Raw genomic sequence first — 56004 nt, 5'->3', positions numbered from 1 at the left:
AATCTTCTGGGCGGCCTGGATAGGCCATCCACCGGGGATATCAGCATCTGCCGTGAGCAGATCCACCGGATGGGCGAGGCCCGCCGGGCCCGGTTCCGTAACCAGCATCTGGGGTTTGTTTACCAGTTCCACCACCTGCTGCCGGAATTCTCGGCCCGGGAGAACGTTATGCTGGCGTGCACCCTCGGCGGGATGTCGGTACAGAAGGCTGGCCAGAAGGCCGATGCCATGCTGGCCCAGGTGGGACTGGCCGAGCGCCTGGATCACAAGCCCGGTGAGCTATCGGGTGGCGAGCGTCAGCGGGTAGCCATTGCCCGGGCGCTGGTGAACGAACCGGAATGTGTGCTGATGGATGAGCCCACCGGCAACCTGGACGAACAGACCGGCGAGAGTGTTCAGCGGTTAATCGAGGGACTGCGGGACCGGCTCGGTATTGCCTTCGTGGTGGTGACCCATGATATGGGCATGGCCAGGAGCCTGGGACGAGTGCTGAAGCTGGAGCAGGGCAGGCTCCACCCTGTTCCGGTCCAGGGACACTAGGGATACCAGGAGTCTGCGGGACTTTCTGCCGCGCAGACTCCTAGCGCACAGGTTCCTGGCGACGCTCCCGCCAGTCCTTGCGAACCTTGCGCCGCCACAGGTACTGGATGACCAGGTAGCTGACGCACCCTGACACAGTGGCGACAGCGACAGATCCGATGTAAAGCGGGATGCCGATTTCCACGATACGCTCACTGAGCCAGTGCCAGGACAGCTGGAACTCGAAGGTAATCACCGGTTTGTTGAGCAGCATCGCGCCAAGTTTGTAATTGAAGTAGAAGATCGGTGGCATGGTGAGCGGATTGCTGATCCATACCAGGGCGACGGATAGCGGCAGGTTGGCGTTGAGCATGACCGCTCCGAAGGCCGCCGCCAGCATCTGGAACGGCATCGGAATGAATGCCAGGAAAACTCCGACCAGGAAGGCACGTGCGACACTGTGGCGGTTGATATGCCACAGGTTGGGCTCATGGACAATATCCCCGAGAAAGCGCAGCGACTCGATAGAGCGCACTTTCTCCGGTGACGGGATATAGCGTTTCATGAACTTCTTCGGCATATCGAAGAAAAGCCTGTTTGCCGAGGCTGTCCGGGAACTGTGACCCGGGCCCGCGTGCCTGCTTGACTGGACACACAAGGCGCAGGAAAGCACCTTGTCTGGATAGGGACGGTCCGACTGATGGGAACAGGGATCGCCGCCTTTGCCTGCGGCGTCATCATACTTTACTCGGGGCTTTTCACGCCACTATGGGCACTGGTATCCGCCGGCCTGGTGCTGGTAGTGATTACCGTAAGCCGCAGGTGGCTGGTGCCCGGGCCAAGGCTGCTGGTATTCAGTGTGCTGGCCGGGCTGGTGTGGGCAGCCCTGTTTGCGCAATGGCGACTTGCTGACCGGCTCGATCCGTCCCTGGAAGGCAGGCCCCTCACGGTATCAGGTTTTCTTTGTTCAGCGCCGGCACCCGGAGCCTGGGGCAGTGTTCGCTTCAGCCTCTGTGTCGACGGTGAACGCCCCCCGGGTGTCCCTGGCCGCCTGCGCCTGGCCTGGTATGGCGATGGTGCGACGCTGGCACTGCCGAGCCCGTTGACCACTACTGTTATCCTGAAACGCCCCCATGGCGCCGTTAACCCGGGCGGCTTTCGCTATGAGACCTGGTTATTCCGCAAGGGCTACGGCGCCACTGGCTCCGTCCGCGCGCTGGAAGCAAACCCCGCAGGCGCATGTGGGCCTGTCTGTCGTTATCATCGCTGGCGCCAGGCGCTCGTTGCCGCAGCCAATGCTGCCCTTGAGGGTACAGAGCACAAGGCGCTGGCGCTTTCTTTGTTGCTGGGCTACCGGGGGCAGCTAGATAACAGCCACTGGAGCGTGCTGGAGGCCACCGGTACCATTCACCTGGTGGCTATTTCGGGGCTCCATCTCGGGCTGGTAGCAGGCATCGCCGGCTTGCTGTTGCGCTGGCTCTCCGGCCGGCTACCGCAGCCACAAATGACCGCCCGGCAGCAACGTTTCAGGACCTGGCTGGTGGTTACCCTGGCGGCTCTGGGCTATGCCCTCCTGGCCGGGTTCACCGTGCCGACCCGACGGGCCCTGGTGATGGTCGCCATTGCAGGATGGCTTTTGCTGGGTGGCCGCATTGCAGGTGCCTGGCAGGGTTGGCTGGCGGCCCTGGGCCTGGTGTTGCTGGCGGATCCATTCGGGCCGCTGGACCAGGGCTTCTGGTTGTCGTTCGGCGCCGTTGCAGTGCTGGTACTTGTGTTCAGCCGGTTGCATGGAAGGCCAGGCCCACTGAAATCGCTGGTCCTGGCCCAGGCTGCGGTATTTGCCGGCCTTTGGCCCGTGCTGTCGATGCTTGACCAGAGTGCCGCCTGGGCTGGATTGGTGGCGAACATCCTTGCGATCCCCTGGCTTTCCTTCCTGGTGATGCCCCTGTTGCTGGTTGTTGGCGCCATCATGCTGGTATCCGGCGGTGTTGTGCCGGAGCCGATCCTGTTGCTGCTGGATTACGTGCTGGGCGCCCTGTGGTGGATGCTGGTCGAGTTGGCGCAACTGGATATGCCCGCCGGGCGATTGCCGGCCTGGCTTGCCTTTACGTTTTCGGTTCTGGTTTTGCTGGCCCTTTGGTGGCCCTGTAACCGTCTACGCCTCGCCAACCTGGCAATGGCCGTGCTGATCTTGCTGGTCAATGCCGCTGGTGCCAGGCCGGGCTGGCAGTCGACACCCGAGGTCTGGATATGGGATGTGGGCCAGGGACTTTCAGTGCTGGTGCGGCATGAAGGCCAAACCCTGCTTTATGATACCGGCCCGGAGTCCGGCTCGGGATACAGCGCCGTGTCGGAGGTGCTGATTCCGTCCCTGGACCGCGTCGGCATCAGCTCAATTGACACCTTAGTGATAAGCCACGGTGACCAGGACCACGCTGGTGGGCTGTCGGCGTTTATGGAAAAGTACCAGCCGCGCCGCATCGTCGCCGGTGAGCCTTCCCGCCTGCCGGGGAGGATGGGCCAGGTCGCAACGGCTTGCCGCAACCACAAGCCATTGCAGGTAGGGCAGGTGACCGTGGGGTTCTGGCAGGCACAGGAAGAATTGGCTGGCAACGACTCCAATGACCAGTCCTGTGTTGTGGTTCTGACATTCCTGGAGCACCAGTTGCTTCTGCCCGGGGATATTTCCCGCAAGGTTGAGCAATACCTGCTGGAGGACTTTCCGGCACTGGTTCACCGGGAGGGTGAGCTAACCCTGGTGGCCCCTCACCATGGCAGCAAGACCTCATCGAGTCCCGGCTTTGTCCGGTCTCTGTCGCCGGAACGGGTTATCTTTACCGCCGGCTATCGCCACCGTTACGGCCACCCCCATGGTGACGTGGTGGCCCGTTACCAGGTTGAGGGCAGTGAGCTTCTGAATACAGCAACCTCGGGGGCCATACGACTTGCGCTGACGCCGGAGGGGGTGAGTACTATGCAGTGGCGGCAGGACGCTCCCTTCTGGATTCGGCCACCAGAACCGCTTTCAAAAGCCGGTAGTGAGTAATCCTTCCCATACGCCGTTTTCGGATGTGGTCTGATTTCGTGGCTATGCTAAAGTAGCGCCGCTTGTAACAGATCAGGGGAGACTGTGCGTGTTTGAGCTTTTAAAAGCGGGTGGCATCGTGATGGTGCCCATTGTGTTGTGCTCCATTCTGGCGCTGGCCATTGTCCTGGAGCGTCTCTGGACACTCCGCCCGTCCCGCGTTTCACCGCCGGATGTGATGGCTGAACTCTGGCGCTGGATCAAGGCCGACGAGCTCAACAACCGCAAGCTCAAGGTACTTCAATCCTCGTCTCCCACCGGCCGGGTACTGGCCAGTGGCCTGACCAATGCCAAGCATGGCCGTGATGTGATGAAGGAAAGTATCGAGCAGGAAGCTGCCCAGGTTATCCATGACCTTGAGCGATTCCTGAACCCGCTTGGTACCATCGCCACCATCACTCCCTTGCTCGGCCTGCTGGGCACCGTCATCGGTATGATCAAGGTCTTCTCCAGGATGCAGGGTGCGGGCGCCGCCAATATTGCCACACTTTCAGGGGGTATTTCCGAAGCCCTGGTGACCACGGCAGCGGGTCTGACCGTCGCAATTCCGGCGCTTATCGCACACCGCTACCTGATCCGCCGCATTGAGGCGCTGGTTGTCGGCATGGAGCAGGAAGCCATTCGCCTAGTGGAAGTGGTGGTCGGTGACCGTGAAATCGATGTTGAGGGAGCCTGACGGCCGTGAAATTCCAACGCCAGCGAAGCCGCGAAGTGGGCGTGGACCTCACCCCCCTGATCGATGTGGTGTTCCTGCTGCTTATCTTCCTGATGGTATCAACAACCCTGCCGGACGATACCCACCTCAATATCCAGTTACCGGAAGCGGACGGTGAACCGGTAACCACAGAGGTTGAGCAGGTGGAGTTGGTAGTAAACGCAGACGGACATTACATTGTGAATGGCCGCACACTGATCAATAATCGTCGGGGCACCCTCGAGCAGGCAATAAGGGACGTTGCCGGCGAGAGTAACACCCTGCCGTTCGTGATTACGGCGGATGCGCGGACAGCGCACGAGTTTGTCATCAGGGCCATGGACGTTGCCGGCAAGCTGGGGTTTACCCGAATCAGTTTCACCACAGATCCCACATCGGATGAGTGACAGGGCGTCCCTGACCGGCTCCAGGCAGGGACTCCTCAATTCCGACAACCACCTGGCGGGGCAATGAACCAAGCTGAAGCTTCCAACTGGCAGACCTACGGGCGTTTGCTCAAGTACGTTAAACCTTTCTGGATCGCGTTTTCCCTGGCGGTGGTCGGCAATATTATCTACGCCGCTGCCTCTACCGGGATGGCGGCGGCAATGGAATACGTCATCGAGGCCATTGAGAATCCCAGTGCACAGAATCGCCTGATGCTCACGGTTTTGATCGTGGGTGTTTTCGCGTTTCGCGGCGTAGGCACCTTCATGGGCCAATACTTTATTGCCTATGTCGGCCGCCACGTGGTAAATGCCCTGCGCAAGCAGGTATTCAACCGGATGCTGGGGTTGCCGTCCCGGTACTTTGACAATAATGCCTCCGGCCGCCTGGTATCGAAGCTGACTTTCAACGTCGAGCAGGTGGCTGACGCTGCAACCAACGCGGTAACCATCCTTCTGCGGGAAGGCCTGACCATTGTCGGGTTGCTGGCTTTCATGGTCTACACCAACTGGAAGCTGACCCTGGTGTTCGTGGCCATAGGCCCGTTGATCGGCCTGGTGGTGAGTTATGCCAGCAAGCGTTTCCGGAAAATCAGCCGGCGTATACAGAGCTCAATGGGGGATGTGACCCATGTGTCGTCGGAATCCATCACGGGCTACCGGGTTGTGCGGACCTTTGGTGGCGAGGAGTATGAGCGGGAGCGCTTCGGAGAAGTAGCCGACCGCACCATGAGGCAGGGCCTTAAAATGGCCTCTACCCAGGCCATCGCCACACCGGTGGTTCAGGTGCTGGTTGCCGTTGCGATTGCGGCCCTGGTCTGGGTCATGCTGGCTCCGGAAATACGCGGCACCATGACCACCGGTCAGCTGGTAGCCTTCATCACCGCTGCGGCCACCATGGCAAAGCCCATCCGCCAGGTTACCTCCGTTCACAGCAAGATCCAGAAAGGTGTCGCCGCTGCCCATGATGTGTTTGGCACCCTGGATGAAGAACCGGAGCGGGATGATGGCCAGTACGCGCCGGCAAGGGTGCAGGGGGACATTCGTTTTGACGACGTCTGCTTCCGTTACCAGGACAACCTGGATGATGTACTCCACCACATCAACCTGGACATCCCGGCGGGGCAGAGTGTGGCGCTGGTAGGCCGTTCCGGCAGTGGCAAGTCCACCATGGTCAGTTTGTTGCCACGATTCTACGAATATTACCAGGGTGAGATCCGGATTGACGGGCACCCGGTTACCGACTTCACCCTGAGTTCGCTGCGGTCGCAGATCGCGCTGGTTACCCAGAATGTAGTGCTGTTCAACGATAGCATTGCGGCGAATATCGCCTATGGTTCTTTGCGGGACCGTTCCAGGGAAGAGATCATCGAGGCGGCCCGCAAGGCCCATGCCATGGAGTTTATCGAGCGGATGCCCGAAGGGCTGGATACCATGGTGGGTGATAACGGCGTCATGTTGTCTGGCGGCCAGCGTCAGCGCCTTGCGATTGCAAGGGCCTTGTTGAAGGATGCCCCCATCCTGATTCTCGACGAAGCCACCTCGGCCCTGGACACCGAATCCGAGCGTCATATCCAGGATGCCCTGGAGGTGGTAATGAAAGGCCGTACGACGCTGGTAATCGCCCATCGCCTGTCCACCATTGAAAAGGCCGACCGTATCCTGGTGATGGAGTCCGGCCGTATTATGGAAGACGGTAATCACCGGCAATTGCTGGACGCCGGCGGCGCCTACGCCCAGCTTCACCAGATGCAGTTCAGTGAAAACGGATGAAGGACCTCACCGGACGGCTGTGGTACGGGGCAGGGCGTCCGTTATGGCCGCTTATGCCCCTGGCGTGGCTTTACAGGGCATTGGCAAGCTGGCGCCGAACCCGCTTGACGGCAGGCGCTGAACCGCTCCCTGTTCCCGTTGTGGTGGTTGGAAATATCACCGCCGGGGGGACCGGGAAATCCCCCCTCACGGCCTGGCTGGCGTCCCATTTCCGTGATCAGGGTTGGCGCCCGGTGATACTCTCCCGGGGGTATGGTGGCAAGCGGCCCGGGGATGAGCCATTGCTGGTCAGTGGTGACAGCGACCCGGCCGTGGCTGGTGATGAGCCGGTGATGCTGGCTGCCCAGACTGGTTGCCCGGTGGTTGTGCACCCGCAACGGCGGGCATCGGCCATCATGGCGCTGGACCAGGGTCTGGGTAACCTCTTTCTCTGTGATGACGGGCTCCAACACTACGCCCTGGCCAGGGACGTTGAAATTACCGTGTTCGACGGTGTTCGCGGTATCGGAAACGGGGCCGGGCTGCCGGTGGGGCCCCTGCGGGAACCGGTGGGCCGGTTGCAGGATGTTGACCTGGTGGTGGTCAATGGCCCTGCCGGGCCCCTGGTACCGGACCACCCGCAACGCTATGCCATGACCCTGCAGCCTGCCGGCGTGCGCCACCTGCTTAGCGGAGAGAGCACCTTTGCTGAGGCATGGCTTCGTGGTCGGAATTGCGTGGCCTTGGCGGGTATAGGCAACCCGGGGCGCTTCTTTGATCAGCTTCGGCACCTGGGCGCAGAGGTGGTGGGCCGGGCGTTCCCCGACCATCACCGATATACTGGGCAGGACATCGCAACCGGCGATGAGCGCCCCGTATTGATGACCGCCAAGGACGCTGTCAAGATTCGGCCGTTTGCCCACGAGCGTTGCTGGGTGCTTGATGTAACTCCCGAACTGCCTGAATCGTTCGGGAGCGCTGTAAACCTGGCATTGAACAGCAAACTGGCCGCCCGCGGCCTCGATGCTTCCCTACTGCGAGAGATATGACATGGACAACAAACTGATTGCCATGCTGGCCTGTCCGGTGTGCAAAGGCGACCTGAAACTGGACCGGGAGCGGAACGAGATGGTGTGCTATGCCGATGGCATGGCGTTTCCTGTCCGTGAAGGCATCCCGGTGATGCTGGCCAGCGAGGCCCGTACCCTGGGCGCTGAAGAGCGCGTAGACCGGCCGGTAGGGTGAGGGCGTGGCTTTTACCGTTGTAATCCCTGCCCGCTACGCTTCGTCCCGCCTGCCCGGGAAACCGCTGGCGGATATCGGTGGCAAGCCGATGATTCACCATGTGTATGAGCAGGCCTGTCGAAGCCGTGCCGACCGCGTTCTGGTGGCCACGGATGACGAACGCATCGAGGGGGCCTGTCAGGGGTTCGGGGCGGAAGTGGTAATGACCTCGCCGGACCACGCCAGCGGGACTGACCGGCTGCAAGAGGTGGTTACCCGCCTCGGACTTGGCGACGATGCCTGTGTGGTGAATGTGCAGGGGGACGAGCCGCTGATTCCACCGGCCCTGATCGACCAGGTGGCCGATGCCCTGGAGTCCTACCGGGACGCGGCCATTTCTACCCTGTGTGAGCGTATCCACGATCCGTCGGAGCTGTTTAATCCCAACGTGGTGAAAGTGGTGCGGGACCATGACGGCTACGCCCATTATTTCAGCCGGGCACCGGTGCCCTGGTCCCGGTCAGACTGGCAGGCCGGACAGGTACCTGAGCAGTTGCCGGACGACTATCAGGCCTGGCGGCATATCGGTATCTATGGCTATAGGGTCAGTCTGCTGCATCGCTTTGTGGCCTGGCCCCCGGCTCCTACCGAGCTGACCGAAAGCCTGGAGCAGCTGAGGGCCCTGTACCAGGGGGCCCGTATCCATGTCAGTGAGGCCCTGGAGCAGCCTCCCGCCGGCGTCGATACCCCGGAGGACCTGGAACGGGTCCGGCAATGGCTGACCCTGGCCAACTGAACCGGGGTCGAATTCAGAAAGGAGCATTTAATGAGCGATCCGATCCGCGTACTGTTCGTGTGCCTTGGCAATATATGCCGGTCCCCCACCGCGGAGGGTGTCTTCCGCCGGTACCTGGAAGACCATGGCCTCTCGGCCCGGGTGGCGGTAGATTCCTGTGGAACCGGCAACTGGCATGTGGGCTCGGCCCCGGATGAGCGCGCGCGCAAGGCTGCCGCCGGTCGGGGAGTTGATATCGGCCATCTACGAGCGCGGCAATTCCAGCCTGAAGACCTGGAAGCCTTCCACTATATCCTGACCATGGACCGGCAGAACCTGGCGGACATTCGTGATGTCTGGATGCAACAGGGCGGTACCGAACCCCGCCTGTTCCTGGATTACTTGCCGGATAACCCCGTTTCCGAAGTGCCGGATCCCTACTACGGTGGCGACGATGGCTTTGACCATGTCCTGGACCTGATTCACCAGGCCAGCGAAGGTCTGCTGGCGGACATCCGGGCTCACCTGGACTGATGCGCCCGCGCAACCTCATCGAGAATGCCGACCTCAAGCCGCTGAGCACTATGGCCACGCCGGCCACCGCCCGGTACCTGCTCAATGCATCAACCCCTGGGGAGGCCTGTTCGGCACTGGCCTGGGCCAGTGAGGACGGGATACCGGTACAGGTAGTCGGCTCTGGCAGCAACCTGGTTTTTTGCGAAGACTTTCCAGGGCTGATCCTGCATATGGCCCTGCCAGGCCGACGCTGGGAGGCAGTCGCAGGGGATGAAGCCACGATTGTGCTCGCAGCCGGCGAGAACTGGCACCAGAGTGTTCTCTACGCAGCCGGTGCCGGATATCGGGGGATCGAGAACCTCGCCCTGATTCCCGGCACCGCCGGGGCGGCGCCAGTGCAGAATATCGGTGCCTACGGGGTTGAGCTGTCTGACTCATTTGTCAGCCTGCTGGCCTGGGATCGTAAGCATGGTCAGCAGGTAACGCTGGACAGGGCGGCTTGCCGTTTCGGTTATCGGGACAGCCTGTTCAAATGTGAGCCTGAACGGTACCTGATCCTGGAAATCCGCTTGCGTCTCAGTCGCACTCGCCCCTATGTTCTGGGTTACGGGGAGCTGGGCCAGTGGTTCGATGGCAATAGTCCGCAGTCGCCCCTGGATGTGGCAGAAGCGGTCATGGCCGTTCGCCGCCGCAAGTTACCGGATCCGGCGCAGTTGCCAAACACCGGGAGCTTTTTCAAGAACCCGGTCGTGAGCCAGGCCCACTGGGAAGAGCTGAAGGGGCGGTGGCCGGAGATGGTTGCCTACCCGGCCGACGATGGCGTCAAGCTCGCAGCAGGCTGGCTGATCGATCAGTGTGGCTGGAAGGGGTACCGTAACCGGACTGTGGGGGTGCACCACCGGCAGGCACTGGTCCTGGTCAACCATTCTGGTGGCACCGGTCAGGATATACTGGAACTGGCGCGACGCATCCGTGACGATGTCATGGGTCGCTACGGTGTTTTGCTCGAGATGGAGCCAGGGGCCGTACCCGGTGACTGCGGGCTGAACCAACCCTGAAGGATCGCAGAAGTTGCCGCAGTCAGCGCAATCGACTGACTGCGGCCCCTATTGCTACGAGCGCCGGGTGGAAGAGGCTGCAAGCAGGAAGTCCAGGGCATTGTCTGCCGGCAGATCCTGTTTGTCGGCGTCCTGGCGCCCCTTGTACTCCAGGGTTCCGGCACCCAGGCCCCGGTCGGAGATGACTACCCGGTGGGGCAGGCCCATCAGTTCCAGGTCGGCAAACTTAACGCCCGGGCGTTCATTGCGATCATCCAGCAGGACATCGAAGCCCGCCTGGGTGAGCTGTTCATAGAGCTTCTCACCGGCTTCCTTTACCGCCGGGGACTTGTGGCCATTCAGTGTGACGATGGCTACTTGGAAAGGCGCGATGGCTTCCGGCCAGATAATGCCCCGATCGTCGTGGTTCTGCTCGATGGCGGCAGCGACGATTCGGGAGACCCCGATGCCATAACAGCCCATTTCCAGCACCGCGTTCTTGCCGTGCTCATCCAGTACAGTAGCGCCCATGGCTGTGCTGTACTTGTTGCCGAGCTTGAAAATGTGTCCTACCTCGATACCCCGGCGAATCTCCAGCGTGCCGTTGCCATCCGGGCTGGGATCACCCTCCACCACATTGCGCACGTCTTCTACCCGGCCCAAGGGGACATCCCGCTCCCAGTTTACGCCGGTAAGATGATAACCCTCCCGGTTGGCGCCGCAGACGAAGTCCGCCAGGTGGGCGGCGGAACGGTCAACAATGACCGGCACTGCCAGGTTTACCGGGCCAATGGAGCCCGGCGTACAGCCAGTCGCCTGGCGGATTTCCTCGTCGCTGGCCATGGTGAGGGGCTCAGCCACGCCTTGCAGGTTCTCCGCCTTGATGTCGTTCAGGGTGTGATCGCCCCGCAGAATCAGGGCGACCAGTCCGGCCTCTTCGCCTTCCGGCGCTTCGGCCTTCACCAGCAGGGTCTTGACGGTTTTCTCGGCGGGCACTTTCAGGAATTCGGCGATGGCCGCGATGGTGGTCTGGCCGGGGGTGGCCACCTCGGTCATGGTCTCAGACGGGGCTGGTCGGTCACCGGCCGGCGCCAGGGCTTCAGCCTTTTCAATATTGGCGGCGTAGTCGCTGGCGGTACTGAAGGCAATTTCGTCCTCGCCGGATGAAGCCAGTACATGGAATTCGTGGGAGGCGTTGCCACCTATAGCGCCGGAGTCCGCCACCACCGGACGATAGTCCAGGCCCAGACGGTCAAAGATGGCACAGTAGGTGCGATGCATGACCTCGTAGGTCTCATCCAGGGACTCACCGTTGATATGGAAGGAATACGCATCCTTCATCAGGAATTCCCGGGCCCGCATCACCCCAAAGCGCGGGCGACGCTCGTCCCGGAACTTGGTCTGGATCTGGTAGAAGTTGGCGGGCAGTTCCTTATAGCTCTTCAGTTCGTTACGGATCAGGTCTGTGATGACTTCCTCATGGGTCGGACCGAAACAGAAATCCCGGTCGTGCCGGTCTTTCAGGCGCAGCAGTTCACCACCATATTGTTGCCAGCGGCCGGATTCCTGCCACAGTTCCGCTGGCTGTACCGCCGGCATCAACACTTCCTGGGCACCGCTGCGGTCCATTTCTTCCCGCACGATGCGCTCCACCTTGCGCAGCACCCGCAAACCCAGTGGCAACCAGGTGTACAGACCGGCAGCCAGCTTGCGGATCATGCCGGCACGCAGCATCAGCTGATGGCTGATAATTTCGGCATCGGAGGGGTTTTCCTTGAGGGTGGCAATCAGATAACGGCTTGCTCGCATTATGGTTTCCGTAACGAAAGAGTGAGAATGTCGATGTAGAGCTTATTGTACGTGCCTTGAGCCAGAAATGAACCGGTTATACCTCGCCCTCGAGATATTTCAGGGGCAGGGCCGTGGAGTCGATCACGCGTCGCAGCACGAAGCTTGAGTGAACACCGCTGACCCCTGGAATCCGGGTAATCTGGTTGAGCAGGAACTCGTGGTAGTGGTCCATGTCCGGAACCACGACCTTGAGCATATAGTCTGCGTCCTGGCCGGTAATCAGGTAGCACTCCTGGACCTCCGGATAATCGGCCACCTGCTGCTCGAAGGCCTCAAACCGTTCCGGTGTGTGGCGGTCCATGCCGATGAGGATAATCGCGGTGAGCGACAGGCCGAGCTTCTTGTGGTCCAGTACCGTGACCCGGTCGAGTATAATGCCCGCTTCCTCCAGCGCTCGCACCCGTCTCAGGCAGGGGGAGGGGGACAGCCCGACCGCTTCGGCCAGTTGCTGGTTATTGAGGGCGCCGTCCTGTTGCAGGGCTTCGAGGATTCGGCGGTCGGTTCGGTCCAGTTCGTGCACTTCCCGGGATCTCGTTGGCATCATGTGTCGCTTTTTGTCAGTAAATTGGATTTTTGTTGCCGTAATTTTCTCATTGGTGGCCAAAAAAGCAATCAAATTCCCGGTTATCTGCGTTAATATAGAACCATAGCGTTGAATCTATCGAATCAGGAAAAGGGCAGACATCATGGCTTTCGATCACAGCAAATATATTCCCTTCCAGCCAGTGCGCAAAACTGACCGTCGCTGGCCTGACCAGGTCATCGAAAAGGCCCCTGACTGGTGTGCCGTAGATCTGCGGGATGGTAACCAGGCGCTCGTCAAGCCCATGACCGTAGCCCAGAAACAGCGCCTGTTTGATTTGCTGGTCAAGGTAGGCTTCAAGCAGATTGAGATTGGTTTCCCGGCCGCCAGCCAGCCTGACTTCGACTTCTGCCGCAAACTGATCGAGGAAGACCGGATTCCGGACGACGTCCGCATCCAGGTGCTGACCCAGGCCCGTCCCGAACTGATCGAGCGCACCTACCAGGCCCTGGAAGGTGCGAAGCGGGCCATCGTCCACGTCTACAATTCCACCTCCATCGTCCAGCGGGAGCAGGTGTTTGGTATGGACCGCGAAGGCATCAAGCAGATCGCCGTCGACGGTGCCCGCCTGGTGCAGGAAATTGCCGCGCGCTACCCGGATACCGACTGGACGTTCCAGTATTCCCCGGAAAGCTTTACCGGTACCGAGCTGGACTATGCCGCCGAGGTGATCGACGCGGTCACCGGGGTGTGGCGCCCGGACCAGGGTCAGAAGGTGATTATCAATCTTCCGGCAACCGTGGAAATGGCCACCCCGAACGTATTCGCTGACCAGATCGAGTGGATCTGCGACAACATCCAGCGTCGTGAGCATGTCAGCATCAGCGTGCATACCCACAACGACCGGGGCTGCGGTGTTGCTGCCGCCGAACTGGCCGTCATGGCCGGTGCCGACCGGGTTGAAGGTACGCTGATGGGTAATGGTGAGCGCACCGGCAACATGGACCTGGTCACCATGGCCATGAACCTGTACAGCCAGGGCATAGACCCGCAAGTGAACATGTCCAACATGGCCGAGATTACCGATGTGGTGGAGGCCTGCACCGAGATCTCCACGCATCCTCGTCACCCCTATGCGGGTGAACTGGTGTTCACGGCCTTCTCCGGCAGTCACCAGGACGCTATCCGCAAGTGCCTGGCCTACCGCAAGGATGGCGACAAGTGGAACGTAGCCTACCTGCCGATTGATCCCCAGGACCTGGGCCGTCGCTATGAAGAAGTGGTGCGTATCAACAGTCAGTCTGGCAAGGGCGGTGTTGCCCACGTGCTGGAGCGGGACTACAAGATCAGCCTGCCGCGCTGGCTGCAGATCGAGTTCAGCCAGTGTGTCCAGAAAGAGGCAGAAACTCACGGTGGCGAGATTGATTCCCACACCATCCACCGGTTGTTTGAGGACCGGTACCTGGCGGTGGATAATGCATGGCGCCTGAGTACCTACGACCTGCACCGGGATGAGGAGGGCGTTAATGCCACGGTGAAGTTCGGTCAGCCAGCCATTGAGCTGAAGGGGCACGGTCTGGGTGCGGTAGAGGCTGTTGTGGCGGCACTGCAGGACACTTATGGCATCACCCTGGCGGTGGAAGCCTATGACGAGTTCGCCCTGGGCGAGGGCACCAACGCCAACGCGCTGGCCTGCATCCGCATCGTGGTGGACGGCGAGGTCCGCAGTTCCGCCGCGCTGGCGGAAGACACAACCTCTGCCACCCTGCAGGCGTTGCTGTCAGCGGTGGGTAACCACGTCGGTGCGCCGGAGTCTGTTGCTGAGGCAACAGCCTGATCTTCGACTGGAGGTTCCAGGGACCTGGACGGTGTTCAGGTCCCCGGATAAAGAAAAGCCGGCAAAGGCCGGCTTTTCTTTTGTCCAAAGCCCGTGAGGGGCAATGGCCGGAAACCATAACCTTAAACCGGGGTTACGTTTTCCGCCTGGGGACCTTTCGGGCCCTGGGTTACGGTGAACTGAACCTGCTGGCCTTCAGCCAGGGTACGGAACCCGCTTGCGTTGATTGCGCTGTAGTGAACAAATACGTCACTGCCACCGTCCTGGGCGATGAAGCCAAAACCCTTGGACTCGTTGAACCACTTTACGTGGCCTGTTTTTGTGTCAGACATTGATCTTTCCTGTGTTTCTGAACGTTGTGCCCTCACGGGACCTTTCTTGTGTGCCTGCACGCCATAGATAACTGCATAAATGTGACAGCTGAACTACAGAATGAACCGGCACAGCTTTGCTGGGGATAGGGCAGTTGTACTGAGGGAAGGAGTAACCGAACGTCTGAGAGGCAGAGCGCTGTAACACTTTCACTTAATACCGCTGTCTTTCCACAGCAAATTCAGTATAGACCGACTTCGGGGGGCGTCAAAGATTTTTTCAAAGCGCTCTGGCGCCCCCTTTTTTGAACAAAATCAGCCTGCTTTCACAGCTCTTCGATTCTGGTATGAGCCGCTCAGTGACGGAATTGCTGATCGATTTCGTCCAGGATGGCAGGGTCATCGATAGTGGAAGGCACCGACCACTCCTCGCCGTCGGCAATCTGCCGGATCACCCGGCGCAGAATCTTGCCTGATCGCGTCTTGGGCAAGCGTTCCACCACCATGGCCCGGCGGAAGCAGGCGATGGCACCGATACGCTCTCGAACCATTTCCACCAGCTCCTCTTCCAGTTCGTCCGGGTCGATGGTGGCGCCGTCTTTCAGCAGGACCAGTCCGACGGGAATCTGCCCCTTCATTTCATCACTGGTGCCGACCACACAACACTCGGCTACTGCGGGGTGGGAGGCGACGACTTCTTCCATCTCGCCGGTGGAGAGCCTGTGACCGGCTACGTTAATGACATCGTCGGTGCGGCCCATGATGAACACATAGCCGTCCTCATCAATAAAGCCGCCGTCACCGGAGCTGTAGAAGCCAGGAATGGGGTCAAGGTAGGTTTTGCGGAAGCGGGCGTCATCTCCCCAGACCGTGGACAGGCAGCCGGGGGGTAGTGGCAGCTTTACTGCCACCTGGCCCTGCTCCCCCGCGGCCATTGGGCGTCCGTCAAGGCTGACAACCTGGACGTTATAACCGGGCGAGGGGACCGTTGCCGAACCGGGCCTGGTGGGCATTTCTTCAATGCCCACCGGGTTACAGCAAATGGCCCATCCGGTTTCGGTCTGCCACCAGTGGTCCAGCACCGGCAGTCCCGTGTGTTCCTTGAGCCACTCGTAGGTAGACGGGTCCAGGCGCTCGCCCGCCAGGAACAGCCGTTTCAGGGCGCTGATGTCGTAAGTCTCCAGCATATCCGCTTCCGGGTCTTCCTTGCGGACGGCACGGAAGGCCGTTGGCGCCGTGAACAGGTAGTTTACCTTGTGGTCCTGGCAAACTCGCCAGAAAGCGCCGGCGTCCGGTGTCTTCACCGGCTTGCCCTCGTACAGGATGGTGGTACAGCCCATGAACAGGGGGGCATACACAATATAGCTGTGACCCACGACCCAGCCCACGTCAGAGGCGGCCCAGAACACATCGCCGGGGCTGGCACCATAGACCAGGTCCATACTGTACCTTAATGCCACGGCATGGCCGCCGTTATCCCGCACTACGCCCTTGGGTTTGCCGGTCGTGCCAGAGGTGTACAGGATATAGAGGGGGTCAGTGGCTGCGACAGGGACCGGGTCTGCCGGCTTGGCAGTCGCCATTTCCTGGTCCCAGTCGAAATCCCGGCCTGGTTGCAGTTCAGCGGTTACCTGGGGTCGCTGGAACACGATGCAGCATTCCGGTTTGTGGTCCGCTTCCTCGATTGCCCGGTCTACAAGGGGTTTGTAGGGAATAACCTTGCTGACCTCGATGCCGCAGGATGCGGTGACGATCGCCTTGGGCTTGGCGTCACTGATCCTGACTGCCAGTTCGTGGGCGGCAAAGCCACCGAACACGACCGAGTGGATCGCGCCCAGCCGGGCACAGGCCAGCATCGCGATAGCCGCCTGGGGCACCATGGGCATGTAGATGATAACCCGGTCCCCATGTCCTATGCCGCGGGACTTGAGTGCACCGGCAAAACGGGCGACGAGGTCGGTCAGTTCGTTATAGGTGAAACTCTGTTGGGTATCGGTAACGGGGGAGTCGTAGATCAGGGCCTTCTGGTCACCGCGGCCGGCGCGGATGTTGGCGTCCAGTGCAACATCGCTTGAGTTGATAAGGCCATCCGGGAACCACTGGCCGTGGCCATTCTCAGTGCCTTTCCAGATTTCTTCGGGGGGACGGATCCAGTCGATAGCACGGGCTTTCTCTCGCCAGAATTCCTCTGGCTGGTCCACGGAACGACGGAATTCCGATTGGTAGTCCATTGGTCCACCTCTCATAGCTTGGAATCAGGTTGTTGTATTTTTTTGCTTGAGAACCTGACTTTAAGCCATCTGCCGCGCAGAGGAAGTAGACCAAAGGCTAATCAGCCGTCAGCCTTGCCTCCGTGCTGGTCCGGGTGAACGGTGGTCACGGTGGCTTCCAGCATCCCCTTGGCCAGCCTGGCACTTATCCGGTCCCCTGAACTCAGGGTAGCAGGGTCGCGAACGACGGTCTGACTTTCTGAGGAGACAATGGCGTAGCCGCGCCCGAGGGTGGCAAGGGGGCTGACGGCGTTCAGTGTTCGTGCGGCGGATTCCATGCGCTGGCTGCGGGTCTCCAGCTGGCGTCGCAGCGAGGCTTCCAGTCGTTGCCGGGCCAGGTCAAGCCGCTGACCCTGTTCAGCGATGCGCCGGGTTGGCCGGTGGGTTGCCAGTCGTTGCTGCAGGTGCCCGGTTTTTGTCCGCTCGTTAGTGAGTCGCTGGCTGATTGCCTGCCGGAACCGCATTTCCACGTCGTCCAGGCGCTGGGCCTTTTCCTGAAGTTGCCGCCGCGGGTCCCGCAGGCGGGAAGCCAGCTGGGTGACGCCGGTATGCTGCTGACGCAGCTGCCTGGTCATCGCCTGGATCAGTCGCTGCCGGGTTTCCCCCAGGCGAACGAGCCAGGTGGACTGGTCGGGGGAGATCTTTTCGGCGGCGGCCGACGGTGTGGGTGCCCGCAGATCTGCCACGAAATCCGCGATGGTCACGTCAACCTCATGCCCCACGGCACTGACCGTGGGGATCGGGCAGGAGGCAATAGCCCTGGCCACCGCCTCCTCGTTGAAGCACCAGAGGTCTTCCAGTGAACCACCGCCGCGGCCGATGATCAGAACGTCTGCCTGGTTATGGCGAATGGCACGGTTAATCGCTTCGACAATGCTGGCGGTGGCGGCCTGGCCTTGCACCGCTGTCGGGTAAAGCGTGACCGGGATGCCGGGGCAACGCCGGCCCAGTACCGTCAGTATGTCGTGAATCGCAGCGCCGGTGGGGGAGGTGACAACGCCAATATGCCGGGGTGTTTCAGGCAGCGGTTTCTTTCGCTCCGCCGCGAACAGGCCTTCCCCGTTGAGCCGGGCCTTGAGCGCGTCAAAGGCCTGTTGCAGTGCCCCGAGCCCTGCTGGTTCCAGGTGCTCAACGATGACCTGGTAATCGCCCCGGGCTTCGTAGAGGCTGACCTTGCCGCGAACCCTGACCTGGTCGCCCTCCTTTGGTATCTGGCGAAGGCGTTGATTGAACCCCCGGAACATGGCGCATCGTACCTGGGCACGCTGATCCTTCAGGGAAAAGTACCAGTGCCCCGAGGACGGGCGCGACAGGCTGGAAAGTTCTCCTTCAACCCAGGCCTGCATAAAGCTGTTCTCCAGCAAGTGACGGGCCTGGCGATTGAGCTCGGTAACTGTCAGGGCGCGGGGGCGTACGGGAGGCGAGTCATCAGGATACATCGTGGTCTCCGGACTGGAAAAAACACCATGTTATCAGAACCTTCTCGGTCACCATACGGGTTTTCCATTAGCTGGCCAGGCTAAAACCGACCGTAATTCAGCAAGATGCAGGCCTGTCGCGGCCCTGGCGCGGTTTACTGTAGCGGCTGCGACATTTATAATAGTCCGATTAAGGTGACCGGTACCGTTGCGCGCTGAGACAGCGCCCCGAAACGGCGGTGCCGGGCCTCCACATGTTCTTTCTCAAAGGCGGGTCCCAATGTTGCGTATAGCCGAAGAAGCCCTCACGTTTGACGACGTTCTCCTGATGCCGGGATACTCCGAAGTGCTGCCCAAGCACGTCGACCTGAAAACCCGGCTGACCAAAGGCATTACCCTCAACATTCCGCTGGTTTCAGCCGCCATGGATACCGTTACCGAATCCGAACTGGCCATCGCCATGGCCCAGGAAGGCGGTATCGGCATCATGCACAAGAGCATGAGCGTTGAGCAGCAGGCGGCAGCGGTCCGCAAGGTCAAGAAATTCGAGAGCGGCGTGGTCAAGGACCCCATCACGGTAACCCCGTCTACCACCGTGCGTGAGTTGGTGGATATCACCATGGCCAACAGCATTTCCGGCCTGCCGGTTGTTGATGGCAAGGACCTGGTGGGCATTGTGACCGGCCGCGATATCCGTTTTGAGAGTCGTATGGACACCCGCGTGGCGGACATCATGACCCCCAAGGACAAGCTGGTAACGGTGCGTGAGGGCGCAGACCTGGAGGAAGTAAAGGAGTTGCTCCACCGCCATCGCATCGAGAAGGTGCTGGTAGTCAACGACAACTTTGAGCTGCGCGGCCTGATTACCGTCAAGGACATCCAGAAGGCCAAGGACTACCCATTAGCCTGTAAGGACGACCAGGGCCGCCTGCGCGTGGGTGCCGCCGTTGGTACCGGGGGTGACACCGAGGCTCGTATTGCCGCCCTGGTAGAGGCCAGTGTTGATGTCATTGTGGTTGATACCGCTCATGGCCACTCTGCCGGTGTCATTGAGCGGGTCCGCTGGATCAAGCAGAATTTCCCGCAGGTAGAGGTTATTGGTGGCAATATTGCGACCACCGAGGCCGCCATTGCACTCGCAGATGCCGGCGCGGATGCGGTGAAGGTGGGTATCGGCCCGGGCTCCATCTGCACCACACGTATCGTCGCCGGTATTGGCGTGCCGCAGATTACCGCGGTATCCAATGTGGCCGAAGCGCTGAAAGAGCGGGGCGTTCCCCTGATCGCTGATGGTGGTATCCGATTCTCCGGTGATATTGCCAAGGCCATTGCCGCTGGCGCCTACAGTGTCATGGTAGGCAGTCTGCTGGCAGGTACCGATGAGTCACCCGGGGAGGTTGAGCTGTTCCAGGGCCGTAGCTACAAGGCCTATCGCGGCATGGGTTCTCTCGGGGCCATGGGGCAGGGCTCCAGCGACCGTTACTTCCAGGACGCCAGCGAGGGCGTCGAGAAACTGGTGCCGGAAGGCATCGAGGGGCGTGTCGCCTGCAAGGGGCCGATGCGTAATATTGTCCATCAGTTGATGGGCGGTGTCCGGGCCTCCATGGGCTATACCGGCAGTGCCGACATCGAAACCATGCGCACCCGGCCCCAGTTTGTCAGAATCACCAACGCGGGTATGCGTGAGAGCCACGTTCACGACGTGACCATCACCAAGGAAGCTCCAAACTATCGCATTGGCTGATCCAGCCCGATACACGGCCCGTTTCCGGGCCGTTTCTTATTTCATGTTGAGGAATCCATGTCCCAGAACATTCATGACCACCGCATCCTGATTCTCGATTTCGGCTCCCAGTACACCCAGCTGATCGCGCGCCGGGTCCGGGAAATCGGGGTTTACTGCGAGATCAAGCCATTCGATCTTACTGCGGACGAGATCGAGGAGTTCCGTCCCAAGGGTGTCATCCTCGCTGGTGGTCCTGAATCCGTGACTGAACTGGGTGGTCCCCGTGCACCGGAGGGGTTGTTCGAGCGCGGCATCCCGGTTCTCGGTATCTGCTATGGCATGCAGACCATGGCCGAGCAGCTCGGCGGCCGGGTGGCCAGCTCCGAGAAGCGGGAGTTTGGTTACGCCCAGGTCAAGGTACGGGCCGATGGTCCCCTGTTGCGGGATATCAAGGACCACCTGACCGCCCAGGGCGATTCATTACTGGACGTATGGATGAGCCACGGCGACAAGGTGGTTGCCATGCCGGATGGGTTCGAGCTGCTGGCCTCCACTGAGAGTGCGCCAATTGCCGCCATGCAGGACACCCGCCGTGGGCTATACGGCGTCCAGTTCCATCCGGAGGTTACCCATACCCTGCAGGGCCAGCGGATCCTTGAGCACTTCGTGAAGGATATCTGCCACTGTGAGGCCCTCTGGACCCCGGCCCGCATTGTGGACGATGCTGTTCGCCAGATCCGCGAGCAGGTGGGCAGCGAGAAAGTGTTGCTCGGCCTCTCCGGCGGGGTGGATTCCTCGGTTACGGCGGCCCTGCTGCACCGGGCCATTGGCGATCAGCTGACCTGTGTTTTCGTCGACAACGGCCTGTTGCGGCTCAATGAAGGCGACCAGGTGATGGATATGTTCGGCCGCAACATGGGCGTGAAGGTGATTCGGGCCGATTCCGAAGACCTGTTCCTGGGGCGCCTCAAGGGCGTTCAGGACCCGGAGGAAAAGCGAAAGGTGATTGGTAACACCTTTATCGAGGTGTTTGATGAGCATGCTGCTGAGATCACCGATGTTAACTGGCTGGCCCAGGGCACTATTTATCCGGATGTGATCGAGTCTGCGGCGTCCAAGACCGGTAAGGCCCATGTCATAAAGTCCCACCATAATGTGGGTGGCCTGCCGGAAACCATGAAACTCAAGCTGGTGGAACCGCTGCGGGAGTTGTTCAAGGACGAGGTTCGCCGTATCGGCCTGGAGCTGGGGCTGCCCTACGATATGGTCTACCGTCACCCGTTCCCGGGACCTGGGCTGGGTGTGCGAATCCTGGGTGAGGTAAAGAAGGAATACGCGGAGATTCTTCGTCGCGCGGACGCCATTTTCCTGGAGGAGCTGCACCGGGCCGACCTCTACCACAAGACCAGTCAGGCGTTTGCGGTATTCCTGCCAGTAAAGTCTGTGGGTGTGGTCGGTGACCAGCGCCGCTACGAATACGTCGTTGCCCTGCGGGCGGTGGAAACCATCGACTTCATGACGGCGCGCTGGGCGCACTTGCCGTATGAGCTGCTGGAGACGGTGTCTAACCGCATTATCAACGAGATCACCGGAGTATCCCGGGTCACTTACGATATATCTTCCAAGCCCCCCGCTACCATTGAGTGGGAATAACGCCGGTCAACGCCATGGAGTCGAGTGCTGACGAGCGGTGGATGCAGCGGGCCCTTGAACTGGCCCGCTTCGCAGCCGGAGAGGGCGAGGTGCCGGTTGGGGCCGTCGTGGTTCTGGATGGTCGTGAAATCGGTTCCGGTTATAACGCGCCCATCTCTGCCTGCGATCCAACAGCCCATGCGGAGGTCCGCGCACTGCGGGATGCAGCAGCCAGGGTAGGCAACTACCGCTTGTCCGGGGCCACGCTTTACGTAACACTCGAACCCTGTACCATGTGTGTCGGGGCCACAGTGCACAGCCGTGTCTCCCGGTTGGTCTATGGCGCTATCGAACCCAAGGGCGGTGCAGTGGAATCCGTCCGGACGACTCTCGACGAACCCCATTTTAACTGGAATGTCGAGGTGACCGGGGGTGTTCTGGCCGAACAAAGCGGGCAGTTGCTCACCGATTTCTTTACAGCCCGTCGAGAGCAGAAACGTCGAGCCCGTCAAATATCAGATGCCTGAGCCAGTGCGCCTTTTGGTTCGTTGCCGGACCCCTGGTCGATTCAGCAGATCGGCGAATTAACCCGAAGGCACTGTGATCAGGGACGAAACGGAATAAAGGCATGAAAGTACTGGTGACCGGCGGAGCCGGCTATATTGGAAGTCATGTGGTTCGCCAACTGGCGCAGGCCGGGCATGACATCGTAGTGTTCGATAACCTCTCTACCGGCTATGCCTGGGCGGTTACCGCCGGTGAGCTGGTGGTGGGTGACCTGGCCGACGAGTTGGCCGTTGAGGCTCTGTTCGGCGCTCACGCCTTCGATGCGGTGCTGCACTTTGCGGCGAACATTGTCGTTCCGGAGTCCGTCGCCAATCCCATCAAGTATTACAGCAACAACACCCGCAACACCCTGAACCTGCTCAAGGCCGTTGAGCGTCATGGTGTGCCCTACATGGTGTTCTCGTCTACCGCCGCGGTCTACGGGATGCCGGATCAGACTGTCCTTACCGAAGACCTCCCCCTGGTCCCCATTAATCCCTACGGTGCATCCAAGATGATGAGCGAGCGGATGATCATGGACCTGGCCGCCGCTTCTTCCCTGAATTACGTGATTCTTCGTTACTTCAACGTAGCGGGCGCGAACCCTGACGGCCTTCTCGGGCAGGCGACGCCGGAGGCTACGCACCTGATCAAGGTGGCCTGCGAATGTGTAACCGGTGCACGAGAAGGGATGAGCATTTTCGGCACGGATTACGATACCCGTGACGGTACCTGCATTCGCGATTACATCCATGTGGAAGACCTGGCCAAGGCCCACGTAATGGCGCTGGACTACATGGCCAGGGGTGGTCAGTCGCAGGTTCTTAACTGCGGCTACGGACGGGGCTTTACCGTGCGGGAAGTTATCGATGTGGTGAAGGCCCGTTCCGGGGTCGACTTCCCGGTGGAGGAAACCGGGCGGCGGGCCGGTGACCCGGGTGCGTTGATGGCCGACAACCAATGCATTACCGAAACGCTGGGCTGGAAACCGGACTACGATGACCTGGCTGTGATCGTCCAGACGGCGCTGGACTGGGAAAAGAAGTGGCAAGAACGTAAAAAGAAAAATAATATAAACAGTTAGTTACATAATCCTATGAAGGTCATTTCTAACTTGATTCAACCGCAGGGAACGAGAGCATGAAGATTACCATTTTTGGCACGGGCTACGTCGGGCTGGTTACCGGAGCCTGCCTCGCGGACTCAGGCCATGACGTGCTGTGCATGGACGTGGATCAGGGAAAGATCGAGCGACTCAAGAGCGGTCAGATTCCCATCTATGAGCCGGGCCTGGAACCTATCGTGCGCCACAATGCAGAAGCCGGTCGCCTGAACTTCACCACGGATACGGCTGAGGCTGTCGCCCACGGCGTGCTGCAGTTTATTGCAGTAGGTACACCGCCGGATGAGGACGGCTCCGCAGACCTGCAGTATGTGCTGGCCGTAGCGAAGTCAATCGGCCAGCACATGGATGGCTACAAAGTGGTGGTGGACAAGTCAACGGTACCCGTGGGCACGGCAGACAAGGTTCGCGATACGGTCCGGCTGGAACTTGACCACCGTAACCTGGAGCTGGAGTTCGATGTTGTCTCCAACCCGGAGTTCCTCAAGGAAGGCGCAGCGGTCAATGATTTCATGAAACCGGACCGGATTATTGTCGGTGCCAACAGCGAGCGTGCCGAGGAAGTGCTGCGGGAAGTTTACTACCCGTTCAATCGTAACCACGATCGCATGATCTTCATGGACATCCGGTCTGCTGAGCTGACCAAGTATGCGGCCAATGCCATGCTGGCCACCAAGATCAGCTTTATGAACGAGGTTGCCAACCTGGCAGAGCGCCTGGGTGCGGATATCGAAAATGTTCGCCGGGGTATCGGTTCCGACCCGCGCATCGGTTACCACTTCATCTACCCGGGGTGTGGTTACGGTGGCTCGTGTTTCCCCAAGGACGTCCAGGCTCTGGCTCGTACAGCCAACAGCTGTGGCTACGAGTCAACGCTGCTCAATGCGGTGGAAGCCGTCAACTACGCCCAGAAACACGTATTGTTCGACAAGGTCAGTCACTACTTCCAGGGTGACCTGGCCAACAAGACCATCGCTATCTGGGGGCTTTCCTTCAAGCCCAACACCGACGACATGAGGGAAGCGCCATCCAGAACGCTGATGGAGTCCCTGTGGCAGGCAGGGGCCAGGGTCCAGGCCTTCGACCCGGAAGCGATGGAGGAGACCCAGCGTATCTACGGTGACCGGGATGACCTGCAGCTGTGTGGTACCAAGGAGCAAGCCCTGCGGGGCGCAGATGCACTGGTGATCTGCACGGAGTGGAAGGAGTTCCGCTCCCCGGACTTCGAGGGTATCGCAAAGGCCCTCAAGCAGTCGGTAGTGATCGACGGCCGCAATATGTACGAACCCCAGATGCTGGATCGTCACGGTCTGATCTATTACGCCATTGGTCGTGGCCGCAATCAGTTCCGGATGGACTGAGGGAGTTATGGGATTCGAGCTTCACCCCCGGCTTGAGGCTGATAGCATCAGCCTCGGCCGTAGCGCACTCTGCGAGGTCCGGTTGATGAATGAGCGGACCTGGCCCTGGGTGCTGCTGGTGCCCCGGTGTCCGGATATCCGGGAAATCCATGATCTGTCCGAGCGGGACCAGCAACAACTGCTGCGTGAAAGCTGTGTGCTGGGCAAGGGGATGATGGATGCCTTCGCCGGTGACAAGCTCAACGTGGCGGCACTGGGCAATATGGTGCCTCAACTGCACCTGCATCATATAGTCCGCCATGAAGGGGATGTTGCCTGGCCCGGGCCGGTATGGGGTGTGCAGTCGCCAGTCCCTTATTCCGCAGGGGAGCTCGCGGAAGTGCGCAGCAAATTTGCGCCAATGCTTCGCAAGCTGGGTGCAAGCTGAGCCGGTGCTCAGAGTTCGGTTGTCTTCTGGTGCCGGGCCATTACCTGCGACCCCAGCAAGACCATCCTCAGTTCCATCTTCAGGCGCTGACGCAGGTGATCCGTTTCCGGCTTCGTGCCGTCGAGGGCTTCCGCGCCCTGGTTAAACACCAGCGTCACCATGGCCTCAGCCACCGTTCGGGGGCTGTACAGGGGCTTGCCCCGTTCCTCGCCAAACCGGTCCAGGTCGTCTGCCAGCTCGGTGACAAAGTGGTCAATTTCCGCCTTCACCGCGGTCCGGAACTGCTTGGATACGCCGGTACGTTCGCGCAGCATCAGCCGGAACAGGTTGGCGTTGTTGCCGAGGTATTCCAGGAAGGTGTCCACCGAGGTACTGATGGCGCTGCCGTTACGGGCAATTCGCTTGCGGGCCTGGCGCATCAGCTGGCGCAGGGCAACGCCGCCTTCGTCCACGAGCGCCAGGCCCAGTTCGTCCAGGTCGGCAAAGTGACGGTAGAACGAAGTGGGGGCAAGGCCGGCCTCACGCGCGACCTCTCGCAGGCTCAGGCTGCCAAAGCCGCGGTCAGCGCTGAGTTGCGACAGCGCAGCATTCATAAGGGCTCGGCGGGTACGGAGTTTCTGCTCGGCGCGGGCTGACACGGGTAGTCCTTATACATGATCCAGAGCGTGTCATTGTAGTCAGGGGAGTCGTCGGATGGTAGGTCGTGGCAGTTGTGTGCCCCGGGCCTGCGATATTCCGGCCGGGCCCTGATTTTGAGCGCGATTGTGTTTATAATGACCCGCTTTTTCGGGACGTCTTCCAAAGGCGCCCGGGCCAGGCCCGATAAGGGCCATGGCCACTCCGGAATACACACATTGTCACGACAGCTATGGGAACGGGTATGCGCAGTCATTATTGCGGTGGAATCAACGAATCAAACATCGATCAGGACGTCACACTCTGCGGCTGGGTCCACCGTCGGCGGGATCACGGGGGAGTCATCTTTCTGGACCTTCGCGATCGTGACGGCATGGCCCAGGTAGTATTTGATCCGGATACCGAAGAAAGCTTCGCCAAGGCGGAGAAGGTACGCAGCGAGTTCGTCATCCAGATTACCGGCCGGGTGCGTCGTCGTCCGGCAGGTACCGAGAACGCGAACATGCCCACCGGCCAGGTAGAAGTGCTCGGCCGTGAACTGACAATTCTTAACGCCGCCGCGACACCGCCGTTCCCGCTGGATGAGCACGTGGATGTGGGTGAGGATGTACGCCTGCGTTATCGTTTCGTGGACCTGCGTCGTCCGGAAATGCTTAATCGCCTCCGTTTCCGTTCCCGGGTGACGAGCTACCTGCGTAACTTCCTCGATGGCAATGGTTTCATGGATGTGGAGACTCCCATCCTGACCCGCGCCACGCCGGAAGGTGCCCGTGACTACCTGGTGCCAAGCCGTACCCACGACGGCTCGTTCTTTGCACTGCCCCAGTCACCGCAGCTGTTCAAGCAACTGCTGATGGTGTCTGGTGTGGATCGCTATTACCAGATCGCCAAGTGTTTCCGCGACGAGGACCTGCGTGCAGACCGTCAGCCGGAATTCACCCAGGTGGATATCGAGGCTTCCTTCGTCAATGAGGAAGACCTGATGCAACTGACTGAGTCCATGACCCGCAACCTGTTCAAGGATGTGCTGGACGTGGACCTGCCGGAATTCCCCCGCATGCCATACTCCGAGGCGATGCAGCGCTTTGGTTCTGACAAGCCGGACCTGCGCATCCCGCTGGAGCTGGTGGATGTGGGTGACCTGGTGGAAAGCGTGGACTTCAAGGTGTTCTCTGGTCCGGCGAAAGATTCCAAGGGTCGCGTCGCCGCACTGCGGGTTCCCGGTGGTGGCACCCTGACCCGCAAGCAGATTGACGAGTATACGAAGTTTGTTGGCATCTACGGCGCCAAGGGGCTTGCCTACATCAAGGTCAATGAACTGGCCAAGGGTGTCGAAGGGCTTCAGTCACCTATCGTCAAGTTCCTGGGTGATGAAACCGCCCTGTCTGTTATGGAGCGCACGGGCGCGCAGGATGGCGATATCGTGTTCTTTGGCGCAGACAAGGCTACCGTAGTCAACGAAGCCCTGGGCGCCCTGCGTATTCGGGTAGGCCATGACCTGGACATGCTGACCAGTGAGTGGGCGCCGTTGTGGGTGGTGGACTTCCCCATGTTCGAGGAAACCGATGACGGCCGTTTGACCGCCATTCACCATCCCTTCACTGCACCAAGCTGCACGCCGGAAGAGCTGGCCGCGGATCCCGCCAATGCACTGTCCCGCGCCTATGATATGGTGTTGAATGGTACAGAACTCGGTGGTGGATCCATCCGTATCCACGACGAACAGACCCAGCAGGGTGTGTTCCGGGTGCTGGGTATCGATGAGGAAGAAGCCCGGGCCAAGTTCGGCTTCCTGCTGGATGCCCTCAAGTTCGGTTGCCCGCCCCATGGCGGCCTGGCGTTTGGCCTGGACCGGCTGGTGATGCTGATGACCGGTGCGAGCTCCATTCGCGACGTCATTGCGTTCCCGAAAACACAGAGCGCGACCTGCCTGATGACCCAGGCACCTGGCGAAGTTGACGAGAAGCAGCTGCGTGAACTGCACATCCGTCTTCGCAAACCAGCGGCAAAGCCCGCCGATAAAGGGGATAGCTCCGAGGGTTAAGGTTGTTTCAGCCCCGGCCATCATCGCCGGGGCCCCATTCATAGGCCAGGAAATACAGGAGTGGTTTATGGCCGGGCATAGCAAATGGGCCAACATCAAGCACCGCAAGGCGGCCCAGGATGCCAAGCGTGGCAAGATCTTCACCAAGATCATTCGTGAACTGGTGGTGGCGGCACGGCTGGGAGGCCCGGACGTGAACGATAACCCCCGGCTACGGGCGGTAATGGACAAGGCCCTGACGGCCAACATGAAAAAGGACACTATCGAGCGCGCGATAGAGCGGGGTGCCGGTGGCGCTGATGACGACAACTACGAAGAACTGACCTATGAAGGCTACGGCCCGGGTGGTGTTGCCATCTATGTTGAAGCCATGACCGACAATCGTAACCGCACCGTCGCCGAGATTCGCCATGCCTTCAACAAGCTTGGTGGCAATCTGGGTACTGACGGCTCGGTGGCCTTCCTTTTCAGCAAGCAGGGTATTCTCAGCTATGCGCCGGGAACCAGTGAAGAGCAGTTGATGGAAGTATCGCTGGAAGCGGGCGCCGAAGACATCGTCGAGCAGGACGATGGATCCTTCGAGGTTCGCACCACACCGGAAAGTTACCTGGATGTGAAAGAAGCGCTGATTGAAGCCGGGCTGGAACCGGACAATGCTGAGGTCACCATGGTGCCCAGTACCACGGTTGAACTGGACCGGGATGGCACGGAGTCGAACCTCAAGCTGATCGATATGCTGGAGGACCTGGATGACGTTCAGAACGTGTATTCAAATGCCGATTTCTCCGAAGAGGTGTTGCAGGAGCTGAACGGCTGACCTATCTCCTCGAGCAGAACAGGGGCACTGCCTGATGGCGATCATCCTCGGCGTGGACCCCGGGTCCCGCATTACCGGTTACGGTATCATTCGGGTAACCGGTCGCCATACCGATTACCTCGACAGCGGCTGCATACGGGTCGGTGAGCGGCCCATGGCGGAGCGGCTGCAGGTGATTTTCCAGAGCCTCGCCACCCTGATTGCCGAATTTCGCCCCGATGAGTTCGCGATTGAGCAGGTCTTCATGGCCCGCAATCCCGACTCGGCCCTCAAGCTGGGCCAGGCCCGGGGAGTCGCCATTGTCAGTGCTGCCAATTCTGGCCTGCCCGTGCATGAGTACTCTGCTCGCCAGGTGAAACAGGCGGTGGTGGGCAAGGGTGGGGCCGACAAGGCCCAGGTCCAGCACATGGTCCAGGCTATCCTTGGCCTGGACCGCAAGCCCCAGGCCGATGCGGCGGACGCCCTTGCCATTGCCTTGTGCCATTCCCATATGAGCCAGAGTGTCGCACGGCTCTCAGGGGTGGGGCGTCCACTCTCCGAGTTGCCTGAAGCCGGCGTTGCGGCCCGGGGGCGTGTCCGCGGCGGACGCATGCGGTAACCTGATCTGCATGTTCCGGCCAGCGACACGGCTAACCCACACTGATAACGGAGTTAACGACCGGTGATCGGACGACTGCGCGGTACCCTGATCGAAAAGCAGCCCAGCCAGGCCTTGTTAGAAGCCGCTGGCCTCGGCTACGAAGTGGACATTCCCTATAGCACCTTCTTCCAGTTGCCCGAGCCAGGCCAGGAGGTCACCCTGCACACGCACTTTGCGGTGCGGGAAGATGCCCAGAGCCTGTATGGGTTTGCCAGCCGGCTGGACCGGAATCTGTTCCGGCTGCTGATCAAGGTAAACGGTGTCGGGCCGAAACTGGCGTTGGGCATACTCTCCGGGCTTGAGGCGGATCAGTTTATCCGCTGCGTAGAACAGCGGGATGCCAGTGCGCTGGTGAAGCTGCCGGGTGTCGGCAAGAAAACCGCGGAAAGGCTGCTGATCGACATGGCTGACCGGATAGGCCAGCTGGAAGGGCAGTTCGTACCCCACGGTGCCGCCACGGTTACAGAAAAGCCAGTGCCACGGCAACCGGATGCTGGTGAAGAAGCCGAGGCGGCCCTGGTCGCGCTGGGCTACAAGCCCCAGGAAGCTTCCCGCGCGATCAACCGGGTGGCGGCAGAGGGTATGAGCCGGGAAGAGCTGATCCGGCAGGCGCTGAAGGCCATGATCCCTGCCAGTTAACGGTTCGGTAACCGGCTGTACACCCCGCGAGGAATGTGTAAAGAGCGTAACGTGACAGGCCTGCGGCTGACCGTACAATGTGTCCGGGTTAACGGCTGGCCGAGCCCGGTCCCGGTCACCGAAAATGCCGGTCAGGGCGGATGAACAATTCATCCGAACACAGGTATGATGGTGGAAACCTGTAACGAGTCTTTACATGATTGAATCTGATCGACTGATCTCTCCCCAGGCCGGGCTTCAGGAAGAAGTCTACGACCGGGCCATACGGCCCCATCGCCTGGAAGACTACGTGGGCCAGCCCACGGTGCGCGAGCAGATGGAGATCTTTATCTCTGCTGCCCGGGCCCGGGATGAAGCCCTCGACCATACCCTGATTTTCGGACCGCCCGGTCTGGGCAAGACTACCCTTGCCAATATCATCGCCAACGAGATGGGTGTTGCCATCAAAACCACCTCCGGCCCCGTGCTTGAAAAAGCCGGCGACCTGGCGGCCCTGCTGACCAACCTGGAGCAGGGGGACGTTCTGTTTATTGATGAGATCCATCGTCTCAACGCGGCGGTGGAGGAAGTGCTCTACCCGGCCATGGAAGACTACCAGCTGGATATCATGATTGGAGAGGGCCCGGCGGCGCGGTCTATCAAGCTCGACCTGCCACCCTTTACCCTGGTTGGCGCCACTACCCGGGCCGGTCTGCTCACATCGCCACTACGGGACCGCTTCGGTATTGTCCAGCGGCTGGAGTTCTACAACACCCGTGACTTGACTTCTATTGTGCTTCGGTCGGCTGCCCTTTCCCGGGTGTCGATCGACGATGCCGGTGCGTACGAAATAGCACGCCGGTCTCGCGGCACCCCTCGTATCGCAAATCGTTTGTTACGACGGGTACGGGACTACGCCGAGGTGAAAGGTGATGGCACCATCAGTGCCGACATTGCCGACCAGGCCCTGAATATGCTTAAAGTGGATAACGAAGGCTTTGATCACATGGACCGGCGCCTGCTGCTGGCCATGATTGAAAAATTTGATGGTGGCCCGGTAGGGGTGGACAGCCTCGCCGCGGCAATCAGCGAAGAGCGGGGCACTATCGAGGACGTGCTCGAGCCCTTCCTGATCCAGCAGGGCTTCATGGTCCGTACGCCCCGGGGCCGCATGGTCACCAACAGCGCTTATCTGCATTTCGGCACCACGCCGGGTACAACACGCCAGGAGGATCTCCTTGACGGGCAGCAGTAACGAACCGGGACCGACACTGGAAGCCTATTTCCTGCCCATTCGAGTCTATATTGAAGACACTGACGCAGGTGGCATCGTCTTCCATGCAAAATACCTTCACTATATGGAGCGCGCACGGACTGAGTGGGTGCGGCACTGCGGCGTTGGCCTGAGGTCCGGGCTGAGCGAAAACATCAGCTATGTGGTCCAGAAACTGGCCATTCACTATGTGGCCCCGGCCTACCTGGATGACGAGCTGGAAGTGACGGCCGACCTGGTGGACGCCGGCCGCGTGTGGATGGAGTTTGACCAGGCAGTGACCCGAAAGGGCGACGGCCGCCCCCTGGCCCGTGCCACTGTGCGCGTTGCCTGCGTTGCCCTGGATAGCGGCCGGCCGCGCCGGCTTCCGGAAGATCTGGGCCAGCTGCTGCTGCAGCACCTGGCATCAAAGCCAACATCGCAACAACATCAGGAGTAAACGGTGGATTCAGAACTCTCTGTATGGCACCTCATCGCCCAGGCGGGCCCACTGGTACAGCTGGTTATGCTGTTGCTGGCACTGGCATCGGTGATTTCCTGGGCGCTGATCTTCCAGCGTGTCCAAGTATTTCGCAGGGCAAAGCGATCACAGTTGGCGTTTGAAGAGCAATTTTGGTCGGGCATGGACCTGGGGCAGCTTTACCGAGAGGTGAACGCCAATCCCACAGCACATTCGGGTATGGAGTCGGTGTTTCGAGCCGGCTTCCGTGAATTTTCCCGCCTGCGCCAGCAAAGCCGGGACGCCGATGCGGTAATGGAAGGTGCCCAGCGGGCCATGCGAGTGGCATTCTCCCGTGAGCAGGAACGCCTGGAGACCCATCTTCCCTTCCTGGCAACCGTAGGGTCCACCAGCCCCTATGTGGGCCTGTTTGGTACCGTGTGGGGCATTATGAATTCCTTCCGCGGGCTGGCCACCGTACAGCAGGCCACCCTGGCAACGGTGGCGCCCGGTATTTCCGAGGCGCTGATTGCGACCGCCATGGGGCTTTTCGCTGCGATTCCGGCGGTGATTGCCTACAACCGCTTTTCGGCCATGTCTGACGCCTTGCTGAAGAACTATGAAACCTTCGCCGAGGAGTTTTCAAGCATTCTTCACCGCCGGGTTCATGGCAACGGCGGCACCGCACAGGGCTGAAGGCCCGGTCGACAGGAGGTAATGACATGAAAGGCGGAATGATGCAAACAGTGCGCCGCAAGCCCATGTCGGAAATCAACGTGGTGCCTTACATTGACGTCATGCTGGTGTTACTGGTGATTTTCATGGTCACCGCGCCGATGCTGACTCAGGGGGTCAAGGTAGACCTGCCTGAGACCACTTCAGACCCGATACAGGCAGAAAAGGAAGTCGAATCGGTGGTGGTGTCGGTGGACGCCAATGGCGCCTATTTTCTGCAGGTCGGGGACGAGGGCAGCGACCCGATGCCCCTGGAGCGGGTACAGGAACAGGTCAGCAAGATCATGGCAGGGCGCTCCAACCGCGAAGTGCTGGTTCGCGGTGATCAGAACGTGCAGTACGGCACCGTGGTTCGCCTGATGTCGGTGTTGCAACAGGCCGGAGCAACCAACGTTGGCCTGATTACGGAAGCGGACGAGACCGACAGGACAGGTGGTTAATCAGTGACGGATCCACGACCTGAAGACCGCAAGGAAAAACGATCGGCGTGGATGTCGCCGGTCATCCTGTCCTTGTTGCTGCATGGGGCGATCGTCGTCATCACCCTGGTCAGCTGGCACTGGATAACGCCCATGGAAGAGCCGCCGGAGCCCAGCATCTCGGCGCGGCTGGTGTCGCCGGAAACTGTGCAACCGCCGGAAACCACGTCACCACCTCCCCAGCCGGAACCGGAGCCCGAACCCGAACCAGAACAACCTGATCCGGTGGAGGAAGCGCAGCAGCGGGAAGCTGAGCAACAGCGCATTCAACAGGAGCGCGAGCGGGAAGAAGCCCGCCAGCGTGAGCAGGAACGTCAGGAGCAGAAGCGCCTCGAACAGGAGGCTGCGGCTGCCCGGGAGCGCGAGCAGAAGGCGCGGGAAGCGGAAGAAGCGGCACGGGAAAAGGCCCGTGCCGAAGCAGAGGAGCAGGCCAGGCAGAAGGCTGAGGAAGAACGCAAGGCGCGGGAGGAGGCTGAGCGCAAGGCTGAGCAGGAGCGACGGGCTCAGGAAGAGGCAGAGCGTCGCGCCGAGGAAGAGCGCAAACGCCAGGAGCAGCAGCGCAGGGAAGAAGAGGAGCGCAAGCGACAGGAGGCCGAACGCCAGCGCCAGGAACAGGCCCGGCGTGAACGCGAGCAGCAACTGGAGCAGTTGGCCCAGGAGGCTGAAGCGGCCCGGCTGGCGGAGGAGCGCCGACGTGAGGCCGCAGCTGCGGCAAGGGCGAGGGAAAACCAGATGCGCAATGAAAAGTCCCGTTACGAGTCTCTGATCAGGGATGCGCTACACCGGGCCTGGTACCCGCCCTCGTCTGCCCGGGAGGGAATGAGCGTTATTTTGCGTCTCACACTGCTGCCCAGTGGTGAACTTCAGTCCGTTGAGGTCGTCGAAGGCAGTGGTAACCGGGCCTTTGATAACTCAGCGATCAGCGCGGCCCGGGGCATCAATCGATACCCGCTACCGGACAGTCGGGACACGTTCGACCGCTATTTCAGGCAGTTTACGATCCGCTTTGAGCCGGAGGTCTGAGGACTCTGAGGTACAGGGTCTTCGAACCGGAAACGCAGACAGCATGGTGAGGCCAGAATGAGACAGACAAGACAGGCGCCGGTTCTATGGCGCAAGCTAATCGCCATACCGGCAGTACTGGCAATGTTGGTGGCGGTGGCCACCAGTGCCCAGGCTGAACTGATGATTCGCGTGACCAAGGGCGCCGGCGAGGCGGTCCCGGTTGCGGTGGTGCCATTCGGCCAGTCCGGAGACCTGCCTGCCGGGGACAACGTGAGCACCATCATCCGCAACAACCTGGAGATGACCGGAGAGTTCAATCCCCTGGCGGCCGACAGGATGCTGAGCCTGCCAACGAGCGTCGACGACGTGTTCTTCCGGGACTGGCGCATGCTGGGTCAGCGCTACCTGCTGGTGGGCGATGTCAGCCGCGAGGGTGACCGGGTCCGCGCCCGCTATGAGCTGTTTGACGTTAATGGTGAACGTCGTCTGCTCGGTGAGTCCTCGAGTACCACCGTCAGCAATATCCGCTCCCTGGCCCACCATATCAGTGACAAGGTCTATGAGGCCCTTACCGGCGAACCCGGGGTGTTTTCCACCAGGCTGGCCTATGTCACCCGGGATGAACAGGGAGGTAAGCCCCGCTACCGTTTGCAGGTCAGCGATGTGGATGGGCGTCGTGCCAGCGTTCGGCTGGAGAGCCGTGAGCCGATCCTGTCCCCGGCCTGGTCGCCGGATGGAAGAAAGCTGGCCTACGTATCGTTCGAAAGCGGTAAGCCCCAGATCTTTGTCCATGAGCTTGCCGCTGGTAAACGTACCGCCGTGGCTTCTTTCCCCGGCCTGAATTCAGCGCCTGACTGGTCCCCGGATGGTCGTTCACTGCTGGTAACGCTGTCCCGTTCCGGCAATGCAGAAGTGTACAAGCTGGATGTCGAATCCCGTTCCCTGACCCGGCTGACCGACCACTGGGGTATAGATACTGAAGGGGCGTGGCACCCGGATGGTGAAGGGTTTGCCTTCACCTCGGACCGGTCCGGAGGACCCCAGATTTATATCAAGGACAGCGAGAATGCGTCCCCGCGTCGCGTCACCTTTGGTGGGCGCTACAATGCCGGAGCCAGGTTCAGCCCGGACGGTGACTATATCTACTATGTCCATCAGCGAGAGGGAGCTTTCCATATCGCCCGTATGGAGCTCGAGACCGGCAACGAACAGATACTGACTCGCACCGGTATGGATGAATCACCAAGTATCGCGCCCAATGGTCGTATGCTGATCTACGCAACCCGTCAGGGTAGTGACAGTGTATTGACCGTTATTTCTGCCGGCGGCGGCGCTGCCTATACCCTGCCGGCAGCCAGGGGCGATGTACGTGAGCCGGCCTGGTCCCCGATTCTTCGGTAGGGGAAGTGACCGGTGGCTCGTTAAATCAGGAAATTGAAACCAAACCAGAAGGACGTTCTATGAATATCATGATGAAGAAGACTGCATTTGCCCTGGTTCTGTCACTGGGCCTGGTGGCTGGCTGTAGCACTACCGGTGAAGACCCGATGACCGATGAGGAAATGTCAGCCGTTGACCAGGAGGGTGGAGCATCCGTGTATGGCGGTGACGATGATGGCGGCATCTCCTCTGACGAGCTTCGTGACCGTGAGCGTCGTGATGCTGAAGCACGGGGCGAGGCCGGTGACGACGCTTCACTGCGCCGTATTACAACGTTTTACTTCGATTTCGACACCTCTGAAATCAAGATGGAATCCCGTGATGTGCTGGCGGCCCATGCCCGTTACCTGGCCGATCACCCGGACGTGAATGTCCGCCTTGAAGGTCATACCGATGAGCGTGGCACCAAGGAGTACAACATGGCCTTGGGCGAGCGCCGTGCCAATTCTGTACAGCGCTTCCTCGTGGTCAATGGCGCTGACCGCGGCCAGATCGAAACCGTCAGCTACGGTGAGGAAAAGCCGGCGGCCATGGGGTCTGGTGAAAGTGCGTGGGCCCAGAATCGTCGCGTGGAACTGATTTTCCGCTAAGATCGGTAAAAGCGTGCTGTCTTTCCTTTAAGGGAGTTGCTTCCGGGGAGGCGGCACCGTCCGACTGAAGAGATAGGTGTACCCATGAGAAAGCTTCTCGTGGCGGCAGTGGCGCTGGCGGCTTCCGCCGGTGCGCTGGCGCAGTCTTCCACGCCCGCATACCAGAACAACCAGTCTGAGGCCCGTCGACAGGCTGCGGGCAACCAGGGTAATGCAGAGTTGTTTTACATGATCGAGCGACTCCAGCGGGAAGTTCGCGATCTGCGGGGGGAGGTTGAACAGCAGCAACATCAGTTGGATCAACTTACCCGGCAGTCCCGTGAGCGCTATATCGACCTGGACCAGCGCCTGCTGGAGCTGTCGGAACAGCGGCAGCAGACCCGGGCCAGCAGCGGAAATCGTTCCGGTGACACCGCCGCCCCTGGCAGCCAGGAGCGTCAGACGCCCCAGACTGTCAGCAAGGAATACCGCGAACCTTCCGAGGAGGAGCGCCAGGCCTACGACCGGATCCAGAAGCTGATCCAGGAACAGAAGGCCTACGACCAGGCTATTGGTGAGCTTTATGACTTTGTCTCGGAATATCCGGAAGGTGACCTGACGGTGAACGCCTATTACTGGCTTGGTGAGGTCTACCTGGTCAAGCCCCAGCTGGAGCAGGCCAAGCAGGCCTTCACCATTGTGGCAACCCGTTACCAGGATCATCGCAAGGCACCGGATGCCCTGTACAAGCTGGGCGTGGTCCATGACCGTATGGGCGAGAAGGAGCAGGCAGAGAGGTACATGAAGCGGGTGGTTGATCAATATGGCGCCAGCCAGGCAGCCAGCCTCGCAAAAAAATATCTTGGGGCGAGTTAAAAGGGGTTGATCACCCCGGAAAAATCCGTACTATATGCGCCTCGTTTGGGTCGTTAGCTCAGTTGGTAGAGCAGTTGGCTTTTAACCAATTGGTCGAAGGTTCGAATCCTTCACGACCCACCAAACACCAAGGTTGGCGCGGATTGCTGACTGTTATTGCCCGGTTACGGGTCGTTAGCTCAGTTGGTAGAGCAGTTGGCTTTTAACCAATTGGTCGAAGGTTCGAATCCTTCACGACCCACCAATCAGGCAGGTATGATCAGGATCATCTACCTGCCGTAGAAAAGAGCCTTCGGGCTCTTTTTTTTTGGCCGAAAAACCTCATAGAACAATACAGGGGCCGGTAACACTCCGATTATCCATCGTCCAGGTTGCATATCCGTGGCAGGAGGGTGACAACCCGGCAAGGGTGATATACTGGCCACCTCAGGCGAAGCAACAGAGAAATAACCATGACTCGACTTGAAGATCGTATCCTTGTCCAGGAACACCTGGCCCACAAGGCGGAGCCCAAGCCCCTCAGTGACGGGGAGAAGGCCGAGCTGGAGTCCCGCATCCGTGAGGCGCTCAGGGAGCAGGATGCGGTACTCGTCGCACACTATTACACCGACCCGGACATTCAGCGGCTGGCTGAAGAGACCGGCGGTTGCGTGGCGGACTCCCTCGAGATGGCCCGCTTTGGCAACCGTCACTCCGCTTCTACCGTCGTAGTGGCGGGTGTGCGTTTCATGGGTGAAACCGCGAAGATTCTTAACCCCGAAAAGCGGGTACTGATGCCCACCCTGGAAGCCACCTGTTCACTGGATATTGGTTGCCCGGCCGATGAGTTTGCGGATTTCTGTGACCAGCACCCGGACCGGACCGTGGTGGTTTACGCCAACACCTCTGCGGCGGTGAAGGCGAGGGCGGACTGGGTGGTTACCTCAAGCTGTGCCCAGGCGATTGTGGAGGACCTGGACGCCCGCGGTGAAAAAATCCTGTGGGCGCCGGACAAACACCTCGGCGGTTACATACAGCGTACCACGGGGGCCGATATGCTGATGTGGGATGGCTCCTGCATCGTGCACGAAGAGTTCAAGTATCGGGGACTGGAAGACCTCCAGGCCCTGTACCCGGACGCTGCCGTGCTGGTACACCCGGAGTCGCCGGAAGCCGTCGTGGATATGGCCGATGTGGTGGGTTCCACGTCGCAGCTGATCCATGCGGTGCAGTCGTTGCCAAATGAGCGCTTCATCGTGGCCACCGACAACGGTATCTTCTACAAGATGCAGCAGCTGGCACCGAACAAAACCCTTATCGAGGCGCCCACGGCGGGTAACGGTGCGACTTGCCGGAGCTGTGCCCACTGTCCCTGGATGGCCATGAACGGGTTGGAAAACCTGCTGCAGGTATTGGAGCAGGGTACCCAGGAAGTTCTCGTGGACGAAAGCCTGCGGGAAGATGCGTTGCGGCCGTTACGTCGCATGCTGGACTTTACCGCCAACATGAACCTGAAGGCGGCGGGCAACGCCTGAGGCCTGACCGGCCGACGTACGAGCCGTTGGTGAAGGAGCCTGCGCCCGCATTCGGCGGACGTCCGCGGCGATCTATGACTGACTGAGCCGGCGGCTGACTTCGGTCAGCCTTTCCGAGATTACCTGGTGCAGGGGAGCGGTGGCCGGCACGCGTTCCTGGGCCTGGCGCAGTTGCCGCTGGGCCGATTCCAGGTCACCCACCAGAATATCGTATTCCGCCCTGGCGCGGTGCACCCCAACGATGTTCCGGGCCATGCCTTCGGCTTCGGCCAGGCGCAGCCAGAGATCTTCCCTTTGTGGATGGTCACGTGTCAGGGTGCGCAGGTAGTCTGCGGCCTGGCTACCGTTGCCTGCTTCGTTCTCGATGTGGGCCAGGCGGTCGGTGATGGGGTAGTTACCCGGGTTCCGCCGCAGGGCTGTTTCCATAAGCGCCCTGGCCTCCGACAGATCGCCCTGGGCTTGCAGGACCTCTGCCAGTGTCACCTGATAGGTAATGCGGTTTGGGCTGTCGTCCAGAAGCCTCTCCAGCAGGGTGCGGGCGCGGGGGTAGGTGCCATTTGCGAGCAGGGCGACAGCCAGTCCGTACCTTGCCGCTTCCTTCTGGCCGGCTTCGGGTTGACCCAGGTAAGACTCGAACGCCTCGATCGCTTCGCCAAGGTTGCGGGCATAGCGCACCTGGAGGCGGGAGCGTACCAGGTGGTATTCGTGGGTATCGCTGGCCCCGCCGGTGCCGTACTGTGCTGCGCGGCTGCGAGTATCGGCCACGCGCGATTCGGTGAGGGGGTGGGTCGACAGGTATTCCGGGACGCGATTGCCCTGCAGGCGGCTCTGGCGCATCATCACCTCGAACATCTCCGGCATACCCCTGGGGTCAAGGCCGGAATCTGCCATGATGTCCAGGCCAACCCGATCTGCTTCCTGCTCATGGGAGCGACTATAGGCCAGCATGTTCTGTACAGACAAAGCCTGGGTGCCCATGATCGCGGCAATGCCTGCGTCGGAGCCGGTGACCGCGGTGAGTACGATGCCGGCGATAATGCCCGCGGCAGTGAGCGGAGCGGAGCGTTCCTGTTGTTCCAGTCGTCGGGCAAAGTGACGCTGGCTCAGGTGGGCCAGTTCGTGGGCAAGCACCGAGCCGAATTGCTGTTCGGTGCGGGCATGGAGGAACAGGCCACCATTAACGCCAACAATGTTGCCAGGCACCGCGAATGCGTTAATGGCCGGGTCGTCAATGACGACGATGGTCAGTTCGCGATTACTGAGCGGCGTGTAGGGAACCAGTCGGTAGATAACTGATGTCAGGTACTCGGCGACCAGTGGGTCATGGATCTGGTTGGCGGAGCGACGGATAGAGGCCATTACCTGTCGGCCGATGTCGTCTTCCATCCGGTCCGAGAGCAAACCACCCCCGAGACCGCCGATGGATGGCAAGTCCCGCTGCTGGGCTTGTGTGGGCACCATGGGGGCGAAGAGCATGACCAGAGTCATAACCAGGGCCAGGGCAGGTGTCCGGGGCCGGGAGTGGCCGAAGCGTTCTGAAGTCATACCTTGGTCATTAAACTCCGCATAAAACGATGCAAGTAAAAGGGCGCATGGGCATAATGGTGCGCCTGCAATCCAAGACAGGAAGGTTCTGAAGCGCCCATGGTTGATATTACCCTTGATGCTACCGGGCTGCGATGCCCGATGCCATTGCTGAAAGCGAAGTTGCAGCTCGGCAGTATGGCGGCAGGGCAGCAACTCGAGGTGCTGGCGACCGATCCGGGCTCTGCCCGGGATATCCCGGCGTGGCTGGCCCACACGTCCCATACGCTGGTTAGCCGTGATGAGTCCGAAGGTGGGTATCGCTTCGTGATTCGTGTTGGTGGACAGGAGTAGAGCACGCAAATGGTTCGTATTCTCCGTGGCATCGCCCACAAATATTTTTCCGATGACGAAGCGGTCATCCTGTTCCTGCTCCTGTTGGGCGGGGTTCTTGCCATTATTTTCTTCGGTGCCATGCTGGCGCCGGTCATCGCTTCCGTCATTATCGCGTTCATCCTGCAGGGCCTGGTAACGAGGCTGACCCGGATAGGCATTCCCGAGCTGGTGTCAATTGGCGGCGTCTTCGTGGTTTTTATGGGGACCCTGGCGGGGTTCCTGTTCGGGCTGTTGCCGCTGGTCTGGGCGCAGCTTGCGTCCCTCGCAGCCGAGGCGCCACGTATTTTCAGGGAGATGCGAAGTTATCTTGAGCTTTTACCTGAGCAGTATCCAAACCTGATCTCCATTGAGGCGGTGAACGATTTCTACCACCAGGTGACCGCTGAGGTGGGCAACCTGACCCAGTGGCTGGTGTCCTTCTCGCTGGGCAGTATTCCGGACCTGCTTGGTCTGCTTATCTACCTGGTGCTGGTGCCCATCCTGGTGTTCTTCTTCCTGAAGGATCGCCGTCAGATCCTGGGCGCTATCGCCCGGGTGCTGCCCAGTCAGCGCCCGATGATGAGTCAGATCTGGCAGGAGGTGAACCAGCAGTGCGCCAACTATGTCCGGGGCAAGGCGGTGGAGATCCTGATTGTTGGCGGTGTCACCTTTGTAACATTCAAGGTTCTCGGGGTTCCCTATGCGGCGCTGCTGTCCCTGTTGGTAGGCCTGAGCGTGGTGATACCCTATATCGGTGCCGCCGTCGTTACCCTGCCAGTGGCAATGATCGCGCTGTTTGCGTTTGGTTGGGGGACACATTTTATATGGGTGATGGTGGCCTATGGCATCATCCAGGCCCTCGATGGCAATGTGCTGGTTCCGCTTCTGTTTTCGGAGGTCAATAACCTGCATCCGGTAGTGATCATTATCGCCGTACTTTTCTTCGGGGGTATCTGGGGGCTCTGGGGGGTCTTTTTTGCCATTCCCCTGGCGACCATGGTCAAGGCGGTGTTTGCGGCCTGGCCGGTACACCGGGAACCGTTACCGGAAAGCGCAGTTAATAAGAGGTGAAAGGCCCGGCCAGTCACCTGGCCAGGCCGGGGTGTGCCACTTACAGGGCCTGAACGGCCTCCAGTACCTCCTGGGCGTGCCCCTTCACCTTCACCCCACGCCACTCCCTGCGCAGGCGGCCTTCCTTGTCAATCAGGAAGGTGCTGCGATCAATGCCCATATACTCCTTGCCATACAGCTTTTTCAGCTTAATGACATCGAACAGGGTGCAGACAGATTCGTCCTTGTCTGAAATAAGGTGGAACGGGAACCCATGTTTTGCACGAAAGTTCTCATGGGCCTTGAGACCGTCCCGGGAAACGCCGAAAATGACGGTATCGTGGGCGAGGAACTGATCGTGGAGATCCCGGAAATCCTGGCCTTCGGTCGTACAGCCGGGGGTGTTGTCCTTGGGGTAGAAGTAGATGACAACATTGTGGCTGCCCCGGAAGTCTGACAGTCGCACTGTCTGGTTCCCGGTAGCCGGTGCCTCGAAATCGGTAATAATCTGGTCAGGTTCTGGCTTAGCCATGGCTTCTCCCTTGTTTCCCTTGTGTCGGTTGACACCCAAGATTACCATAACCGTTTTATCTGCACGGAGTCCTTATGATTACTGGTAGCCTTGTCGCTCTGGTGACGCCCATGCACCCGGATGGCAGCATCCACTGGGAGCAACTGGATGCCCTGGTGGACTTTCACCTTGAAAACGGCACCCATGGCATCGTAGCCGTCGGTACCACTGGCGAGTCAGCCACTCTGACCCCTGACGAGCATCTCAAGGTGATCGAGAAGATCATCAAACGGACGGCGGGCAGGATTCCAGTCATTGCCGGCACTGGCGGTAACTCTACTCATGAAGCCATCGCACTGACGTCCGAGGCGGAAAAGCTTGGTGCCGATGCCTGCCTTCTGGTGGTGCCTTACTACAACAAGCCCACCCAGGAGGGCCTGTACCAGCACTTCAAGACGATTGCCGAGTCCGTACCCGGTGTCAGCCAGATTCTTTATAACGTTCCCGGGCGCACTGCCTGCGACATGCTCAATGAAACGGTGGAGCGGTTGGCGGACATCCCCAATATCGTCGGTATCAAGGATGCCACCGGGAATATTCCCCGGGGCGCCGAACTGATCAAGGCGGTCGAGGGTCGCCTGGCCGTGTATTCCGGCGATGACGCCACGGCCGCTGAGCTTATGCTGGCCGGGGGCAAGGGCAACGTGTCAGTGACGGCCAACGTGGCGCCGCGACTCATGTCCCAGATGTGCGAGGCTGCCATCGGCGGCAACCGGACAGAAACCGAGCGCCTCAACGGCGTACTGGAGCCCCTGAACCGCAAATTGTTCCTGGAAGCCAACCCGATCCCTGTCAAGTGGGCATTGCAGCGCATGGGACAGATTGATACCGGTATCCGGCTGCCCCTGACGCCCCTCAGTGACAAGTTCCATGGTGAGGTTGAAGAAGCTCTAAAGGCGGCGGGCGTAATCTGAATGAGTGATCGTTTCAGCTTTCTGAACTTCCGTCCCCGGGTTGCCATCCTGGGTGTCGCCATGGCCGGCCTGCTGGTTAGTGGCTGCAGCCTGGTTAATGACCGCTCCGATGACTATGCCACTGCCGAGCAGTCGCGCCCCCTCAAGGGTATCGATGGCCAGCCGCTGCCCCGGCAGCGTCCTGCGTTCCCGGTTCGGGAGGTGCAGGGTTCGGGCACGCTGGGAGCCCAGGTGCCTGAACCGCCGGACCTGACCGCCGACATCCTTGATGAGAACTATGTGGTGGAGTCCGTCGATGACCAGTCCTGGCTGCTGGTCAATGAAGTGCCGGGGCGTATCTGGCCTGCCGTGGCAGCCTGGATGAATGAAACCGGCCTGGCAGTGGCTGTGGACAGCACCCAGCTGGGGTTGATGCAGAGTGAGGTGGCGAATTTCAGCCGCCGCGCCCGTGGCCTGGTCGGACTCGACGAGGCATCAGCCGATGAGCCCAGGATCGTTGTGCAGGTTCGGTTGGCGCCAGGTGTGCGTCGCAAGACGACGGAAGTGCAGATACGCCCGCGTGCGGTAGCCGCCAATCCCGAGGGCCTGCTGCCTTGGCAGGATGAGCCCATGAACCAGTCTCTGGAAGACAGTCTGCTGGAGAACCTGTCCACCTTCCTCCAGTCCCGTGAAGATAACCGGGCCTACTCCCGCGCTGCACTGGCCATGGGTAGTGAGTCGCGGGTCAGTCTTCTTGAGGCAAACACCGATCGGGACCAGGCCATCGCCATTGACCTGCCCTATGACCGGGTCTGGGGCGAGATCCGCCGGGTACTCGAGGACGAAAGTATCCCGGTGCTGGATCTTGATCGTACTGCCGGTTACTTCCTGGTGGATGGTCGTCCGGAGGAAGACCGTCGTCGTGGCTGGATGACCCGCTGGTTTGCCGGTGACGAAGTGGAGCCGGAAGTCACCAACCGCATCCAGCTCAGTGAAGAGGACGGGCAGGTGGTCGTTACCGCCGAACGTGCCGATGGCTACGATGGTGGTAACTATTCACGCTCACTGATCACGCGGCTGTACGACTACCTCTACTGATTGCCGGTTTTTAACCGGCACGAACAAAGACGCGAGCCGGCCCTGCGGGGGCGCTCGCCGGAGACCGATATGGAAAAGCGCAAAGAACTCTACGCGGGCAAGGCCAAGTCTGTTTTTACCACCGATGATCCGAACCGCTTTGTCCTCGTATTCCGGGACGACACCTCGGCCTTTGACGGGGAGAAGAAAGAGCAGCTTGACCGCAAGGGCATGGTCAACAACCGGTTCAATGCCTTCATCATGGAAAAGCTGGAAGCCGCCGGTGTACCCACCCATTTCGAGGGGCTGCTGTCGCCGACAGAGTCCCTGGTAAAGAAGCTGGAAATGATTCCCGTGGAGTGCGTGGTGCGGAATGTGTCGGCTGGCAGCCTGTGCCGCCGTATCGGTGTAGAAGAAGGGCAGGACCTGAATCCGCCGACCTATGAACTCTTCCTCAAGAACGACGAACTCCATGATCCCATGGTGAACGAATCCCTCGCTGTGACCTTTGGCTGGGCATCTGCCGACGAACTGGCGGAGATGAAGCGTCTGACCTATCAGGTGAATGATGTCCTCAAGGCCCTGTTCTCGGAGGCTGGCATGCTGCTGGTGGACTACAAGCTCGAGTTCGGGCGTAGTGAGGGCCGCATCGTGCTGGGTGATGAGTTCAGCCCTGACGGCTGTCGTATCTGGGATCGGGAAACCCGCAAGAAGATGGACAAGGACCGCTTCCGACAGGGTCTCGGTGACGTTATCGAGACCTACGAAGAGGTCGGCCGGCGCCTGGGCATCAGCTTCGACGAGTGATCATAGTGGGGCCGGGAAGGCCCCAGATTTTTTACGGATGCTATATGCAAGACCTGCTTATCAATTCTCTGCAAGGGAGATTTCCCATGAAACTGTTCCGATCTGCCGTACTGCTGTCTGCCATTGCAGCCGTTCCCACCGTCCACGCTGACGTTCTGGGGGTTGGGGCGAGCATCGGATATTGGGATTCTGATCTCTCCGGTAAGGCCGCCAAGGGTGGTGACCAGGTGAACGTGGAGAACGAACTGGACCTCAGCAATAACACCGAGGCCAACCTGAGCGCCTACCTGGAGCACCCGATTCCGTTGTTGCCCAATGTTCGTCTTAGCTATGTAAAGATCGACCAGACCGGGCGCGGCGAACTGAGTACCGGATTCGATGATATCCCCGCCGGTGTAGGCGTGGATTCAAGCCTGGACTGGCGCCAGACTGATCTTACGCTGTATTACGAAGTGCTCGATAACTGGGTGAACCTGGACCTGGGCGTCACAGCCCGTGACCTTGATGCGGAACTTCAGGTATCCGACACAGCTGGCCTGACCAACAGCAAGACTGAAGTGGACGCGGTAGTGCCTATGGGCTTCGCGGCTGCCCGGTTTGACTTGCCCCTGACCGGCGTTTCCGTCGGTGCTAACGGCAATTTCATCAGTTACAGCGGCGACTCCGTCTATGATTACGATGTGTACGGCCAGTACGCCTTTGCGGGAGTCCAACTGCGGGCCGGGTACCGTGAAATGGCCGTGGATTATGAAGATGGTGACGACCGCCTGGATATCGACATTGGCGGCCCGTTTGCCAGCGTCGGGTTCAGTTTCTGATCCTGACCGATTAGCAGGGAGGGCCAGCGTAACCTGTTGTCGCCAAGTCTGACGGCAGCAGGGCGTTGGTGGTTGAGCCAAAAGGGAGCAGGGTTACCGCCTTGAAAATTCTCGTCACCGGTACCGCCGGCTTTATCGGATTTCACCTCGCCCGCCGTTTGCTGGAGCGAGGCGACGAAGTCACTGGCGTTGACAACGTCAACAACTACTACGACCCCCACCTGAAGGAAGCCCGTCTCGATGGTCTCCGGAGCTACGAGGGGTTCACCGAAGTCCGCCAGGATATTGCTGACCGTGAGGCTATGTCAGCGCTGTTCCGCAAACACCAGCCACAAAGGGTCGCGCACATGGCTGCCCAGGCCGGTGTCCGCTACTCCATCGAGAACCCGAATGCCTATGTGGATTCCAACCTGGTGGGGTTCATGAACATCCTTGAGGGCTGTCGCCATAACAGGGTAGAGCACCTGGTCTATGCCTCCAGCAGTTCCGTTTACGGAGCCAACGAGACCATGCCGTTCTCGGTGCAGGACAACGTGGACCATCCGGTGAGCCTGTACGCCGCTTCCAAGAAAGCCAATGAACTGATGGCCCATACCTACAGTCATCTGTACCAGTTGCCCACCACCGGCCTGCGGTTTTTCACCGTCTACGGTCCCTGGGGCAGGCCTGATATGGCGCCTTTTATCTTCACCCGCAAGATCCTGGCGGGGGAGCCTATCGACGTGTTCAATTTCGGCCATCACAAGCGCGACTTTACCTACATCGACGACATAGTCGAAGGCGTGGTAAGAACCCTTGACCATGTGGCCCAGCCTAACCCCGACTGGAGCGGCCTGCATCCTGATGCTTCCAGCAGCAAGGGCCCCTACAGGCTATACAACATCGGCAGCAACAACCCGGCTGAGCTGTCCCGGTTTATCGAGATCATCGAGGAAAAGACCGGCAAGAAAGCCGAGAAGAACTACCTGCCGATGCAGCCGGGCGATGTGCCGGCGACCTACGCGGATGTGGGTTCCCTCATTGCGGACGTCGGCTACAAGCCGGAAACCTCCCTTGAAGAGGGTCTTGGTCGTTTCGTCGACTGGTATCGGGCGTTCTATGGCGTTTAGCGGGCAAACCTCCTGCGTTATGTAACGACAATCGCCGTACTGGCAGGTTTCATCTATAACCTGGTGTAAAAAGCAGGCCAGCAAAAACCCAGAAAGCCGGAGGCCCGGCACCCCCTTCCGAAACAGTCAGGGAACAAGGTTCTCGTTTCGGAAGGGGGTGCCGGGCCTTCGGCGTTCTGCACCAACTCCAGAAAACATGTCTGAACGTCTATGGCGGATGCAATTCTGGTGGACCGGGCCCGAGGGCCTTTGTTCGAAACGAAAACCCTGTTTTCTGACTGTTTCGAACAAAGGCCCCCGGACCCTCTGGCGGGAAGCCCGAGCCGCGTTAGGCTCAGGCATGAGCCGGCCAGGTAGTCAGGTGGAACGTCTTCAGGTAACTGCTGTTAAATCAGTCAGAGAACAGGGTCTTTGGGCCCTGGTAAGCCAGGGCCCGGTGGTCAACGGCGCAGTTTCCGCTCCGCCCTGCGAAGCTGGCGGTTGGCCTGGCGTCTCAGCCGTTGCGACCTCGTGGCGGCCTGCTCCCGGTAATACCATATCCCTGCGGCAAGTCCGATAAGCCCCAGTATTAGCGTTGCTATGCCAGCCGTCTGGGCTGATGGAGTCTGGATCCGCTTGTGCGCCATGAACATCCTCCTGATGAAAGGGTGGGCAACTTCAATCGCGTTTAAATCATCATGCACAAGCAGTGTGGTCGGTGCCCGGGAATTGGTCAAATGAAAGGGTGGCGCAAGCCTGGCTGGGGGGGGCAAAACCGTTCGCGAACCGAGCGCTACTCGGACAAAAAAGCCCCCGTCCGTGAGGAGCGGGGGCTTTCGGGAATCTGGTAGGACCAGGCAGATTTGAACTGCCGACCTCTGCCATGTCAAGGCAGCGCTCTAACCAACTGAGCTATGGTCCTGTGTTCAACGGGGTGGAAATATACTGATCCGGGCGGGAATGGTCAACCGTTTTTACGGACTTTTTCACGTTACTCTCAACCCTGATCAGTCCTGATGGCTGGCGCGGATACGGGCGATGCGGCGGGCCCTGGCAGATTTGCGCAGCCAGTTTCTGATAGCCCGGGAAAGTACCGTCCATCGGTTGATCAGCAGTGCAAGCAGGATCACACAGCAGCCAGCAATCTGCATCGGGCTCATGGTCTGGCTGAACCATACCCACGCCAGCAGGGCTACCCATACCGGCTCCAGAACCAGAATCACCACGCCGTGGCTGTTGAACGACAGGCTCTGGGCGTAGGTCTGCAATAAAAAACGGAACGCAGTGCCTATGGTGGCGCTGCCTACCAGCCACCAGAACATGGGGCCGGTGAAGTTATCAAAGGTTGGCTGCCACTCCTCGAAGAACAGCGAAACCAGTCCGGTGAGGACCCCGGCTGTGGTCATGCTCAGGGCCGTCAGTGGAAGGGCCGGTACCTTCTGTTTCACAACCTGCTCACCGCCGGGTTTCATCACGGTGCGGGTATTGGCGGTCCGGGAGGTCAGGATGTATGACATGGCGAAGATCAGTGCTGCCACCACAAACAGCATCTGGCCGGGTTCTGGCCGAAAACCGTTTTCCAGGGATAATAATCCCAGTCCGCAGATGGCTACCGGAATAGCCAGCCAGGTGTTCAGAGGCTGGGGTTCGCGGAAGAAAATACGGGCAATGGCAGGAACGACCACCACGGCCAGGCTGGTAATGAAGGCGGCTTCACCGAGGTTGACCCCAAGCCAGATCCCCATCACCCAGCAGCTCATGGCAGAGCCGAACACCAGGCCCACCCGGGCCCCCCGAAGCATTTGCCGGATGCCAAGGCGCGGGAGCTGGCGGCGGGCAAAAAAGGCAAGAATCGCCCCGGCGATCAGGAAACGCATGGCCATGAACAGCAAAGGCGGCATTAACAACACCGCTTCCTTGGAAAATGCCCAGCTGACAGCGGCCAGCAATGTTACGAAGACGAGGAGTAAATCGGCTTTATTGGAGTCGGAGAGGGCCATGGCAAGAAGGTTCAGGAAATCAGGCCGCGGAGTTTAGCATGCTCACCACGCTCGGCCTAATTATGCCCCGGTCGCAAGGTGCGTGTGTCCCGGGTTGTTGTACCCGGGCGCAATGCTTCCGGCCGGGGGCTGGTTTCTGAGTAAAGGCTCAGAACCAGCCGTTATCCTGGATCGCCTCGAACTCGAACCGCAGGTGCACGTCGTCGCCCACCATCAGCGGGTCCAGGGCGTAGGTCATGCCCCAGTCACTGCGTTTGATAGTGGTGCTGGCGGAGATGCCAAGGGTGTATTCCTCATGGCCTATGGGGTACTCCGCCGCCTGGTTCAGGGTAACGTCCAGGGTCACCGGCCGGGTCTGGCCCAGCAGGGTCAGGTCGCCGGTCAGGTTACCGGTGCGCTCGCCAGTGGTTTCAAAATCCGTAACTTCGAAAGTGATCTCGGGATAGCGGTCGCTGTGAAGGAAGTCTTCCTTACGCAGGTGTTCGTCCCGCTTGTCATGGTTGGAGAACACGCTGGCACTCTGGATAACCACCTTGCCGGAGGGGACCTCGTTGGTTTCCTCGTCGTACTTGAAGCTACCCTTGCCCTCGAGGAACAGGCCGATCACCGAGGCGTAGCCCAGGTGGTTTACCTCGAAGCTAATGGACATATGTTCTTCATCGATCTTGTAGTCTTTGGGCTCGGCCTGTGCGCTGGCTGCGGACAGCGCAAGGGTGCTGGCGGCAACGCCTGCGGCGATGGTGTTAATGGCGTTCCTTGGGGTATTCATCACAATCTCCTTGTTGCTCTCTGCCGGTAAAGGTAACGGATGTCCAGGGCAAAGGACCCTGCTAAAAGGACCAGTGCCACCAATAGCGTAGCATGGACAAACACATCCGGTGCGGGGGGCAGCAAGGCCACCATAAGGGTAACCAGTTGCCATACGCAGACAGTCTTGCGCCGGAAGCTTTCCGGGAGGGGGGCATTGAGCCATGTCCAGCACCAGCCTGCCATGACAAAGCCGTATCGCATTAACCCTATTAACAGCACCCAGGGCCCAGTCTTTCCCAGAAACATCAGTGCGGCGCAAAGCACCAGTATGAAGAAAGCGTCCAGTTCCATATCAAACCGGGCGCCAAAGGGGCTAGCCGTGCGGGTGCGCCGGGCAACATAGCCATCGGCGCCGTCCATGGTCAGTGCCAGCAAGCAGAGCAGGGCGTAGGGCCAGGCGAAGGCCTGCAGGAACTCGGGAGTGCCAGCCAGGCTGGCGAGGAAAAGGACCAGTACAGCGCGGACCAGGGTGACCCGGTCGGCAGGACCGAACCGGCTCCCGGAAAGCGCCAGGCCCGCGACGACCGCTACTCCGAAGCCTGCGTACAGGGCACCGGCAAGAATAGTCGTCGTCGACGACAGCGGCATGATGCGATTTGCAGCCAGCAGCAGGCCAGCCAGGGCGACTGCTCCGAGTGACAGCTCCGCCCAGGGTATGGACTGTGGCGTACGATGTGTTGGCAAGGAATCCATAGCCGTAAACCGTCGTAATCTATACTGTAATGCTGTTTATACCGGCCTATGCAGCGATTGGTTCATAGCGATAACCGCGCAGTGGGTACTTTTTCAGCATGGAGTGTTTATGAATCTCCCGTCAAAGGAAATGTCACCGGCATTCTGGTCTTTCGGTAATGGCCATGGCGAGATCTCACCTGGACAGGTGGATCACGGTAGCGAAGGCGCCGGCCCTGTGCTGGAACTTGAGACTCTCTACAGTGCGGTAAGTCGCGGTACCGAGGCATTGGTGTTTAATGGGCTGGTTCCCGGTTCCGAGTATCAGCGCATGCGCGCCCCATACCAACAGGGCGATTTCCCGGGACCGGTGCGCTATGGCTATATGAACGTCGGCCGTGTAGTGGCCGGGCCCCCCGAGGCGGTGGGACGTTATGGTTTCTGCCTGTTTCCGCATCAGCGCCGCTATCGGGTCCCCGCCAGTGCGGTGACCTTGTTGCCGGAAAACCTGCCACCGGGTCGCGCAGTGCTGGCGGCCAACCTGGAAACCGCCATTAATGGTCTTTGGGATGGTGAACCCATGGTGGGAGACCGGGTTGCCATTGTTGGCTGTGGGGTTGTGGGGTGCCTGGTGGCCTGGCTGGCCAGCGGTATTCCCGGCACCAGGGTCACTGGTATTGACCCTAACCCACACCGGCAGGACATCCTTGCCTCCCTGGGGGTTGAATGGGCCCCGGAGCTGTCCCGGGATGACCATGACCTGGTGTTTCACACCAGCGGCCACCCGGCTGGCCTGGAGACCGCATTGGCCCTGGCAGGCAACGAAGGGCGCATCATTGAAATGAGCTGGTACGGCGAGCAGGCGGTTCCGGCTCGCCTCGGGGGTAGCTTTCATTCCCGCCGCCTGACGCTGCGATCGAGCCAGGTGGGTCAGTTGAGCCCGCGCCAGTTGCCTCGCTGGACCCACAACGATCGCATGTCGCTGGCTATAAAACTGCTGGCGAACCCGCTGCTGGATAACCTTATTACCGGCGAGAGTGATTTTGAGCAGCTTCCCGAAGTTATGTCGGAACTCGCCCGGGGGGCCTGCGATACCCTTTGCCACCGAATCCGCTACCCCTGATCGAGAAGGAAGACCCATGTACACATTGACCGTTCGCGATAACGTGATGATTGCCCACAGCTTTACCGGAGATATTTTCGGCCCCGCCCAGAAGCTACACGGCGCCACCTATGTGGTCGATGTCAGCTTCGAGCGTCCTGAACTGGACGACCATGACCTTGTCGTGGATATTGGCCTGGCCAGCGATGTGTTGGGTAAGGTGCTGGCGCCTGTCAATATGCAGAACCTTGACGAACTGCCGCAGTTCCGGGGCCACAATACCACCACAGAGTTCATGGCACGGTACGTCTTTGACGGCATGGCCGGGGCTATCCGCAACGGCGAGTTGGGGGAGGGCGCAAAGGCCCTGACCGCCCTGAAAGTGACCCTCTCTGAATCCCATATCGCCTGGGCCAGCTATCGTGGCGAACTCTGAATCCCGTTACTGGTTCCTCGTCCCCGGCGACCCCGAACAGCGGACCGGTGGCTACGGCTATGTGAGGGAAGTCGTAACCGGGCTTCGCCATCTGGGGCGAGAGGTCAGCCTTCACGGGCTGGACGGCCGCTTTCCGAAAGTGGACACCGTCGCATGGCAGGCCCTTGATAACGCCCTTGCCGGTATACCGGACGACAGCACCGTTGTGGTAGATGGCCTCGCGCTTTGCGGCTGTCCGGAAGTGGCAGAGGCCCACCGCTCCAGGCTCAACCTGGTCGCACTGGTGCATCACCCACTGGCCGATGAGACCGGCCTGAGCGACAGCGAACGGGCCCACTTCATGGCGACCGAGTGTCGGGCCCTGGCTGCTGTCACGCGGATTATCACCACCAGTGAGACAACGGCGGAAGGCCTGGGCAGGTTTGGTGTATCTCCGGAGATGGTTCTGGTCGTCGTTCCCGGCGTCCACCGACCGGCTGATATGGACGGGGCCGGACACCCGGGCCCGTGGCAGGGACAGGAGGGGGGTATCGAACTCCTGTGTGTTGCCCACCTGTCGCCAAGGAAGGGACAAATGGACCTGGTGAAGGCACTGGCCGGGCTGGGCGCAGGCGGCTGGACTTGTCAGCTGGTGGGCTCCCTGGAGCGGGACCTGGACTACGCGCACCGGGTTCAGTCGCAAGTCGAAGCGCTGGGGCTGACAGGGTGCGTCCGGTTAGTCGGGGAGCTTTCCGGTCTGCAACTGGAACGCGCATTTGCCCGGGCCAACCTCTTTGTATTGCCCTCCCATTATGAGGGCTACGGTATGGTGATCGATGAGGCGCTGGCCCACGGACTACCGGTGATATCATCCGATGGTGGTGCGCTGGCGGTTACCGCCAGCCGCCCCGGATGTGTGACCTATCCTGCTGGCGACAGTGAGGCGCTTGCGCGGCTGATCGGCGAGCGAATAGAGGACCTGGCGTTACTCCAGGACCAGCAAGCCGCTGCCCGCCAGAGTGGGAGCGCCCTGCGTAGCTGGCGCCAGTGCGCTCAGGAGTTTGACCAGGCCTTGCTGGACATAAGCGCAGGCCTCCCGGAAGGAAGCGAGTTTGCCGAAGACTGGCTCCGTCTGCGGGAGCCGGCGGACCACCAGGCCAGGGACCCGGGGCTATGCGAACAGGCGGCAACCTGGCTCGGAAAACAATCAAACGACTTTCTGGTAGTGGTGGATATTGGTTCCGGCAGCGGTTCCAACTGGCGATACCTCCGAGAAGCCTTCCCCCCCGCGCTGGTGGATCGTTGCCAATGGCACCTCTATGACCAGGACCAGGCCTTACTGAACGCTGGCACCCTGGAAGAGCCCTCAACAACGCTTCACCCGGTGCGCCTGGAAGCCGATGACCTGGACCGGCTGCTGCCTGCGCCACTGCACCTTCTCACCGCCTCGGCATTGATCGACCTGGTATCAACGCCCTGGCTGGAGGCATTTGCCAAGGCTGCGTCAGAGCGTTCTGCAGCGGTATTGGTAGTGCTCTCCTACGCCGGTCGCTTCCGGCTGTCACCGACGCACCCTTATGACGACAGTTTGATAGCGCTGGTTAATGACCACCAGCACCGCGACAAAGGCACCGGTGCTTCCTGTGGTCCGGAGGCGAGCGAGGTTCTGGCGGCTGCACTGGCAGAACAGGGGTATCAGGTGCGGTTGGCGCCTAGTGTCTGGCGGTTGGGGCGGGCCAGTCAGGCATTGCAGATTGCACTGATTGAAGGCTGGATTGGCGCGGCGCGTTCACAAATCAAACTTTCTTGCAGAGACGGTACAGCCGGATACCAATGCCTCGAACAGTGGCTGAACACCCGTGTAGAGCAGGCAAGGGCGGGTGAACTGTTCATCGAGGTGGACCATGTTGACCTGTTCGGGGTTCCGGGGGCGTGAGGCTCAGGCGGCTGCGCTTGCCACCGGCACTACGCTGGGCGCTGACCCTGTTATTGCTGGCCGTTGTGTTTTGGCTGGTGAACCCGGTAGCAGTCTGGGAGCAGTTGAGGAGCGTGCAGTGGTCCTGGCTGTTACTGGCGCTGGCCCTGACGCCGGTACAGGTCGTGCTCTCTGCCTGGCGCTGGCAATATACCGTGAACAGGCTGGGCGGTCAGTTGCCGTTGCTCTACGCCGTTGGCGAATATTACCTGGGCACACTGGTGAATCAGTTGGTACCGGGCGGCGTTGTAGGTGATGCCGGCCGGGCATTGCGGCACCGGCAGCGGGGTGATGTCACCACCCTGGCCATCCATGGTGTGATGATCGAGCGGCTGTCCGGGCAACTGGTGCTGTTCATGCTGGCGGCCGTACTTATTCTGCTCTGGCTACCACTGCCAAGGCTTCCCACGCCAGGCCTTTTCCTACTTCCGGGAATATTGGTCGCCTCGTTGTTGCTCTGGTCGATATCCCAAGCACCACCGGTCGCTCGCTGGGTGAGAGCTTTTCGAGTTGATGTGCAGCGAGCACTCCTGAACCGATCCGCGCTGCCAGTGCAGGTCATCTCTTCACTGGCGGTTATTGTCAGCTACCTGGCTGTCTTCTGGTGCCTGGCTATGGGCCTGGGGCTTTCAACGGCGGTGGATGCTCCCGGCGTTCTGCTGGCCCTCTGCACCGTGCTGCTGATAGCCATGGTCATCCCGCTGACGGTTTCCGGTTGGGGAATCCGGGAAAGCGCCGCCGCGGCCCTGTTCCCTCTGGCCGGATTGCCGTCGCAGCAGGGCGTGGCGCTGGCAGTCAGTTATGGCCTGCTGGTGCTGGTGTCCGCCCTGCCGGGCGCCTTGTTCCTGTTCAATGGTGGGCGTCGAACGCCAGGTCAAACAGCATATCGCTGCCCAGATTGACCATGCGTGCTTGCGGGCGCAGGGCGTCCGTCAGGCTGTCAATTTCCGGTAGTGAGAAGGCAGGCTGACCGCTACCGATGATCATGGGTGCTACCAAGACGTGCAGGCGGTCAACCAGCCCCGCCGTGAGAAAGGTCGAAACGGTCTGCCCTCCGCCTTCCACGAAAATCCGGTGCAGGCCGAGGCCTTCGAGAATCGACAGAACCTCCTTCGGGTCGATAGGCCCCTCGCCGCCCGACAGGCAGGGAATCTCCTGCACACCGCTACGGATTCCGGCGGGCGGTGGGGGTGACTGGTTATCCCTTGCCACCAGGCGCAGGGTTGGAGCGGCGTCATCGGTAAACAGGTAGTGGCTGTCCGGCACGCGGCGGTTCCGGTCTACCACCACCCGTACCGGGTTCGGCCCGGGGGCGAGACGAACGGTCAGGCGCGGATTATCGGCATTGGCGGTACCGGAGCCGACCAGCACTGCGTCGGATACCGCCCGTAGCCGGTGCAGGTGAACCAGACCGTCCTGCCCATTGATGTAGCGTGACTTGCCCGTCACCGTGGCGATCCTGCCGTCCAGGCTCTGGCCCATCTGGGCAACCACGGACACCCTCCGATTCCCTGCAGGCGCCCCCGGGCTTACCAGTGGCTGGAAAAGCTGCAACAGTTGCCGGGCATGGTCATCGTCGGACAGGGGGGCTTCAGAAGGCCAGCGGTCGCTGGCCGTATCGGGCTGGTGGCATTGCCGAAGAATCATCTGCCAGGCCTGCTCGGGTGTCATCGCTGCCTCAAGGTTGTGGGTCGGATCCCGGGTGTTGGTCGTCATGTTATAGGTAACTGTTACGTCGAAATCCCTGATTGATTCACTCTAGAGTCATAAAGTGGCCCCTGCCAGTGGAAATGTGCCCGGTGAATCGGTTGTAATCCACATAGCGCCTTACAATTTCAGCCAGGCAGACAGGATACTGATTTGATCAAGCTGACCCCTGCGACAGACCACCTGCTCGATGCTCCGGACTCCATTCAGATACTGACCCTGGACGCGCCACCGGAAAACCGCTGGCATGGTGAGAGCCTGGAGCAACTGCACCAGGTGCTCGGCGACCTGGCCCGCCAGGAGCACTGTCCTTCACTGGTGATAACCGGGTCCGGTTCTGAGTGGTTCTGTGGCGGTACACTGGGCTCGGCATTGGGCGATGCCCGTGTGCCACTCAGCCAACTGGCGCGGCTGTACTCCCAGGCATTCGCCACGTTGAGAAAGTACCCGGCCCTGACCGTAGCTGCTGTTAATGGCCAGGCCCGGGATGAAGGCCTGGCACTGGCCCTGAGCTGCGACTTCCGGGTGGCGGCTCCAGGCGCAGCCTTCGGGTTCGATGCCCCTCGCCAGGGCCGTTTCCCTATGGGTGGCAGTACACAGTTGTTGCCACGGCTGCTTGGGGAGTCGGTCAGCAAGCGGATGATGCTTTGCGGCCTGGAGTGGGGGGCGGAGCAGGCGTTGGACAACGGTTTAGCGGATGAGGTGAGTGACTCGCCGGTGGCTGCGGCCATCACCCTGGTGACGCAGGCAGGAGGCCTGAACCCGGTGGTGGTGCAGGGTGTCCGTCAACTGGTGGAGCACGCCCGTATGCGGCCGCTGGAAACCGGATTTGCCGCTGAGCGGGACTGGCAGAATGTTCTTGGGGACTAGTGTCCCGTTTGGTTCATTCGCTGACCTACTGCGTGACGCTGGGGCCTCTGGCCAAGGCGCCAGTCCGAAGGTGTGGTGGTTCCACATCAAGG

The 56004-nt window shown here is 60.3% G+C and carries 56 protein-coding genes and 3 tRNA genes (1 of these 59 only partly in view); 44 read left to right on the top strand and 15 right to left on the bottom strand.

Annotation, left to right across the window (positions count from 1 at the left end; genetic code table 11):
- A protein-coding gene (locus MLC59_RS08475; protein WP_248233343.1) for an ABC transporter ATP-binding protein crosses the window boundary here: on the top strand, positions 1-540 show its 3' portion. The gene continues 183 nt to the left of window position 1, outside the view; the window shows 540 of its 723 coding nt (coding positions 184-723); its start codon lies off the left edge, out of view; the stop codon is at positions 538-540.
- Positions 541-580: 40 nt separating this feature from the next.
- On the opposite strand, the gene MLC59_RS08470 is transcribed toward MLC59_RS08475, so the two are convergent.
- Positions 581-1099: a DUF2062 domain-containing protein gene (locus MLC59_RS08470; protein ID WP_248233340.1), complete on the bottom strand. Its 519-nt coding sequence runs from the start codon at positions 1097-1099 to the stop codon at positions 581-583.
- A 120-nt stretch (positions 1100-1219) separates the two neighbouring features.
- Between MLC59_RS08470 and MLC59_RS08465 the strand changes: the two genes are divergently transcribed.
- The 9 genes from MLC59_RS08465 (at position 1220) to murB (ending at position 10069) form a co-directional block, all read left to right on the top strand.
- The gene (locus tag MLC59_RS08465; protein WP_248233337.1) at positions 1220-3565 is read left to right on the top strand and encodes a DNA internalization-related competence protein ComEC/Rec2; all 2346 of its coding nucleotides are present in this window, start codon (positions 1220-1222) and stop codon (positions 3563-3565) included.
- A gap of 88 nt (positions 3566-3653) precedes the next feature.
- Positions 3654-4280: a MotA/TolQ/ExbB proton channel family protein gene (locus MLC59_RS08460; RefSeq protein ID WP_248233336.1), complete on the top strand. Its 627-nt coding sequence runs from the start codon at positions 3654-3656 to the stop codon at positions 4278-4280.
- Positions 4281-4285: 5 nt separating this feature from the next.
- Positions 4286-4705: an ExbD/TolR family protein gene (locus tag MLC59_RS08455; RefSeq protein WP_248233333.1), complete on the top strand. Its 420-nt coding sequence runs from the start codon at positions 4286-4288 to the stop codon at positions 4703-4705.
- A 63-nt stretch (positions 4706-4768) separates the two neighbouring features.
- Positions 4769-6517 carry a lipid A export permease/ATP-binding protein MsbA gene (gene msbA, locus MLC59_RS08450; RefSeq protein ID WP_248233332.1) on the top strand — a complete coding sequence of 583 codons (1749 nt, stop codon included), beginning with the start codon at positions 4769-4771 and terminating at the stop codon, positions 6515-6517.
- Entirely contained in the window at positions 6514-7545 is a 1032-nt protein-coding gene (gene lpxK / locus MLC59_RS08445; protein ID WP_248233330.1) for a tetraacyldisaccharide 4'-kinase, read from the top strand. Before msbA ends, lpxK begins: the two co-directional genes overlap by 4 nt.
- A gap of 1 nt (position 7546) precedes the next feature.
- Positions 7547-7741 carry a Trm112 family protein gene (locus MLC59_RS08440; protein WP_248233328.1) on the top strand — a complete coding sequence of 65 codons (195 nt, stop codon included), beginning with the start codon at positions 7547-7549 and terminating at the stop codon, positions 7739-7741.
- A 4-nt stretch (positions 7742-7745) separates the two neighbouring features.
- Complete coding sequence (gene kdsB / locus MLC59_RS08435; RefSeq protein WP_248233326.1) at positions 7746-8516, top strand: 3-deoxy-manno-octulosonate cytidylyltransferase; 771 nt, start codon at positions 7746-7748, stop codon at positions 8514-8516.
- Between the two features lie 30 nt (positions 8517-8546).
- Positions 8547-9029 (top strand): low molecular weight protein-tyrosine-phosphatase, encoded by a 483-nt coding sequence (locus MLC59_RS08430; RefSeq protein WP_248233324.1) that lies wholly within the window; start codon positions 8547-8549, stop codon positions 9027-9029.
- A complete protein-coding gene (gene murB / locus MLC59_RS08425) occupies positions 9029-10069 on the top strand; it encodes a UDP-N-acetylmuramate dehydrogenase (protein ID WP_248233322.1) in 1041 nt (346 codons plus the stop codon). The genes MLC59_RS08430 and murB overlap by 1 nt, the downstream gene beginning before the upstream one ends.
- A gap of 54 nt (positions 10070-10123) precedes the next feature.
- On the opposite strand, the gene MLC59_RS08420 is transcribed toward murB, so the two are convergent.
- Positions 10124-11857, bottom strand: coding sequence for a proline--tRNA ligase (locus MLC59_RS08420; RefSeq protein ID WP_248233320.1), 1734 nt, complete (start codon positions 11855-11857; stop codon positions 10124-10126).
- 76 nt (positions 11858-11933) lie between these two features.
- Positions 11934-12443: an Lrp/AsnC family transcriptional regulator gene (locus MLC59_RS08415; protein WP_427901711.1), complete on the bottom strand. Its 510-nt coding sequence runs from the start codon at positions 12441-12443 to the stop codon at positions 11934-11936.
- Between the two features lie 142 nt (positions 12444-12585).
- Between MLC59_RS08415 and leuA the strand changes: the two genes are divergently transcribed.
- Positions 12586-14259, top strand: coding sequence for a 2-isopropylmalate synthase (gene leuA, locus MLC59_RS08410; RefSeq protein WP_248233316.1), 1674 nt, complete (start codon positions 12586-12588; stop codon positions 14257-14259).
- A 122-nt stretch (positions 14260-14381) separates the two neighbouring features.
- Here the strand turns inward: leuA and MLC59_RS08405 are convergent, their stop codons facing one another.
- From MLC59_RS08405 to xseA, 3 genes are all read right to left on the bottom strand, one after another.
- Entirely contained in the window at positions 14382-14591 is a 210-nt protein-coding gene (locus MLC59_RS08405) for a cold-shock protein (protein ID WP_091853604.1), read from the bottom strand.
- Positions 14592-14926: 335 nt separating this feature from the next.
- The gene (locus MLC59_RS08400; protein WP_248233315.1) at positions 14927-16801 is read right to left on the bottom strand and encodes a propionyl-CoA synthetase; all 1875 of its coding nucleotides are present in this window, start codon (positions 16799-16801) and stop codon (positions 14927-14929) included.
- 101 nt (positions 16802-16902) lie between these two features.
- Positions 16903-18279 (bottom strand): exodeoxyribonuclease VII large subunit, encoded by a 1377-nt coding sequence (gene xseA, locus MLC59_RS08395; protein WP_248233313.1) that lies wholly within the window; start codon positions 18277-18279, stop codon positions 16903-16905.
- A 259-nt stretch (positions 18280-18538) separates the two neighbouring features.
- On the opposite strand from xseA, the gene guaB reads away from it, so the two are divergent.
- The 6 genes from guaB to MLC59_RS08365 all read left to right on the top strand — a co-directional run bounded on the left by guaB (position 18539) and on the right by MLC59_RS08365 (position 25073).
- Positions 18539-20002: an IMP dehydrogenase gene (gene guaB, locus MLC59_RS08390; RefSeq protein ID WP_248233312.1), complete on the top strand. Its 1464-nt coding sequence runs from the start codon at positions 18539-18541 to the stop codon at positions 20000-20002.
- A 57-nt stretch (positions 20003-20059) separates the two neighbouring features.
- A complete protein-coding gene (gene guaA / locus MLC59_RS08385) occupies positions 20060-21637 on the top strand; it encodes a glutamine-hydrolyzing GMP synthase (protein ID WP_248233310.1) in 1578 nt (525 codons plus the stop codon).
- A gap of 14 nt (positions 21638-21651) precedes the next feature.
- On the top strand, positions 21652-22143 hold the full coding sequence (tadA, locus tag MLC59_RS08380; RefSeq protein ID WP_248233308.1) for a tRNA adenosine(34) deaminase TadA: 492 nt from the start codon (positions 21652-21654) through the stop codon (positions 22141-22143).
- Positions 22144-22244: 101 nt separating this feature from the next.
- Positions 22245-23246, top strand: coding sequence for a UDP-glucose 4-epimerase GalE (galE, locus tag MLC59_RS08375; RefSeq protein ID WP_248233307.1), 1002 nt, complete (start codon positions 22245-22247; stop codon positions 23244-23246).
- 56 nt (positions 23247-23302) lie between these two features.
- Positions 23303-24646 (top strand): UDP-glucose dehydrogenase family protein, encoded by a 1344-nt coding sequence (locus tag MLC59_RS08370; protein ID WP_248233306.1) that lies wholly within the window; start codon positions 23303-23305, stop codon positions 24644-24646.
- A gap of 7 nt (positions 24647-24653) precedes the next feature.
- A complete protein-coding gene (locus tag MLC59_RS08365; RefSeq protein ID WP_248233304.1) occupies positions 24654-25073 on the top strand; it encodes an HIT domain-containing protein in 420 nt (139 codons plus the stop codon).
- Positions 25074-25081: 8 nt separating this feature from the next.
- On the opposite strand, the gene fabR is transcribed toward MLC59_RS08365, so the two are convergent.
- A complete protein-coding gene (fabR, locus tag MLC59_RS08360) occupies positions 25082-25711 on the bottom strand; it encodes an HTH-type transcriptional repressor FabR (RefSeq protein ID WP_248233302.1) in 630 nt (209 codons plus the stop codon).
- Between the two features lie 242 nt (positions 25712-25953).
- On the opposite strand from fabR, the gene aspS reads away from it, so the two are divergent.
- The 15 genes from aspS to nadA all read left to right on the top strand — a co-directional run bounded on the left by aspS (position 25954) and on the right by nadA (position 38158).
- Positions 25954-27753 (top strand): aspartate--tRNA ligase, encoded by a 1800-nt coding sequence (aspS, locus tag MLC59_RS08355; protein ID WP_248233300.1) that lies wholly within the window; start codon positions 25954-25956, stop codon positions 27751-27753.
- Positions 27754-27820: 67 nt separating this feature from the next.
- Positions 27821-28570: a YebC/PmpR family DNA-binding transcriptional regulator gene (locus tag MLC59_RS08350; protein ID WP_248233298.1), complete on the top strand. Its 750-nt coding sequence runs from the start codon at positions 27821-27823 to the stop codon at positions 28568-28570.
- Positions 28571-28604: 34 nt separating this feature from the next.
- Entirely contained in the window at positions 28605-29168 is a 564-nt protein-coding gene (gene ruvC / locus MLC59_RS08345) for a crossover junction endodeoxyribonuclease RuvC (RefSeq protein WP_248233294.1), read from the top strand.
- 63 nt (positions 29169-29231) lie between these two features.
- Positions 29232-29849: a Holliday junction branch migration protein RuvA gene (ruvA, locus tag MLC59_RS08340; RefSeq protein WP_248233293.1), complete on the top strand. Its 618-nt coding sequence runs from the start codon at positions 29232-29234 to the stop codon at positions 29847-29849.
- Between the two features lie 196 nt (positions 29850-30045).
- Positions 30046-31083 (top strand): Holliday junction branch migration DNA helicase RuvB, encoded by a 1038-nt coding sequence (ruvB, locus tag MLC59_RS08335; RefSeq protein ID WP_248233291.1) that lies wholly within the window; start codon positions 30046-30048, stop codon positions 31081-31083.
- Positions 31067-31540 (top strand): YbgC/FadM family acyl-CoA thioesterase, encoded by a 474-nt coding sequence (locus tag MLC59_RS08330; RefSeq protein WP_282450900.1) that lies wholly within the window; start codon positions 31067-31069, stop codon positions 31538-31540. Before ruvB ends, MLC59_RS08330 begins: the two co-directional genes overlap by 17 nt.
- Before the next feature lie 3 nt (positions 31541-31543).
- Positions 31544-32236, top strand: a complete 693-nt coding sequence (gene tolQ / locus MLC59_RS08325; RefSeq protein WP_248233289.1) for a protein TolQ — start codon at positions 31544-31546, stop codon at positions 32234-32236.
- 26 nt (positions 32237-32262) lie between these two features.
- Entirely contained in the window at positions 32263-32715 is a 453-nt protein-coding gene (gene tolR / locus MLC59_RS08320) for a protein TolR (RefSeq protein WP_248233286.1), read from the top strand.
- A gap of 3 nt (positions 32716-32718) precedes the next feature.
- Positions 32719-33777, top strand: a complete 1059-nt coding sequence (tolA, locus tag MLC59_RS08315; RefSeq protein WP_248233285.1) for a cell envelope integrity protein TolA — start codon at positions 32719-32721, stop codon at positions 33775-33777.
- Between the two features lie 123 nt (positions 33778-33900).
- A complete protein-coding gene (gene tolB, locus MLC59_RS08310; protein WP_427901712.1) occupies positions 33901-35160 on the top strand; it encodes a Tol-Pal system beta propeller repeat protein TolB in 1260 nt (419 codons plus the stop codon).
- 59 nt (positions 35161-35219) lie between these two features.
- Positions 35220-35789 (top strand): peptidoglycan-associated lipoprotein Pal, encoded by a 570-nt coding sequence (pal, locus tag MLC59_RS08305; protein WP_248233282.1) that lies wholly within the window; start codon positions 35220-35222, stop codon positions 35787-35789.
- Positions 35790-35873: 84 nt separating this feature from the next.
- The gene (gene ybgF, locus MLC59_RS08300; protein WP_248233280.1) at positions 35874-36644 is read left to right on the top strand and encodes a tol-pal system protein YbgF; all 771 of its coding nucleotides are present in this window, start codon (positions 35874-35876) and stop codon (positions 36642-36644) included.
- Between the two features lie 47 nt (positions 36645-36691).
- Positions 36692-36767 (top strand) — tRNA-Lys (locus MLC59_RS08295).
- Positions 36768-36812: 45 nt separating this feature from the next.
- Positions 36813-36888: transfer RNA gene (locus MLC59_RS08290), tRNA-Lys, on the top strand.
- Positions 36889-37096: 208 nt separating this feature from the next.
- Entirely contained in the window at positions 37097-38158 is a 1062-nt protein-coding gene (gene nadA / locus MLC59_RS08285; protein WP_248233277.1) for a quinolinate synthase NadA, read from the top strand.
- A gap of 72 nt (positions 38159-38230) precedes the next feature.
- On the opposite strand, the gene MLC59_RS08280 is transcribed toward nadA, so the two are convergent.
- The gene (locus MLC59_RS08280; protein WP_427901710.1) at positions 38231-39703 is read right to left on the bottom strand and encodes a M48 family metalloprotease; all 1473 of its coding nucleotides are present in this window, start codon (positions 39701-39703) and stop codon (positions 38231-38233) included.
- Between the two features lie 99 nt (positions 39704-39802).
- Between MLC59_RS08280 and MLC59_RS08275 the strand changes: the two genes are divergently transcribed.
- Both MLC59_RS08275 and MLC59_RS08270 read left to right on the top strand, forming a co-directional pair.
- Entirely contained in the window at positions 39803-40036 is a 234-nt protein-coding gene (locus tag MLC59_RS08275) for a sulfurtransferase TusA family protein (protein ID WP_248233275.1), read from the top strand.
- Between the two features lie 9 nt (positions 40037-40045).
- On the top strand, positions 40046-41128 hold the full coding sequence (locus MLC59_RS08270) for an AI-2E family transporter (protein ID WP_248233273.1): 1083 nt from the start codon (positions 40046-40048) through the stop codon (positions 41126-41128).
- Positions 41129-41168: 40 nt separating this feature from the next.
- On the opposite strand, the gene MLC59_RS08265 is transcribed toward MLC59_RS08270, so the two are convergent.
- Positions 41169-41639 carry a peroxiredoxin gene (locus MLC59_RS08265; protein ID WP_248233271.1) on the bottom strand — a complete coding sequence of 157 codons (471 nt, stop codon included), beginning with the start codon at positions 41637-41639 and terminating at the stop codon, positions 41169-41171.
- 74 nt (positions 41640-41713) lie between these two features.
- Between MLC59_RS08265 and dapA the strand changes: the two genes are divergently transcribed.
- The 5 genes from dapA to MLC59_RS08240 all read left to right on the top strand — a co-directional run bounded on the left by dapA (position 41714) and on the right by MLC59_RS08240 (position 46382).
- Positions 41714-42592 (top strand): 4-hydroxy-tetrahydrodipicolinate synthase, encoded by an 879-nt coding sequence (gene dapA, locus MLC59_RS08260; RefSeq protein WP_248233269.1) that lies wholly within the window; start codon positions 41714-41716, stop codon positions 42590-42592.
- Complete coding sequence (gene bamC / locus MLC59_RS08255) at positions 42593-43669, top strand: NlpB/DapX family lipoprotein (protein ID WP_248233267.1); 1077 nt, start codon at positions 42593-42595, stop codon at positions 43667-43669.
- Between the two features lie 69 nt (positions 43670-43738).
- The gene (gene purC / locus MLC59_RS08250; RefSeq protein WP_248233265.1) at positions 43739-44455 is read left to right on the top strand and encodes a phosphoribosylaminoimidazolesuccinocarboxamide synthase; all 717 of its coding nucleotides are present in this window, start codon (positions 43739-43741) and stop codon (positions 44453-44455) included.
- 86 nt (positions 44456-44541) lie between these two features.
- Positions 44542-45273: a TIGR04219 family outer membrane beta-barrel protein gene (locus MLC59_RS08245; RefSeq protein ID WP_248233262.1), complete on the top strand. Its 732-nt coding sequence runs from the start codon at positions 44542-44544 to the stop codon at positions 45271-45273.
- A 101-nt stretch (positions 45274-45374) separates the two neighbouring features.
- Positions 45375-46382, top strand: coding sequence for an NAD-dependent epimerase (locus tag MLC59_RS08240; RefSeq protein WP_248233260.1), 1008 nt, complete (start codon positions 45375-45377; stop codon positions 46380-46382).
- A gap of 440 nt (positions 46383-46822) precedes the next feature.
- Here MLC59_RS08240 and MLC59_RS08235 read toward each other — a convergent pair whose 3' ends face one another.
- The 5 genes from MLC59_RS08235 to MLC59_RS08215 form a co-directional block, all read right to left on the bottom strand.
- On the bottom strand, positions 46823-47008 hold the full coding sequence (locus MLC59_RS08235; RefSeq protein ID WP_248233258.1) for a hypothetical protein: 186 nt from the start codon (positions 47006-47008) through the stop codon (positions 46823-46825).
- A gap of 198 nt (positions 47009-47206) precedes the next feature.
- Positions 47207-47283 (bottom strand) — tRNA-Val (locus tag MLC59_RS08230).
- Positions 47284-47368: 85 nt separating this feature from the next.
- Positions 47369-48361 (bottom strand): DMT family transporter, encoded by a 993-nt coding sequence (locus MLC59_RS08225; RefSeq protein ID WP_248233256.1) that lies wholly within the window; start codon positions 48359-48361, stop codon positions 47369-47371.
- 148 nt (positions 48362-48509) lie between these two features.
- Positions 48510-49130 carry a YceI family protein gene (locus tag MLC59_RS08220; protein ID WP_248233252.1) on the bottom strand — a complete coding sequence of 207 codons (621 nt, stop codon included), beginning with the start codon at positions 49128-49130 and terminating at the stop codon, positions 48510-48512.
- Positions 49130-49864 (bottom strand): CDP-alcohol phosphatidyltransferase family protein, encoded by a 735-nt coding sequence (locus MLC59_RS08215; protein WP_427901709.1) that lies wholly within the window; start codon positions 49862-49864, stop codon positions 49130-49132. Before MLC59_RS08215 ends, MLC59_RS08220 begins: the two co-directional genes overlap by 1 nt.
- A 109-nt stretch (positions 49865-49973) precedes the next feature.
- On the opposite strand from MLC59_RS08215, the gene MLC59_RS08210 reads away from it, so the two are divergent.
- Genes MLC59_RS08210 through MLC59_RS08195 form a run of 4 tightly spaced genes read left to right on the top strand, consistent with a single transcriptional unit; the run spans position 49974 to position 54237 of the window.
- Positions 49974-50966, top strand: a complete 993-nt coding sequence (locus MLC59_RS08210; protein WP_248233249.1) for a zinc-dependent alcohol dehydrogenase — start codon at positions 49974-49976, stop codon at positions 50964-50966.
- 16 nt (positions 50967-50982) lie between these two features.
- Positions 50983-51381 (top strand): 6-pyruvoyl trahydropterin synthase family protein, encoded by a 399-nt coding sequence (locus MLC59_RS08205; protein ID WP_248233247.1) that lies wholly within the window; start codon positions 50983-50985, stop codon positions 51379-51381.
- Positions 51368-53296, top strand: a complete 1929-nt coding sequence (locus MLC59_RS08200) for a glycosyltransferase family 4 protein (RefSeq protein ID WP_248233246.1) — start codon at positions 51368-51370, stop codon at positions 53294-53296. The genes MLC59_RS08205 and MLC59_RS08200 overlap by 14 nt, the downstream gene beginning before the upstream one ends.
- Positions 53297-53313: 17 nt before the next feature.
- Entirely contained in the window at positions 53314-54237 is a 924-nt protein-coding gene (locus MLC59_RS08195; protein ID WP_248233244.1) for a lysylphosphatidylglycerol synthase transmembrane domain-containing protein, read from the top strand.
- Here MLC59_RS08195 and MLC59_RS08190 read toward each other — a convergent pair.
- Positions 54185-55051 carry a RibD family protein gene (locus MLC59_RS08190; protein ID WP_248233242.1) on the bottom strand — a complete coding sequence of 289 codons (867 nt, stop codon included), beginning with the start codon at positions 55049-55051 and terminating at the stop codon, positions 54185-54187. The genes MLC59_RS08195 and MLC59_RS08190 overlap by 53 nt on opposite strands.
- A gap of 144 nt (positions 55052-55195) precedes the next feature.
- Between MLC59_RS08190 and MLC59_RS08185 the strand changes: the two genes are divergently transcribed.
- Positions 55196-55912: an enoyl-CoA hydratase-related protein gene (locus MLC59_RS08185; RefSeq protein WP_248233240.1), complete on the top strand. Its 717-nt coding sequence runs from the start codon at positions 55196-55198 to the stop codon at positions 55910-55912.
- Positions 55913-56004: the final 92 nt, after the last annotated feature.

The organism is Marinobacter bryozoorum, assembly GCF_023156245.1.
GTDB lineage: Bacteria > Pseudomonadota > Gammaproteobacteria > Pseudomonadales > Oleiphilaceae > Marinobacter > Marinobacter bryozoorum.
This window is presented reverse-complemented; position numbering and strand designations above follow the sequence as displayed.

Coding starts and splice junctions, on each gene's coding strand:
- MLC59_RS08405 (WP_091853604.1), bottom strand. CDS start 14,591: ATGTCTGACACAAAAACAGGCCACGTAAAGTGGTTCAACGAGTCCAAG.
- xseA (WP_248233313.1), bottom strand. CDS start 18,279: ATGTATCCTGATGACTCGCCTCCCGTACGCCCCCGCGCCCTGACAGTT.
- tolB (WP_427901712.1), top strand. CDS start 33,901: ATGTTGGTGGCGGTGGCCACCAGTGCCCAGGCTGAACTGATGATTCGC.
- MLC59_RS08430 (WP_248233324.1), top strand. CDS start 8,547: ATGAGCGATCCGATCCGCGTACTGTTCGTGTGCCTTGGCAATATATGC.
- nadA (WP_248233277.1), top strand. CDS start 37,097: ATGACTCGACTTGAAGATCGTATCCTTGTCCAGGAACACCTGGCCCAC.
- MLC59_RS08440 (WP_248233328.1), top strand. CDS start 7,547: ATGGACAACAAACTGATTGCCATGCTGGCCTGTCCGGTGTGCAAAGGC.
- MLC59_RS08470 (WP_248233340.1), bottom strand. CDS start 1,099: ATGCCGAAGAAGTTCATGAAACGCTATATCCCGTCACCGGAGAAAGTG.
- purC (WP_248233265.1), top strand. CDS start 43,739: ATGGAAAAGCGCAAAGAACTCTACGCGGGCAAGGCCAAGTCTGTTTTT.
- MLC59_RS08400 (WP_248233315.1), bottom strand. CDS start 16,801: ATGGACTACCAATCGGAATTCCGTCGTTCCGTGGACCAGCCAGAGGAA.
- ruvB (WP_248233291.1), top strand. CDS start 30,046: ATGATTGAATCTGATCGACTGATCTCTCCCCAGGCCGGGCTTCAGGAA.
- galE (WP_248233307.1), top strand. CDS start 22,245: ATGAAAGTACTGGTGACCGGCGGAGCCGGCTATATTGGAAGTCATGTG.
- MLC59_RS08210 (WP_248233249.1), top strand. CDS start 49,974: ATGAATCTCCCGTCAAAGGAAATGTCACCGGCATTCTGGTCTTTCGGT.
- MLC59_RS08190 (WP_248233242.1), bottom strand. CDS start 55,051: ATGACGACCAACACCCGGGATCCGACCCACAACCTTGAGGCAGCGATG.
- MLC59_RS08420 (WP_248233320.1), bottom strand. CDS start 11,857: ATGCGAGCAAGCCGTTATCTGATTGCCACCCTCAAGGAAAACCCCTCC.
- pal (WP_248233282.1), top strand. CDS start 35,220: ATGAATATCATGATGAAGAAGACTGCATTTGCCCTGGTTCTGTCACTG.
- MLC59_RS08225 (WP_248233256.1), bottom strand. CDS start 48,361: ATGGCCCTCTCCGACTCCAATAAAGCCGATTTACTCCTCGTCTTCGTA.
- ybgF (WP_248233280.1), top strand. CDS start 35,874: ATGAGAAAGCTTCTCGTGGCGGCAGTGGCGCTGGCGGCTTCCGCCGGT.
- murB (WP_248233322.1), top strand. CDS start 9,029: ATGCGCCCGCGCAACCTCATCGAGAATGCCGACCTCAAGCCGCTGAGC.
- ruvC (WP_248233294.1), top strand. CDS start 28,605: ATGGCGATCATCCTCGGCGTGGACCCCGGGTCCCGCATTACCGGTTAC.
- guaB (WP_248233312.1), top strand. CDS start 18,539: ATGTTGCGTATAGCCGAAGAAGCCCTCACGTTTGACGACGTTCTCCTG.
- leuA (WP_248233316.1), top strand. CDS start 12,586: ATGGCTTTCGATCACAGCAAATATATTCCCTTCCAGCCAGTGCGCAAA.
- MLC59_RS08350 (WP_248233298.1), top strand. CDS start 27,821: ATGGCCGGGCATAGCAAATGGGCCAACATCAAGCACCGCAAGGCGGCC.
- lpxK (WP_248233330.1), top strand. CDS start 6,514: ATGAAGGACCTCACCGGACGGCTGTGGTACGGGGCAGGGCGTCCGTTA.
- MLC59_RS08370 (WP_248233306.1), top strand. CDS start 23,303: ATGAAGATTACCATTTTTGGCACGGGCTACGTCGGGCTGGTTACCGGA.
- tolR (WP_248233286.1), top strand. CDS start 32,263: ATGAAAGGCGGAATGATGCAAACAGTGCGCCGCAAGCCCATGTCGGAA.
- MLC59_RS08265 (WP_248233271.1), bottom strand. CDS start 41,639: ATGGCTAAGCCAGAACCTGACCAGATTATTACCGATTTCGAGGCACCG.
- MLC59_RS08275 (WP_248233275.1), top strand. CDS start 39,803: ATGGTTGATATTACCCTTGATGCTACCGGGCTGCGATGCCCGATGCCA.
- MLC59_RS08415 (WP_427901711.1), bottom strand. CDS start 12,443: ATGATGCCAACGAGATCCCGGGAAGTGCACGAACTGGACCGAACCGAC.
- MLC59_RS08215 (WP_427901709.1), bottom strand. CDS start 49,864: ATGGATTCCTTGCCAACACATCGTACGCCACAGTCCATACCCTGGGCG.
- MLC59_RS08220 (WP_248233252.1), bottom strand. CDS start 49,130: ATGAATACCCCAAGGAACGCCATTAACACCATCGCCGCAGGCGTTGCC.
- MLC59_RS08465 (WP_248233337.1), top strand. CDS start 1,220: ATGGGAACAGGGATCGCCGCCTTTGCCTGCGGCGTCATCATACTTTAC.
- guaA (WP_248233310.1), top strand. CDS start 20,060: ATGTCCCAGAACATTCATGACCACCGCATCCTGATTCTCGATTTCGGC.
- aspS (WP_248233300.1), top strand. CDS start 25,954: ATGCGCAGTCATTATTGCGGTGGAATCAACGAATCAAACATCGATCAG.
- dapA (WP_248233269.1), top strand. CDS start 41,714: ATGATTACTGGTAGCCTTGTCGCTCTGGTGACGCCCATGCACCCGGAT.
- msbA (WP_248233332.1), top strand. CDS start 4,769: ATGAACCAAGCTGAAGCTTCCAACTGGCAGACCTACGGGCGTTTGCTC.
- bamC (WP_248233267.1), top strand. CDS start 42,593: ATGAGTGATCGTTTCAGCTTTCTGAACTTCCGTCCCCGGGTTGCCATC.
- MLC59_RS08245 (WP_248233262.1), top strand. CDS start 44,542: ATGAAACTGTTCCGATCTGCCGTACTGCTGTCTGCCATTGCAGCCGTT.
- MLC59_RS08205 (WP_248233247.1), top strand. CDS start 50,983: ATGTACACATTGACCGTTCGCGATAACGTGATGATTGCCCACAGCTTT.
- MLC59_RS08365 (WP_248233304.1), top strand. CDS start 24,654: ATGGGATTCGAGCTTCACCCCCGGCTTGAGGCTGATAGCATCAGCCTC.
- MLC59_RS08270 (WP_248233273.1), top strand. CDS start 40,046: ATGGTTCGTATTCTCCGTGGCATCGCCCACAAATATTTTTCCGATGAC.
- tadA (WP_248233308.1), top strand. CDS start 21,652: ATGGAGTCGAGTGCTGACGAGCGGTGGATGCAGCGGGCCCTTGAACTG.
- MLC59_RS08280 (WP_427901710.1), bottom strand. CDS start 39,703: ATGACTTCAGAACGCTTCGGCCACTCCCGGCCCCGGACACCTGCCCTG.
- MLC59_RS08235 (WP_248233258.1), bottom strand. CDS start 47,008: ATGGCGCACAAGCGGATCCAGACTCCATCAGCCCAGACGGCTGGCATA.